We start from the raw sequence: 54242 nt of genomic DNA on the forward strand, positions 1-54242 counted from the left end.
CCTACCAGCTTCTGCTCGTTTACACGACCTATGTTATTGCTGCCGGAAGCCCGGGCCCCAGCAATATGCGCATTATGGGCGTAGCCATGAATCAGGGTCGAAAAGCGGGGCTGATATTCGCCACAGGGGTTGTGACTGGCTCCATATTCTGGGGCGTAATGGCCGCGACCGGAGTTTCGGCAATCCTCACCCGCTACGCCGAGGCACTGATTATTCTAAAAATTTTCGGCGGACTCTATCTGCTTTATCTTGCTTTCAAAGCAGCACGCGCGGCCATGGCATCAGACGAGAAGATTGCAGCACGTACGATAAATGGCGATGCTCTTCTTTCGGATGGAGAGCTTTATCGGCGCGGACTGCTGATGCATCTTTCCAATCCCAAGTCGATCCTGTCATGGATCGCGCTGGTAACGCTTGGCCTTGGACCAAATTCATCATGGCCACAGGTTGCAGCCTTCCTCAGCGGCTGCATTGTCCTAAGCATCACCATCTTCTGTGGCTATGCCATCATCTTTTCAACCGCGCCCATGGTGTGTTTATACCGGCGCGCTCGCCGATGGATCGAAGGCATTCTGTCAGCCGTCTTTGCCTTTGCTGGTATTCGCCTGCTTTTGTCACGCTAGACCAGCTTGAAGTATGAGTATCGCAATGAAGATTTTCAAAGGTCTCTCCGCTTTCCCTCTCACCCCAATCGATACAGCAGGCAATCTCATAGAGGATATGCTCAGCGCTTTTCTCACCCGCATCCATGACGCAGGCGCGGACTCAATCGGCCTGCTGGGAAGCACCGGTGGCTATGCGTTCCTCACACGAGAACAACGCCGACATACAGTCAGAACCGCCGTGAAATGCATCGGTGGTAAGACACCGCTCATGGTGGGCGTTGGCGCATTGCGGACCGATGAAGCGCAAGCGCTTGCCCGCGATGCGGCAGATGCCGGTGCTGATGCGCTGTTGCTCGCGCCCGTGTCTTATACACCGCTCACGCAGGAGGAAGGCTTTCAGCATTTCAAAACTGTTGCACAAGCGACCAATCTACCTTTGTGCATCTACAACAATCCCGGCACCACCCGTTTCATTTTTACGGATGAGCTGATTGCGCGCCTGGCAGAACTCAAAAATATCAGGGCAATCAAAATGCCCCTGCCTGCCGATGATAACACTGTGGCAGAAATCGCGAAACTGCGCGCTGTAACGCCCGATGATTTCGCCATCGGTTATAGCGGCGATTGGGGCGCAAAGAATGCGCTGCTTGCAGGCGCTGATGCTTTCTACAGTGTGGCAGCGGGCCTTCTGCCAAAGCAGTTTGCAGCCTTGGTGCGCGCTGCACAAAGCGGCAAACAGGAAGAAGCCGAGCGCATCAATAGGGCATTTGAACCGCTCTGGAGCCTGTTCAAAACCCATGGCAGTTTCCGTGTGATGTATGTTATTGCCGATCTGCTTGATCTTGCAAAGATCGAGCCGCCGCGGCCAATTCTGCCATTGAGCGAAGAAACGCGAGCACAGGTTGAGGCAGCCCTAAAAGCGTTGAATGATCTGCCTCAATGAATAAAACAAAGGCGCCCGTCTGGGCGCCTTGTGCAAATTTTGTTCGCCGCACATCTTTTTCCGAAAACCGGTTCCCACTTTTCGGGATGCGCTTTATGCCACGCTCAGGCGGACATCGATGTTGCCGCGCGTTGCATGTGAATAAGGGCAAACAATGTGCGCGGCATTGACCAGCTCTTCTGCCCTGGCCTTATCAACGCCCGGCAGAGCGACTTCCAGAGCCACATCCAGTCCAAAACCAGTACCATCTTCACGCGGACCAATACCAACCGTTGCGGTCACTGTGCTATCAGCGGAAACAGAAACCTTTTCTTTGGCTGCGACAAATTTCAATGCCCCGAGAAAGCATGCTGCATAACCAGATGCAAACAGTTGCTCAGGATTGGTTCCCTCGCCGCCCGAACCGCCAAGCTCCTTTGGTGTGTCAAGAACAACGCTGAGACGTCCATCAGCGGTCTTGGCGCTGCCTGTGCGTCCACCGGTTGCCGTCGATTGCGTCGTGTAAAGAATAGCCATTTGAAAATCTCCGTTGGTGAGGATTCATGTATCTCCGCAACCAAAATTGCAAATTATTAAATTGTGCACAATTTAATTTTGCAAAATACATTATCACAAATATGTGATGCGCAATTCAATTGCACCTCCTATAAAGTTCTGCCATGGAGCTTGCGCTATGAAAGAAGACCCAAAGGAATCTCATCTCAATTTGTCGGACATGGTCTGTTTTGCGATCTATTCGACGGCGAATGCGCTGACGCGCGCCTATCAGCCGATCCTTAGCAAGCTGGAACTCACCTACCCGCAGTTTCTGGTCATGATTGTTTTGTGGGAACAGGATAACCGCACGGTTTCTGAAATCGGCGCGAAACTCAATCTCGATTCCGGCACCCTCACCCCGCTTTTAAAAAGGCTGGAAGCAGCAGGGCATATTGCGCGCCGCCGTGACAGCCAAGATGAACGGCAGGTTCGCATCACGCTGACCGATGAAGGCCGTGCTTTGCGCAAACAAGCTGAAAGCATCCCGGAACAGGTGCTTTGCGCACTCGGTCAACCCATCGGGGATTTACAGCATCTTCGAGCACAGCTGCTTGATGTCCGCAACAATCTCAAAGACAGTCTCTCAAATTGAAAAAGCGCCGGAAAACCGGCGCCTTTATTTTGCGATCTGCAATCTTGATTAAGCAGCCAGTGCCTTTGGCGTAATGAGGCCACGAGCGACAAGCAGTTCGGCGATCTGGATCGTGTTGAGAGCTGCGCCCTTGCGCAGGTTGTCGGAAACAACCCACAGTGCCAGACCGTTTTCAACCGTGATGTCTTCACGGATACGGCTGATATAGGTTGCATCTTCGCCAGCCGATTCATACGGCGTGATGTAACCGCCGTCTTCATGCTTATCGACAACCTGACAGCCTGGCGCTTCGCGCAGAATATCGCGTGCTTCTTCAGCCGAAATCGGGTTTTCAAACTCGATGTTGACGGCTTCCGAGTGACCGATGAACACAGGCACACGAACGGCCGTTGCCGTGAGCTTGATCTTTGGATCAAGCATCTTCTTGGTTTCGGCCACCATCTTCCATTCTTCCTTGGTGTAACCGTCTTCCATAAAGACATCGATATGCGGGATCACGTTGAACGCGATCCGCTTGGTGAACTTCTGAGCAGTGACCGGATCAGCAACAAACACCGCGCGCGACTGCTGGAACAGCTCATCCATGCCTTCCTTGCCAGCACCCGAAACGGACTGATAGGTCGAAACAACGACGCGCTTGATCTTGGCTGCATCGTGCAAAGGCTTCAGCGCCACGACGAGCTGCGCAGTCGAGCAATTCGGGTTGGCAATAATATTCTTCTTGCGAAAACCTTCGATCGCGTCCGGGTTCACTTCAGGCACAATGAGCGGCACATTGGCGTCATAGCGCCATGCGGACGAATTATCGATAACGACACAGCCCTGCGCACCGATCTTAGGCGACCATTCCTTGGAAATATTTCCACCAGCGGACATGAGACAAATGTCGGTATCGGAAAAGTCATACTGGTCGAGTGCTTTTACCTTCAGCGTCTTGTCGCCATAGGATACTTCCGTTCCCTGGCTACGACGCGAAGCAAGCGCGACGACTTCATCAGCCGGAAAACCGCGTTCTTCAAGGATATTGAGCATTTCGCGACCGACATTTCCGGTGGCGCCGACGACTGCAACTTTAAAACCCATTTACCTTCTCCTGTCCTCTCCGCTTCCATAAAAACCCGCGACCAGCGGGCCTTTTCCCTGGGCCGGACCCGGGGAGAGAGGGCGAGCAGGCCAAGGGGTCAGACCGTTTTGGTGGTCGTTTTAATGCAAGTGGCCATGGTAGTTTTGGAAACGGATGCCATAGGGCTCAAAATGGCGATGAGGCCATTTCGTCCGCACAGGCTATGTGATGCGCGAGAAGCATTCACGGGATTGTCTCCTTTTCCGATTGCGCTTTTAAGCCCTTTGAAAAAAGAGTCAATGTGTTTGCAGCAATGAGCGCAACAAAACTGCTCTAAAATACAGGAAGGATCGCGCTTATTTCGTTATATTCCAAATGCAAAAGCGCAGCACGGCGCATAGGGCATCGCCCGTTTCCTAACCGGCAAAATTTGCACCGGCCAAAACGGCTGACCTTAACAGACCGGCTACACGATCACTGTCTTCGGCCTTTGAAGCTGTGCAATGGCGTTTTTGTCGGTGACGCCATATTGCCATACTTTACGATTATGCAACTCCGCAAATTATACCCGTTCGAGAGGCGGTCAACGCTAGCTTATGACATACATCGATGCCACATGGCTGTAAGAGCTGCTTGAATCCTCCCCCTCAATTGCAGGAGTTGGACTAATTTATCTTTTGCGCTCTAACTGATGTCAATTTTGAAAGTCCGTGCCTTTTCTCAATAAGGATTTAAGAATGAAGAAATTTCATACAACCCGCTGACTGCAGCACTATTGCGCAGCATTTAAAACAGCGATGAAAGGGGCAGCGAAAACCGGCGGATAATTACGACCGGCCGGAAAACTGACCAAACCCGCTTAAAGTACAGCTTAAACTCATATCCTATACTCCGCTCCGCACAAGGCGCACGCAATTTACAACAAATAAAATTACATTCAATACTAAATACAAGTTAAATAAAAATTGTTATAACCACCATTATTTATAAATTATACTTATAAACAAAACAACGAAATACGCATCCGAAAAATTTCCAGCGACAGGGCGCAATTACGCGCACCGTCAATGCAGATCTTATTTTATTTCAGCACCAAAGTTATTGAAATTTAAAACAATAGCGTGAAGGAGGAAGCATGGCTCATCGTGAACAGACCGAGCATAAAACTTGTAGCGCAGATTGGCGTGAAAGCTTCTGGCTTGCACAGCGCATTCGCATAGGCATCGTTCCGCTTCCTGTTTATCTGCTTATCGCGCTTCTCGTCGTTGGCTTCGTATCAATCGGTAAGGTGCCCTCTGATTTGACGATGTCGATCGGCATTCTGGCGATTGGCGGCTTCTTCTTTATGGAATTGGGCAAGCGTGTGCGAATCCTCGGGCTGATGGGCGGTGCCGCAATCATGGCATTTGTTGTCCCTTCGGCTGCAGTTTTCTATGGTTGGATACCGGCGTCGGTTGCAGAATCCGTGACGACATTCAGCAAACAGTCGAATTTTCTCTATCTATATATTTCAGCAATTATCGTCGGCAGCATCATCAGCATGGACCGTCAGGTCCTGTTGGCAGGTTTCATCAAGGTATTCATTCCCCTTGCCGCCGGGTCGATCGTTGCTATGATCGTCGGCACCTTGACGGGCATGACGATGGGATTCACCGCCACGCACAGTCTGTTTTTCATCGTCGTTCCAATTATGGCGGGAGGCTTGGGAGAAGGCGCAATCCCCTTGTCTCTCGGATACTCACTCATCCTTCATCAATCACAAGATGTGCTTTTTGCTCAGATCATACCCATTGTCATGCTTGGGAGCTTCACAGCCGTCCTGCTATGCGGACTTCTCAATCTGTTGGGCAAGCGTTTGCCCCGCCTGACCGGCGAAGGACAGCTTCAACCGGGCAAGGCAAATGTGGCTTCCCAAAACACTGAAAATTCAAAATCAGCCGACATAACCGAAATCGCAGCGGCGGGCGTCACGATTGTCAGCTTATACCTTCTCGGCGTCTTCATTCAAAAATTGACGGAATTTCCCGCACCCATCTGCATGCTGTTTCTGGTTGTTGCCGCCAAGATCGGCCGCGTATTTGAGCCGAGCATCGAAAGCGGAAGCCGCGATGTCTACAAGTTTTTCTCAACCATTGTCACCTGGCCACTGCTGTTTGCTATGGGCGTCGCCTTTACGCCGTGGGCAGAATTTGTTGCTGTGTTTACCCTCCCAACCGTCATAACAGTATTCGCTACGGTGTTTTCCCTTATCGCGACCGGCTTTTTCACCGCCCGATTGGTTAAAATGTATCCGATCGACACCGCGATCGTGGTCGGCTGTCATAGCGGTCAAGGCGGCACAGGGGACATCGCCATCCTTACTGCTGCAAACCGTATGACGCTCATGCCTTTCGCGCAGATTGCGACGCGTATCGGCGGTGCAATCACTGTCTCGCTGGCGATTATTATAATCAAATATATTGTTTAAACATTGAGGCTCAAATTCAGATAACAGAGGGCAAAGCACCTTGCTGCGTCGAAAGTTTTACCCCCAAAAGAAATCCGAAACTGCTTTGACGCACCGGGCCACCTCTGAGGGCTCCTATGGGCAACTAATTGTCCGCCTTTAAGTGACCTCAATTGTTTCCTTGCTATTTGGCCCATAAAAGCCGACCCTCAAGCTGCGGGCCCATTCATTTTTATCAAGGCTTGCTGACAGGGACCAGCTTGTCCTTACCCACAATCTGAAAGGAGGGCTGCATGCCTTCCAATATTCACCACGTTGATTTCCATATGAGCAATCGCATCCTCAGACAGATGATGTCCAAAGCCAGTTATGTGACCTTCAAAATGAAGCCGCTATCCGGCCCGCTCTTTCAACAGTCGCAACTTGTTCTGCAGAATTTTATGTCAGGTGTCATTCCAAATCATGGCATGAACGTCGCACCATTGCCGAACAATACCGCTGCATATGGCACGCCATAAATGAACAACTTATCTTTTGGGTGAGCTCTCCGATAAGGAGAGAGCTCGCCTGACTTAACTTCATAAATATTATCGACGATAGATTATAAAATAAAATTCAAAAATAGCGCCCAAACAGAATATTATTAAAATATAATTTGACAATTAATCAAAAAAATAATATTAAAAATACATCGATATTTTCTTGATGAGTTTTGCTTATTGCACGTTTAGCACCGTGCCCTGAACGAACCCCCTTTTAAAAATCGTTATCACTTTGCGCACGCAACAGCGTGCCATCCTCTATACTGCTATGAAAGGGTTCATTATGACCACTGGCACAGTTAAATGGTTCAATTCCACAAAAGGCTTCGGCTTCATTCAGCCTGACAACGGCGGCGCTGATGCCTTCGTTCATATCTCTGCCGTCGAGCGCGCCGGAATGCGCGAAATCGTCGAAGGCCAGAAGATTGGCTACGATATGGAGCGGGACATGAAGTCCGGCAAAATGTCGGCTTGCAACCTGCAGGCTGCTTAAATATTTTTTCTTCTTTCCTTTGACCACGGATGTACTGGCACTGTTGAAAGAAGTTAAAACTTGAGGGGTCGGGTGGACACTCGACCCTTTTTTATTTGATATTTTTCAGACTAGGAAATATTTCACCTGGGAGGCATCATGAAAACTCAAATTGATCATGCGTATAACTTCATTCCCACTATACGAAAACTTGATGTTACGCCTGTAAAACAGGCATCGACATCAAATGTCAGCGCAGAGCGCCCCGTTTTGTCGGGAGAGTGGGCAAAACTTTCAAATGTTTTGAGAAGAAGTGCGGGCGGTTGCTCTAAAAGCCGAACGCGGTCGCTATAGATATTCACGCAAATCGGAAGAAAAAACAATGATAACAGAACTTACAAAAGATACGCTGTTCAAGCCAATGCCTTCACGCCTTGAAGCACAGAAATCGCGAACGGATCTGGCAGCTCAAGCTATTCTCAACGAGGAGAGATCCGCTATCGCCGCCAAGACCGATCGTTTGAGGGCTGCAAGAATAGCCCGTGATCATTCTGTATAAAAAACAATAGAGAGGAGATACTTTGCAAGTTCTAGTCAGAGATAATAACGTCGATCAAGCCCTACGTGTTTTGAAAAAGAAATTGCAGCGCGAAGGTGTGTTTCGCGAAATGAAGGCCCGTCGCGCTTATGAGAAGCCGTCCGAAAGACGAATTCGCGAAAAAGAAGCTGCAATAGGTCGAGCGAAAAAAGAAGCAAAGAAAAAGGCTCAGCGTGAAGGTCTGTTGCCTAAACCAAAGAAGAAGCCATTTGCCCGGCCGATGACATCATCGATACGAAGCGCTGAAACGCAGAGCGCAACTTAAAGTTTCTATCAGGTTCAATCAGATCGAAACCCGCAATAGCAGGCTTCGAAATCACACTTGATGCACACATCATCAATGCGAATGATGAATACAGTCGCTATCTCTGCTCTTGTTGCGGTTAAATCTAAAAAAGCGGTTTGTCAGCTGCGATGGGTAACGTGTCCCCTATCTCATGGATAATTATGATATGGATCTGGCAAAACTTTTATTTGAGGATAAGGACGGCGCTTTCGCCATCCACTATCGGCAGGCCCATAGCAAGAAGCAATTGTCAGGCAGATAATGTCCGACTGCTGCCGGTAATGACGATACCGACGAAGCCATGTTTTTAGCCGTCAATCGTATCAATGGCATGAGCCTGTGCGCTGGCTATCCCGCTGAAAATGCCAAAACCAATACGAAATTGGTGGCAGAAAGCCCTCTAGTTATCCCCTTAGCCCCAAATACCGCTCCGGTGTCGGAGAGTATGATGCGCTCCAACATCAAGTCGCTGAAATTGCAGGGCATATCGATGGGACGACTGGACTGGACCCCGGTCCGTTACGCCAATCGTGCCTTCAGCCCAAACCTTCTGGCAGCTATCTACCGTAAAGGTAAAGTGGGATTGGTAACGCCTTTACATGACGGAGTGATCCTCGTCGCAAAGGAGTATGTTGCAGCACAAGACCCTGAAGATCCGGGCGTTCATGTTCGTTCACGCTTTGCTGACGCGATTGGACGCACAGTCTCCATCCGCCGGATAAGGAAAGAGCGATACGAAATGATGGCAACGATAACATAAAAAACAATGTATTTTCTCGGTGCAATAGCTATCTTACACCACTGCAACAAATACCTTTGAAATAGGTCTCGTCATGATAAGTTCCAAGCTTAGCTTGACTCGGAAAATCTTGACCATGTTTTGTCCGCAAAAGCGATTTGTTAATCGCCAAGATCATCATGAAACGCATGTCGATATTGGCCACCCACCAATACCACCCGGTGCATGTTCAAGTCGAAAGCAAGGTTGTACAAAGCGCTAAGTTTGTGGTTTGTTTTTTTTGCCGATGGAGACGATGTTTTGTGTGATGTTGGCCGCCATATTCAACGCAGCCGCAGTCGCTGCCGCCATTTGTGGCAAAATCATCCACTCCAGTGTCCAGGCTGCACCTGAGCGCTCTTGTTCATGCACCAGAGATTGATGCATAGCTGACACCTGAATAGCGTTAAACCGTGCCAAGGAAACCAAGACTTCAGCCTCAACCGGATTTTGCTTGTGCGGCATGGCCGAGGAACCACCGCCGCCGCGTATAGAAATCTCATCACCAATTTCTGCCATTAAAACGATATCTTGACCAAACTTACCAAGACTACCGGTGATGGATGATAACGCATTTGCGAATGCTACAACATAATCGCGCTGGGTTTGCCATTGGGGTACATCGTTCAGGCCAAGCATGGTTGCAAGTGCGGCTCTTAACGGCGCTGCATATTCACCAAATTTGTCCAGCGTGCCGACAGCACCGCCAAATTGCAATGGAAATTGCAAACTGCGCACATGTTGCAAGTGGCGTGCAAGCGGTGCGCGCCATGCGCCAATCCGATCGCTGACCCGAATAGGGATAGCCACCTGCATCCGCGTATAGCCGGTCAATTCAACACCCCCAAACACTTGATCCAGGTGATCAAACCGCTCAATCAAGTGGGTCAACCGTTGATCGAAAAGCTGAAACACCTGCTTCAGTCTCAGGATCAGGCTGGTGTCGATAACGTCCTGACTGGTTACGCCCAAATGCACATGAGCGGCATAGTGTTCTCCGACTGCATGGCGCAGTTGGCGCACCAGTTCCGGCACCACAACACCATCGCGCGCGGTCGCCCGCTTCAGAGCATCCATATCCGGTTGGAGGCCTGCTGCAACCTCTGCGATGATTTTCGCTGAAACGCTTGGCACGATTCCCAATTGAGCCTGAGCATTGGCAAGTGCTCCTTCAAAACGCAGCATCTCGCGCACATCGCATGAGGCTTCAAATGCCCGCGCGACTTCATCATCGCCGAACAGCCCCGATTGAAAGGCGTGATTAAAAACTGAAATGCTCATATATCGAAGAAAACAGTTTCGTTTTCGCCCTGCAAATGAATGTCGAATGTGTAGGTATCACCGTTGCGCTCGCCGATCAGGGTTGGCACACGAACCCGATGTTCAATCCGCGCCAAAACCGGGTCTGTTGCATTGGCTTCTTCCTCATCGGAAAAATACATGCGTGTATGTAACCCAAGATTGATGCCGCGCGCAACAATCCAAAGCGTGACATGTGGGGCCATCAAACGTCCGTTTTTAAATGCAACGCGCCCCGGTTTGATCGTCTCAAAATGAAACTCGCCAGTCTCCATATCGGCGGGGCAGCGGCCCCAGCCACGAAAATTTTCGTCAGCCTTACCACCCGTTTCCGTTGGGCTATTGTAAAGTCCGGCGGCATCGGCTTGCCAGATTTCCACCATAGCGTCTTTCATCGCTGTGCCGGAGCCATCATACACTCTTCCCCGAATGGCTATGCATTCGCCACGCGTCTTGTCGTTAACAAGCGGGCCCGCCCCAAGGTCTTCTTTGAAAATACCGTGGATGCCGGCAAAATTGGGCGTGCAGCCTATATGGACGTATGGTCCAGCAGTCTGGGATGCGGTTTCTTTTAAATAACCGAGTGGTTGGACCATGATTAATTTCCCTCCATGCGGTTTTCAAATAACGTTGAGCGACGACCCCGCAATACAATATCGAATTTATAGGCGAGCATGTCCATTGGCAGGGTTGCATTCATATCCAGCGGTGCAATCAGCCGTTCAATTGCTGATTTGTCAGGAATGGTATTAACAATTGGGCACCGCCAGATCAGCGGATCGCCTTCGAAATACATTTGTGTGATCAGTCGCTGGGACAAGCCCGCACCGAAAATCGAAAAATGGATGTGAGCTGGACGCCAGTCATTGACGCCATTTGGCCACGGATATGCACCTGGTTGAATCGTCCTGAACCAATAGCCACCGTTCTCATCGGTTATAGTGCGCCCCACGCCACCGAAATTTGGATCAATTGCTGCAAGATAAGTATCTTTTTTATGGCGATACCGCCCGCCCGCGTTAGCCTGCCAGAACTCCACAAGCGCTCCCGGTACTGGACGGTTGCTTTCATCCAGCACACGGCCATGGACGAGAATACGTGGACCAATCGCCATTTCGCCAGGTTTTGCGTAATTGAGGATAAGATCATTATCCAGCTCATTAAGCATGTTATGTCCGAAAACAGGCCCGGTAATTTCACTCTTTGTGCCTTCGAGAGACAAAAGCGCACGCGTTGGCGAACGCAATACCGAGGATTTATAACCGGGCGTAAAGGCCGGAGGGTGGACCGCCAGATCGCGGGCAAAAAACGGTGTCGTTTCAGGTTTTATGTTGCTCACGATGCGTCCCCCTCGGCTTGCTTGGCTGCTTCCATCTTTTCAAATGTTAGCTTGGCGATTTTAAATGCATGGTTTGAAGCGGGAACGCCTGCATAGATCGCGACATGCATCAGCGCCTCGCATATATCTTCTTTTGTGGCACCCGTATTTGCGGTCGCACGCACATGCATGGCCACCTCTTCATCCTGACCGAGCGCGGCCAGAAGTGCGATCGTAACAATGGAACGCTCGCGTTTAGTGAGTCCAGGTCGCGCCCAGACAGTTCCCCACGCAGCTTCAGTAATCAACTCCTGAAACGGCATGTCAAAATCAGTGGTTGTCAATTGGGCGCGATCCACATGAGCATTACCGAGAACTGAGCGACGTACGCCCATACCTGTCTGATAGCGCTCGGATGGCGCAGCTTTATTAGACATCGGCCTTATCTCCATTTTCAACTGATTGTATGAATTCGCCAAGCAGTTTGGCAAAAATATAAGGCTGTTCGACGCAAGGGATATGACCGCTGTCACGGATTTCTTCAAAGCGCGCGCCGGGGATTAGCTTTGCCAGCTCGCGAACCAGATCGGGCGGTGTCGCACCATCTTGATCGCCGCCAATACAGAGCGTCGGGGCTTTGATGTTGGCTGCAGCGAATGTGAGGTCTGCGTCACGCAGCGCCGCACAAGTTGCAATATACCCATCTAGCGGTTGACGCGTAAACATATTGCAATAACCAGCAAAGGCAGCGTTATCAGACGAGCGAAACTGCGCTGTAAACCAACGCGCCATCGTACTTTGAACAATCCCCGCAAGACCAATTTCTTCGATCGCACGAATACGGTCATTCCACATCTGTCCAGTACCAATTTTATGGGCGGTATTGGAAAGAACTAACCCAGCTACTAAATCGGGCCGCTGGGCGTAAACTTCCTGCGCGATCAGTCCACCAACGGAAAGGCCGCAAATGACCACTTTTCCAATTGCCAGATGTTCGATCAGCGCAATCAAGTCGGCTGCGAGCATTTCGACTGAATAAGGCGTTTTACCAACATCTGAGAGGCCATGTCCGCGCTTGTCGTAAGTGAGAATGGAATAGCCATCACCCAACTGCGCCTTTACATCATCCCATATACCCAGACCAGTTCCGAGCGAATTGATGAAGACAACCGCCAGCTTACCTTCGCCTGCGTGGTTCCAGTCATAATGCACGGCAATATTGTTGATATAAGCAAACTGCACGCTGATCTCCTCCGTTAAACCAGACTGGCATTTTCGTATGGTTAGGTATAATGATATTATTGTACCTACTCATAACTTATAGGTTATGAAAATAATGATAAACCATCGTATCAAGCTTCGCCATTTACACACACTCATTGAGGTTGCGCGCCAAAAAGGCGTAATGAAAGCCTCCGAGGTGCTACATGTCAGCCAGCCCGCCGTAACAAAAACAATCCGTGAGTTGGAAGAAATTCTTGGCGTTCCCGTGATTGAGCGTGATGGTCGCAGTATTCGCATCACGCGTTATGGTGAGGTATTTCTACGTCATGCAGGCACTGCTTTGTCAGCGCTACGGCAAGGGCTGGATTCCGTTTCTCAGGAGCTTCATGGATCTGGTCCACCACTGCGTATCGGCGCATTGCCGACCGTTTCAACACGCATCATGCCAAATGCCATCAACCTGTTTCTGACCGAAAAAATCGGGAGTCCGATCAAGATTGTCACAGGCGAAAATGCGGTTCTGCTGGAACAGTTGCGCGTCGGCGATCTTGATTTGGTGGTTGGACGCTTGGCTGCGCCCGATAAGATGACAGGCTTTTCCTTCGAGCACCTCTATTCAGAAAAAGTGCTGTTCCTCGTGCGTGCTGGCCATCCACTCACCTCTGGAAAACGCTCGCTATTTGATTGTCTCGCAGATTATCCCGTGCTTATGCCGACCCAGAATTCGATTATTCGGCCATTTGTTGATCGGCTTTTAATCGTGAATGGAATTGGACCACTGCCAATGCAGATCGATACCGTTTCGGACGCTTTCGGACGCGCATTTGTCCGTGAGAGTGATGCGATATGGATTATTTCTGAAGGTGTGGTGGCAACTGACATTGCGGAAGGCCGTTTGGTGCCATTGCCAATTGATACCAGTGAAACAACGGGACCGGTCGGATTGACCATCCGCACCGATGCAATACCGTCAACCGCACTGCAAATACTCATCCAGACTATTCGTGAAACCGCAAAAGCAATTTAAGGCAACGCACTCTACGGCAGGACCGCTCGAAGAGCGCTTTGCGTCCGTTGCATTGCGGGCAAAATACGCTCAATCAGCTCCTCTACCTCAACACGCATTGCTGGCGCGCCGATATTCAATGCAGCCACAATCGTTCCGCGGCTATTGAATATCGGTATCGCAATTGAGCGAAGACCCAGTTCCAGTTCCTGATCATTGATTGCATGGCCTTGTGCTCTGATACGTGTAAACTCTTCCATCAACCGATCAGGATCCGTGCGCGTATAACGGGTTCTCGATTGCAGATCGGAACGGGCAAGCAGCGCACGCGCTTCGGTTTCAGGGAGCCATGACAACAGTACGCGCCCCATCGAAGCACAATAAGCCGGCAAACGACTTCCCGGCATCAGGTTGATCGACATGACCCGTATCTGGGCTGCGCGCGCGATGTAAACGATTTCCGTTCCATCCAGCACTGAAGCCGAAGCGCTTTCGCCCACAGCCTCGGAGAGTTGATCCAGATGAGGCTGAATAATCGTTGGTAGTGGTGTCGCAGAGAGATATGCATGCCCAAGCCGCAATATCTTGGGCAACAGCATGAAGAATTTGCCGTCATATTCAGCATAACCCAATTCTGCCAACGTCAAGAGACAGCGACGCGCGGTTGCGCGGTCAAGCCCCGTAATATGCGATACATCGGTTATGGAAAGTCGTGGCTTATCCTCTCCAAACGCCTCTATCACCGCCAGTCCTTTGGCGAACCCACCTAAAAAATCGGTCTCTCGCATCACGCGCCCCAGTCAAAAGTGATGATCGATTTTGTGCGATATACGAACAAATGTCAAATAATGAACAAAATATTTGACCGCTTGCCTGCGTGGTGGCTTACTTGAGGCAGGTTTGCTGCAAGAAGCCCCACCAAAAGCATGTCTCACGAAAATCAAAGCCACTTTGAGAAGAAGACATACGTGAAAACAGAGCTCTCAAGCGTATTCAGGCTGCGCAGGGAGTGCGGGTGGCAAAAGGGAGATTTTGAATGGACAAAATTATTGGAAGCCTTGCTGATGCAGTCGCTGAAATCAGCGACGGAGCCACCGTTATGATCGGTGGCTTTGGTGGCGCGGGCGCGCCGATTGAGCTTATACATGCGCTTATCGACAAGCGGCCGAAGGGCCTGACTGTTATTAATAACAATGCCGGAAATGGGCGCATTGGTATCGCCGCGATGATTGATGCCGGCATGGTTAAAAAGATGATCTGCTCATTTCCACGCTCATCCGATCCCCGCGCATTTACTGATAAGTACCTTGCAGGGCAAATTGAACTTGAACTGGTTCCGCAAGGAACACTTGCCGAGCGCATTCGTGCCGGAGGGGCCGGAATACCGGCATTTTATACGCCAACGGCCTATGGAACCGAACTTGCTGAAGGCAAGGTAATCGCCGAATTTGACGGGCGACATTACGTTCAGGAGCGCTGGTTAAAGGCTGATTTTGCATTGATCAAAGCCCATTCAGGCGATCCCCATGGCAACCTGACGTACCGAATGGCTGCGCGTAATTTTAATCCTCTTATGTGCATGGCTGCCGCCAAGACCATCGTTCAGGTGTCTAAAACTGTAGCACTTGGGGAGATTGCCCCGGAGAACGTCATTACTCCCGGCATTTTCGTCGACAGCATCGTGGAAGTCGCGGATCCCCAACAGGAAGAAACGCTCATTCGGGCAGGAGTTGAATACGTATGACCGTCGATACTCGTGAGGACATCAAGTTATCGAATGCACAAATTGCCTGGCGTGCAGCACAGGATATTGCCGATGGCGCTTATGTAAACCTTGGCATTGGTTTTCCCGAAATGGTTGCGAGATACCAGCCAGCGGGACGGCAAGCGATATTCCATACTGAAAACGGTATTCTGGATTTTGGAGAAGCGCCCCCTCAAGGGGAAGAAGACTGGGATCTGATCAATGCTGGCAAAAAAGCTGTCACGCTCAAGCCTGGCGCTGCTTTCTTTCACCATGCCGATAGTTTTGCGATGGTTCGCGGCGGGCATCTTGATGTGGCAATTCTCGGCGCCTATCAGGTTGCCCAGAATGGCGATCTCGCCAACTGGCGGGTTGGTGCAAAGGGCGTGCCTGCGGTTGGTGGGGCTATGGATCTTGTGCATGGCGCCAAACAAGTGGTTGTGATTACCGAACACGTCACAAAAAAGGGTGAGCCTAAGCTTGTAGAACAATGCACGTTTCCGCTGACAGGCGTTGCCTGCATCACACGCATCTACACCAGTCATGCCGTTATCGACGTTGAAAAAGGGCGATTTGTTTTACGCGAGAAGCTGGCTGATATGAGCTTTGATGAGTTGCAGGCCATGACCGGTGCACAGCTTCACGTTAATGGATCCGTTGCTAATCTTGTTGTTCCGGAATTGTGAGACACCATCATGACCGAAGCTTATATTTGTGATTATATCCGTACCCCTATCGGCCGTTATGGTGGGGCGCTTTCATCGGTTCGTGCTGATGATCTGGGTGCTGTTCCACTCAAAGCTTTGATGGAGCGCAACGAAACGGTCGATTGGGAAGCGATCGATGATGTGATTTTCGGCTCCGCCAATCAGGCAGGGGAAGATAACCGCAACGTTGCCCGCATGTCGCTGTTGCTGGCAGGACTTCCAGTGAAGGTATCCGGAACGACCATCAATCGTCTGTGTGGTTCCGGCATGGATGCTGTAATAACTGCCGCACGCGCCATCAAAGCAGGTGAGGCGGAATTGGTAATTGCGGGCGGTGTTGAGAGCATGAGCCGCGCGCCTTTGGTGATGCCAAAAGCTGAAACCGCATTTTCCCGGAAAGCTGAAATCTTCGATACCACTATAGGTTGGCGCTTTGTCAATCCGCTGATGAAGCAGCAATATGGCGTCGATTCCATGCCGGAAACCGGTGAGAATGTCGCCGAAGAATACAATATTTCCCGCGAAAATCAGGACGCATTTGCTTTGCGTAGCCAGGATAAGGCAGCAGCGGCTCAGGCCAGTGGTCGCCTCGCGAAGGAGATCATACCCGTCACAATTCCCCAGCGCAAAGGAGACCCGTTGCGCGTGGATAAGGACGAGCATCCGCGTCCAACCACACTGGAAGCGCTTGCAAAGCTTGGAACCCCTTTTCGTGAAGGGGGAACGGTCACAGCCGGAAATGCTTCAGGTGTCAATGATGGAGCGGCTGCGCTGATCATCGCATCGGAAGCGGCCATTAAAAAATATGGCCTGACACCGATAGCGCGTATCATTGGCGGAGCGGCTGCCGGTGTTCCGCCGCGCATTATGGGGATTGGTCCAGCTCCGGCTTCGCAAAAACTTTTGGCTCGCCTCGGCCTTCAACCGGATCAGCTTGACGTGATCGAGCTCAATGAGGCCTTTGCCAGTCAAGGACTGGCAACACTGCGCGAACTGGGGATTGATGACAATGACGCAAGAGTCAATCCCAATGGCGGTGCCATCGCGCTTGGCCATCCACTCGGCATGTCAGGGGCACGCATAACAGGAACAGCCGCTCTGGAATTACGGCTGAACGGCGGCAAATATGCATTGGCCACCATGTGCATTGGTGTCGGTCAAGGCATCGCCATCGCACTGGAAACGGTATAATTGATCCATCTTGATAGCCGGCTCTTGGAGCGCCGATCGAATTTAATCAGATCGATGCTCCAAGAGCCGGGTGATGCACTTTATTCCTTGAAAAGCGAAAGTTGCTTGCGTAGCCGCAATGTACGGGTGTCAGACGGCTGCTTCGGCAACTGGTCAAACGCGTTGAGATAATTGCTCTTGGTGCGCAGGATATGATCTGAAAGCACTGTCGTCAGCGTGGTCAACTCATTATCTTTTACCAGATCTATCATCAAACCATGATCACCAAATGAACGGTCCGGTTCACCTTTCGCACCGATTGCGAGATGTGTGCGTAAGGCTGCAACACGCCCTAGAATATGATCATAGGCCCGCGCCAGATAGCGGTTGCCGCAATTCCTGAAAAAAGTCAGATGAAATTCAGTATCGTGACGCCCGTAGCTACGTAAATCCTGCTTGGCGATTGCAACGCGCATGGCTTCAAAATGCGTATTGAGATCAATAACGAGTTTCGCTTTGGCGCGCGCCAGTGAAAGCGTGATGGCCTGTGTTTCCAGCGCAACACGATAATCGCATAATTCAGCAATGTCGTTATGATCTGGCGTAAAAACATAGGTTCCCGATTTCGGTACGATATGGACCAGATCTTGCATTTGCAGAATATTGAGCGCCTCGCGGACAGGCGTCCGGCTGACTTCAAAAGCCGTAGCGAGCGTATCTTCAGAGAGACTTTCTCCGAAATCAAATTCGGCATTAACAATAGCCACGCGAATACGATCAGCAATAGAGCTTGCCAAACTCGCTTTGGTTTTGCCGCGAATCTTTTTCATATGAAAATCTTATAGGTACTTGTGTGGTTTGAATAGAAACGACTGGCCAGAAATACCTGGCCAGTCTGTGGACATCTTCAATCTCGTTTCGCCTTAAGGCTCATGCAGATGAAAAAACCTAAGATTGGGAATACAGCGAGTGTCAAAAGCGCCAGAGAAAAACTGTCGGTCGTCGATTTGACATAGCCAACCAAGTAGGGGCCGGTAAAACCGCCCAGCTGCGCGAACCCGTTAATGGCTGCAAGGCCACCAGCGGCTGCAGCACCAGAGAGAAATTGCGTCGGCAGCGTCCAGAATACGCCGAGATATGACCAGAGGAAGAAGGCACAGGCGCAAAGCAACAACAGTCCCACAAGTGGTGTTGGTGCAAGCGCGCTGGCGGCAAGGAACCCACCCCCGAACAAACCGGCAATTGCGGTATGAATTTTGCGTTCTCCTGTCTTGTCGGAGCTGCGAGAGATCACAACCAAGCCCAGTGCTGCAAAGACAAAGGGGATCGCTGAAATCAGACCCGTTTGCGCTGCCGAGTAATCACCAAGGCTCTTGACGATCTGCGGGAGCCACATGATCACGCCATAAATGGCAATTCCATTGAACATATAAACCAGCGTGAGCAACCAGACGCGATAGTCGCTGAACACTTCGCGCAACGAATGACGCGTATCTGCCTGCTTGCCTTTACGCTCTTCTGCGAGCTCTTTTAACAACCAGGCGCGCTCATCAGCATCAAGCCATTTGCTATCTTTTTCCGGGCTATCCACCAGATAGAAAAAAGTGATGATACCAAGAATAACGGCCGGAATACCTTCCAGGATGAACATAGCCTGCCAACCATGAAGTCCAAACAGACCTTCACCGGCATCCATAAGCCAGCCTGATAGCGGCGCGCCAAGGACGATGGAAAGCACTGTCGCGGTCATAAACAAGGCAGTCGCCCGACCGCGCTCTTTAGCGGGAAACCAAAAGGTCAGATAAAGCAGAACGCCGGGCGCAAAGCCTGCTTCAGCAACCCCCAGCAGAAAACGCAGAATGTAGAACGATATGGGACCCTGAACAAAGGCCATGGCGCAAGAAACAATTCCCCATGTCACCATGATGCGCCCGATCCAGATGCGCGACCCGAACCTGTGCAGCATCATATTGCTTGGCACTTCAAACAACATGTAGCCGATGAAGAAAATCCCAGCCCCAATACCAAACATATATGGGGTCAGGCCAATATCCTTGTTCATATGAAGAGCGGCGTAACCGATGTTCACACGATCAAGATAGTTAATGATAAATGCAATGAAACAAAACAAGACGATGCGCACGTTAAGCTTGCGGATCGTGCTGTCGCGCAGTGAAGTATTGGCGCTCATCGCACCAGTGACAGAGTGTACCACGGTTTCCTCCCTAGGTAAGTCGCGCTTTGAGCCAGTTCGTGGCACATGCCGCTTAAGGCTCAGAGTCCCAGATCTCAGCGTTAGCGTGTTCGCGCCGCATAGAAGGCGGTTGTTTCCCCACGGCGCAATACCCTGAACACCCCTTCCATCTGAAGCTCTCAATATCTGTGTATCGCCGCATTTCGTATATTACAAGTAGTATGCGAAAACTTGTACCCTAGATTGACAAATAGGTTTTAGATGTGCCCTTTAATGGGACGCTATGCGCATGTGTGATCCCCCGGTTCGCTTACGCAAGTTTTCAACCTTGGCAAGGACGGCATCTTTTCATGAATGAGCAAAATCCAAATTCTCCCGGCCCTATCGACTTTTTTCGAAACCGTGTTGTTCTGGTAACGGGTGGTGCATCAGGCATCGGTTATGCCGTCACCGCCAAACTCGCCGGATTGGGGGCGCGGGTGGCAGTGTGGGACATTCAGGAAAGTCGCCTGGCAGAGGTTGCTGCTACCTTTGGCAACCAAGTGATGACACAAAAGGTCGATGTTTCCGACAAAAGTGCCGTTGATGCAGCGGTCGCAGAATTGGTCAGTCATTGGGGGGCGATTGATCATCTGGTCAACAATGCTGGCATTATCGGCAATCGCATGACGGTAAAAGACTTTGATTCCGATGAACTCGACCGCGTTCTGGCTGTTAACCTGAAAAGCGTTTTCTACGTGTCGAGCGCCTATCTGCGCCACATGAGCAGCAATGATGGCCGCTCAGTCATCAGTCTTTCGTCGATTGCTGGCCGTACCGGCGGCATGATTGGCAATATCGCCTATGCAACGACCAAGGGAGCCATTGCGTCCTATACCTATGCCTTGGCCAAAGAGCTTGCTCCGGCGGTGCGTGTCAATGCGCTGGCTCCCGGTGTCATTGATACCGAAATTCAGAAAGACGTGTTCGCTGATCCCGCGAATATTGCAAAAATGGCCGAACTCATTCCGCTTAAGCGCCTCGGGAGCGCTGAGGAAGTCGCAGACGCTGCGGTCTGGCTGCTCTCACCCAGTTCTGCTTACATTACCGGGGTCGTGCTTGACGTCTCCGGCGGTCGTTAAGGAGATCAAGAGATGTCACAGGCAAAAACTCTCAAAGCGCTTATTAACAGTGGAAAGATCATACAGGCTCCTGGAGCGCAGGATGCATTGACGGCACGCCTCGTACAGCAGTCAGGCTTCCCCGCGATCTATATGACCGGATTTGGAGCAACAGCAACGCGGGTTGGCACGCCCGATCTGGGACTTTTAACTCAGACAGAGATGACCACACATGCGCGCGATATGGTGCGCGTTGTAGATATTCCAGTGATTGCCGATGCCGATACCGGTTACGGTGGTCCTGCCAATATTGTCCGCACTGTTGAAGAATATTTACAAGCTGGCGTTGCCGCGATCCATTTGGAAGATCAAATGGCGCCAAAGCGCTGTGGCCAACTTGCCGGCGTTCGCTTGATTTCGGCAGAAGAGAATGTTCGCCGTCTGCGTTGCGCTGTGGCAGCGCGTAAGGGTAGCGATATGCTGTTAATCGCGCGTACTGATGCGATGCCTGCGGCAGGTGCGGAAGAAGCTATTCGTCGTGCGAAAATGTATCAGGACACCGGTGTTGATCTGGTTTTCGTGGATGGAATCAAGACGGTCGCAGAAGTGGAAGCCGTGGCGAGGCATGTCGAGGGACCCAAGGTCGTCAGCATCGTTGATGGCAATGAAACCACATCCTTAACCGCCAAAGACCTCGAAGGCATGGGTTTCAATGTGGTGTTCTATGCACTGTCGACGCTATTTTCTGCAGTGAAGGCAATGTCCGACACGTTGGCAGTATTAAAGCGTGATGGGACGTCGAAAGCGCGCGCGTCTGAGATGATCACCTATCAGCAATATTGCGATGTCGTTGGTTTGAACGAATTTCAATTGCTGGACGAGACATACGGCTGGTCCTCATGATCCAGCTTCATGAGGACCAGATTGTGAAAACACACCTCAACTTCGCAGTTAGCTGAGTTTTATTTGCGTTGATCGAAAACTCAGATCGAAACGCATGCCCATGCGGTACAGCATCTCGGCTGGATATTACAAACGTGCTGGTAATAATTGTGCGCATATGCTCGGAGTTCAAAAGCTGCTTCGCCACGAGATTTAGCTTGGAATTAGGTTTCGCAGCAGCGGCAAAAAGGCATATTTGAAAGGCGACTGAATGTTGACGCTCCGCCAGATAGAAGTGATCCGCGCGATCATGGTGACAGGCACAATCGCTGGCGCTGCAAAACTGCTCAATGTATCAGCGCCCGGCCTTAGCAGGCTGATGAAATACTCCGAAGACTCGCTCGGCGTAAGGCTGTTTGATCGGCGCGGCGGGCGATATGTCCCTACGCCACAGGCGAGAAATATCTTCGATCTTCTCGATACGGTTCACCGGAAAATCGAAGATCTTCAATCAGCTGTTACGGATCTGAGCAAGGGAAAAGCGCAGGAACTCTGCGTGGCATCGGTGCCAAGCATTGCCAATGTCATGATACCACGCACTGTTGCGAAACTTCGCGAGCGTTATCCAGATATTCATCTTGACCTCGACATTCTTAAGATTGAGGAAGCTGTCGATTATCTTCTCCTGGGACGCGGCGAAATTGTTGCGATTTCATCGCGGTTTGATCACCCTCTTATCCATTTTGAGCCGCTTACAACGGGACGGCTTTTATGCATCGTGCCGGAACATAGCCCCCTTGCATCACGCAGCAAGATAACCCCTCTGGAAATGTCGCAATATCCACTTATCGGGATCAATCCAAAAGATCCTTATGGGGCGATCATGGCTGCAATGTTCACCAATGCGGGTCTTGATTATAAAATGAACATCAAAGCGCGATTTGGATCGACTGTGTGCAGCCTTGTTGCGGCCGGATTGGGCATCGCGATCATTGACGAGTTTACGGTGGCACATGCGGTCGTAAGGGGCCTCAAAAGCATTCCAATTGATGCTGAAAACAACTTTAATACCTATATCGCTTATCGCAACGATATCCCCCTCTCCGTTTATGCCGATCGTTTTGTGCAGCTGCTTCGTACAGAAATGAATGCTGTCAGTTCATTCGCAGATATTGATTGAACAGCCTCAAAAATTAACATCATGTTATGCAAGGCGGCACATTTGGTATGCGATATTATCATCGACATGCATTACGCTGACAACCTGAACACAGAATAGCAATCCAGCAGCTATTTTTGCGATTTAAGACCCGGTTCCGCGTTAAGCCGATTCAATCTGCAAAACACGTATCAGCACAGCCTCAATCAGGAGCGCATGTCATGAAAACGTCGATAGCGACCGTTTCCATTAGTGGAGATCTGCAACAGAAACTTGAGGCCATTGCGAAGGCTGGCTTTGATGGTGTCGAGATATTCGAGAATGATTTTCTCACTTTTGATGAGAACCCACAGCAAGTGGGGCGCATGGCGCGAGACCTTGGGCTGGACATTACGCTTTTTCAGCCTTTTCGTGATTTCGAGGGTATGCCGGAGCCCTTGCGCAGCCGAACTTTCGACCGGGCAGAACGCAAGTTCGATTTGATGCAGGAGCTGGGCACAGATCTTATTCTCGTGTGTTCAAATGTATCCCCTGCGGCTCTTGGTGGCATCGACAGGGCTGCTGACGATTTTCATGCGCTTGGCGAAAGAGCAGCAAAGCGGGGCCTGCGTGTGGGATACGAAGCGCTTGCATGGGGACGACATATTCATGACCACCGCGATGCATGGGAAATTGTGCGGCGTGCTGATCATCAAAATGTTGGACTTATTCTCGACAGTTTTCATACGCTGGCGCGCAAAATCGATGTAAATTCGATCCGCTCAATCCCCAAGGATAAGCTCTTCATTGTTCAAATGGCCGATGCGCCGCTGATTGACATGGATCTTCTTTATTGGAGCCGCCACTATCGCAACATGCCCGGAGAAGGCGACCTGCCGGTTCTGGACTTCATGCGAGCAGTCGCCGCGACAGGCTATGACGGCTATTTTTCCCTCGAAATTTTCAACGATCAGTTTCGAGGTGGCTTGCCTGCTTCGATTGCCGAAGATGGGCATAGATCACTTATCTATCTCGGTGATCAGGTGAAGCGCATTGAGGCCGCAAGCCAGTTAACGGTCGCGGAAATGCCGGAGCGAGCGAAAGTGGATCGTGTTGGGTTCATCGAGTTTGCTGCCAACGCAGAGAATGGGAAGAGACTTGGCCAGGTCTTTTCCACTTTGGGCTTTGCCCTTGTCGGAAAGCACCGGACCAAAGATGTACGCGTCTATCGTCAGGGTGCGATATATCTTGTTATCAACACGGATATTCGCGGCTTTGCAAGCACGGCTTACGCGATGCATGGACCAACAGCCTACGCGATTGGACTGAGCGTGGATGATGCTGCCGCGGCGCTGGAACGAGCCGTTGCATTGGGCGCGGAACCCTTTGAGCAACCGCTTGATCCGGGAGAAATCGGCAAGCCTGCGATCCGTGGCGTTGGCGGTGGATTGATTTATTTTCTTGATGAGAAAACTGATCTCGGCCGTATTTTCGATATTGAATTCGAGCATGTTGCGAATTCAGGCGATACCGGCGGGATCGGTCTCACGCATATCGACCATATTGCGCAGACAATGAAGTTCGATGAACTTTTGACGTGGCTTTTATTTTATACGTCGATCACGGATGCACATAAATCACCGATGGTCGATATTGTCGATCCAGCAGGGGTTGTGCGCAGTCAGGTTATTGAAAACACAAGCGGGACGCTGCGCATCACGCTCAATGGCGCTGAAAATCACCGCACGTTGGCAGGACGCTTTATTGCTGAAACGTTTGGTTCCGGCATACAGCATCTGGCATTCGCGACAGATGATATATTTGCGACAGCCGCCGCACTTCGCGAAAACGGCTTTCCAATGCTCGAAATCTCCCCCAACTATTATGACGATCTTGAAGCGCGTTTTGGCCTGGAGCCAGCACTTACCGATAGATTAAAGGCAGCCAATTTGCTGTATGATCGCGATGATGGGGGCGAATATTTTCAGCTCTACAGCCCAAATGACGAACAAGGCTTTTTCTTCGAGATCGTTCAACGCAGCGGTTATGCTGGATATGGCGCAGCGAACGCTATCTTCAGAATAGCTGCACTGCGCCGTTATCTTCGCCCCGCAGGCATGCCGAAATAAAAAAGATCATAGACGGTGCCGTGATGGGATCGGCAGTCAGCGCCGTGAAATCATATCTGAGATTTTTCCAAAAATTCTCGCTGCCACGGCTCGATGTAGAGCCTCAAGAGCGTGTCGCGCTGAATGATACCCAATACGCTCACTCTATCTTCTTGTTTTTACGCATGTCGTTCTCGGATCGTAGCAGGAATAGAAATCAGTCTGGTGGGCTGATTTCTCCGCAAAGGCGGCCGTCGCTTTTCGGGGCGTGCTTTAACTGCGCACGAAGCAGTTTCTTATCAATGTCTTGTCCGGCAAAGAGGTTAAACGCGTCCACACCTTGATGAAAAAACAGCTCATAGCCGGAAATGCAGGTCGCTCCTGAAAGCGTGGCTTCCGTTAGAAACTGGGTGTCAACGGGAGTGTAGACCGCATCAAAGACCCAGCGTCTTTTAGCCAGAAGATGCGTCGGAAATGCTGAACCGGGGTAGCCAACCATGCCAAGAGGCGTGGAGTTCACCAAGCCATCAGCATTTGCGCAAGCGCTCTCGATAGTCTTGACCGCAAGCGCCTGTATGTCAGGGAAAGTTCTTTTGATTGCAGAGACAAGCTGTTCCGCACGTTCAAGGGCAGGGTCAAAAATGCGAATGCTTTTAGCGCCGAGAGTGGCAAGGCCGAAAGCGATCGCCTTCCCAACCCCGCCTGCACCAGCCATTGCAACATGTCCCGGCGCATCATTGGGAAACGCGTTGCGATATGCTGTCTGAAAGCCAGAGAAGTCAGTATTGTAGCCTGTTGCCAGCCCATCTTCGAAAATGGCGGTGTTGCAAGCGCCCAAGGCTTGTACGGTCGGACAATTCACCGTGAGACGTTCAAAAACCATCTCCTTATAGGGGAACGTTATATTCACCCCACGATAGCCCCCTTCTCCTGCACACCAATCGAAAAGCGCGTGGAAATCCTGGTTACGCTCTCTGGGGATGAGCGCGTCATATGTCACCTCAAGCCCGACAATCTCGCCCGCCAAGCGATGCAGTCGCGGCGAACTGGACGCAAGAATATTGTCTCCGATCAAACCAAGCTTAATCATGCTCACTCCTCCCCGTCAAAATCACTTTAACGATACAATGGAGAAAGCTAAAATCAAATGGTGTTTTAAGTTTTATCAGATATTTCTTCTATTATCTGTTATTTTATCGTTCCCGTTGCGAGTGCATGCTCCAGCCCCCCTTTAACATGGCACTCCAGAATTGTGATTGCCGCCTCAGCATTGCGGCTCAGGGCTGCGTCAAGCAGCCCCTGGTGCTCCTGCGCGGCAATCTCGCCTCTAAACGACAAGGCAATCATTTGATATCGAAGGTATTTATCAAAAATACTTGCATGTGTTTCCATCAACACCTGAGAACCACATGCGGAAATAAGAGATTGGTGAAACTCCCAGTCGTAGCGTTTCCAGGTTTCAGTTTGCGATTTGTCGCCATCGGCCATTTGACGTTCCAAGGTTGCCAATTTGTGATGACAGGCGACAACAGTACCCTCCCAGTCTACGCCGCCGGCTGCAAATGACTGCTGAAGCGCGTGCGTTTCAAGAAGAAGCCGCAACTCTGAGATTTCCTTCAGATTTTCTATCGAAACGGGCGCAACATCAAAGCCGCGCTGGCCTTCCGCCAGCACAAGTCCTTCGGACGCGAGCCGATTAAGAATTTCTCTCAAAGTACTGATACTGGCGTCGTAGACGGCGCGCAAAGCATCGAGTTTGAGCTTCTGACCCGGTTTCAATCGACCGAATATGATGTCGGAACGAATGCGCTGATAGGCCTGCTCGCCGATGGTTTGCGGGAGAACTGTATGATCGATGGTTGTGCTCTGTTTTGCCATAGGATTTTTATTCATCTCGTATCAGACGGGGAGAAGGCCGTTATCGATAGTATGATCGACGCAGGAATGAATATGTGTCGAAAGAATGCTGATAGCCTTCAAATGATCGCGGTCCAGCGCACATTGCAAGAGTTGCCGGTGTTCATCTGCTGCAATGCGACCTCGAAAGATAACAGCCGCAATCTGATAGCGTAGATACTGATCGAAGATTCGCGCATGCGTTTGCAGCAGCGTTTGAGATCCGCAAGCGGACACCAGTGCGTGGTGAAATGCGCGATCGTAATTCTTCCAGGCCTGGGGGTTCGAACGATCACCCGCTATGATTTGCTCTTCAAGCCGGGAGAGACGATGATGCGCGGCAACGACCTCGGCTTCCCACTCCACATCACCCCGCTCAAACGCCTTGGTGAGCGCATAGCCCTCAATAAAAATCCGCATTGACGCAATATCGCGAAAATTTTTCTGGGTGACCGGGGCAACGGTAAACCCGCGCTGTCCTTCTGCAATCACCAGACTTTCCGCGTTCAAACGATAGAGAATCTCGCGGATCGTGCTGACGCTCACGTCATAAGTTGATTTTATCTCGTCGAGCTTAAGCCTTTGTCCGGGCTTGAGCCGCCCGAATATAATATCGGACTTGATCAGTTCGTAGGCACTATCGCCTGCTGTGATGCTTTTCGAAGGGGCGTGCAAGATTGGAGCTCCGGTTACCCTTGCATTTAATTCAAAGGTTTGGCCAACTGCAAGGTCGTCGAATAAATGACATAACAAATAATATCATATGATTTTCATTTTATCTATTGATCCGCATTATCCCATGTGCCAAAAATTATACGGGAACATGGTTGAGGAGCCATTGCACACTTCGGGAGGAGACTGAAATGTATTCTATATCCAGACGCGCGTTTCTTGCAGCGACCACCGCCGCACTGCTCATTGCAGGTCTATCCAATGCCGCACGCGCCGAGGAAACGACGCTGCGTTTTTCTGCTGTTTTCTCTCAACAAGATATTCGCGCAGAAATGATGAAGCGCTTTGCTGAAGAGTTGGGCAGTGATTTCAAATATGACGGTTACTATGGCGCGACGCTCTTCCGTCAGGGCACCGAACTGGTTGCATTGCAGCGCGGCAATCTTGAGATGGGCAACATCGCACCTCAGGATATTTCAGAGCAACTTCCAGAATGGTCCATTCTAACCTCTGCTTATCTGTTCCGGGACGCTCACCATCTTACGGCTTTCTTCCAGAGCGAGGAAGGCGAGAAGCTGAAGAAGCTCGCGGAAGATAAACTGAAAATCCGCGTTTTAGGACCGACCTATTTTGGTGCACGGCACGTCGGGATGCGGACGGATAAAAAGATCAATACGCCTGCTGATCTCGCAGGCGTTCGTCTTAGAATGCCGGGCGGTGATGCGTGGCAATTCCTCGGAAGCTCTCTTGGCGCCAACCCTACACCCGTCGCCTATGCCGAGACTTACACCGCACTTCAGACGGGCGCGATTGATGCGCAGGACAATCCTTTGCCAAACGTTGAAAACATGAAGTTCAATGAAGTCATGAAGCAGATTGTTCAGACCTCTCATCTGGTTGGCTTCGACGTTCTTACGATTTCGCTTTCAGCTTGGGAGAAATTGTCACCAGAACAGCAGGCGCGCGTCCAGAAGGCAGCCGATAACGCAATCGCCTGGAGCAATCAGCAACATCTGAACAATGAAGCGGCTTTGATCGAAAAATTTAAAGCACAAGGGCTGGAAATTTACGAGCCTGATCTGGCCGCTTTCCGTGAACATGCGCAGAAATACTATGTCGATCAGGGCAAGGCCGCGTCTTGGCCCGAAGGCTTGCTGGAGAAGATCAACGCCCTCTGATCCGCTCTTTTAAGGGTGCCACTCAAAAGAGTGGCACTGTGCGCCGCTTTTTTCAAACATGAGTAATCCGATGAGAATCTCCGCAATGGGAGAATGGCTCCGGAAACGGGCTGAAAACATTCAGGCACTTATGCTGGCCGTCATGTTCTTCTCCTTTATCCTTCAAATCGTTTTTCGGTACTTCTTAAACTGGCCTACGGGCTGGTCGTCCGAACTTACCGTCATCATGTGGCTCTGGATTGTGCTTTGGGGGGCTGCATTTGTTGTGCGTGAAGACGAAGAGATCCGTTTTGACCTGATTTACGCGTCGGTTACGCGCGGCGTGCGGCGCATAATGGTGATTATCAGTTCACTGATATTGATCGGGCTTTACTTGTACTCCCTGCGCGCAAGCTGGGATTACGTCACATTTATGAAAATCCAGTCGACAGCTTATCTAAAAATCCGCTTCGATATCGTCTTTTCGATTTACATCATTTTTCTTCTTGCTGTTGTCTGCCGATACATGTGGATACTTTGGCACGCAATCTTTGATCGCGCGGCCCTCAAGCCGGAAGACGTGTCGGGGCCTGTATCATGAGTTTCATTGATCCGTTTACGGCGTGTATTGTGCTGCTGGTTACACTGGCACTGTTGGGTTTGCCTGTCGGGCATTCAATGATCCTTGCTTCGATCCTGTATCTGCTTCTCGCAGGCTTGGATATTGGCACGGCTGCGGAACAACTGCTCAACAGCATGTACACAAGCTATACGATGCTTGCCGTTCCATTGTTCATTCTGGCAGCAGAGCTCATGAATTCCGGTTCGATGACCATCCGGATTATGAATTTCGCAAATGCATTGGTTGGCCGGTTCCGGGGCGGGCTGGCTCAGGTTAATGTGCTTCAGAGCCTTCTGTTTGCAGGTATGTCGGGTTCGGCAATCGCTGATGCTGCCGGCATGGGCAAAATGATGCTCAAAATGATGACCCATAACGGCAAATACACGGCCAGTTATTCTGCGGCACTGACGGCTGTAACTGCTGTGGTGGCTCCTATCTTGCCTCCATCAATCCCGATGGTCATCTACGCCCTTGTTTCAAACGCTTCGATTGGCTTTCTCTTTCTGGCTGGCATTCTGCCCGGACTGTTGATCACTGTCAGCCAAATGATCATTGTGTCCTGGACGGCGCGCGTAAAAAACTTTCCTGTAGAGGAAGCGGTGCCTTTACGTGAACTTCCCAAGATTACCTTTCGAGCCCTCCCTGCACTGATGCTCCCTGTTGTTTTAATTGTTGGCTTGCGTGGTGGCGTAATGACACCGACGGAAGCGGCTGCCGTTGCTGCGGGATATGCGCTTTTCGTCTCAATGTTCATTTATCGTGATGTTGGCTTACGCGAGTTTTATAGTTCGCTGGTGGCGGCTGCGCGCACGACAACATCCATCGGCATGCTGATCGCCGCGGCTTTAGTTTTCAATTACATTGTCACCATCGAAAACGTCCCAAATTCCATCAGTCAGTTTCTGCTCAGCTTCGACTTAACGCCTCTGACCTTCCTTCTGATCGTGAATGTGCTGCTTTTGCTGCTTGGCGCTGTTCTCGAAGGAGCCACGATCATTCTTATCGTCGTGCCGGTCCTTATCCCGACGGCCAGCACACTCGGTATCGACCTGATCCATTTTGGTGTCGTGGTGGTGTTCAATGTAATGATTGGTTTGGTAACCCCGCCTTATGGTCTGCTTCTCTTCGTTGTGAAACGCATTTCAGGCGCGTCGATGAGCGACCTTCTCCGAGATGGCACGCCGTTTATCCTCGGTTTGCTTGCAGCGCTTGCACTCATAACCATTTTTCCAAGTATCGTCCTCTGCGTGCCGCGCTATTTCGGCTACACAGGCTAACAGGTGAATGAAATGACTAAGAAAATCTATGTACTGAATGGCCCTAATCTTAATCGGCTTGGTACGCGTGAGCCGCATATTTACGGTCACACAACATTGGCGCAGGTTGAAACAATCTGCAAAGAAGCTGCTGGAAGTGATGAGATTATTTTCCACCAGTCCAACCGCGAATATGAACTGATTGACTGGATCCATGAAGCCATTGATGAAAAAGCCGATGGGATTATTATCAACCCCGCAGCTTTCACTTTCAGTTCGGTTGCCATCATGGATGCGTTAAAGATGTTCGACGGGCCAATCATCGAGCTGCACATTTCCAACGTACATCGTCGCGAAGCGGTTTATCATAATTCGCTGATGTCCAAAATAGCGACCGCCGTGATCGCGGGTTTAGGTGTGCAGGGCTATCGTGCCGCCGTCACATCTATCAGCCATCTGGGCTCTGCGCGGAACTAGCCCACTTAAGAAGCATCGATTAAGCAAGAATATCGAATGAATTCTCATTGCCCACAACCAAAAATCGATATTGCGGTGCGGTCTACCAAGCCGGGTATTTGCAGATTTCAGGCAGGCGATTTCGCGCCACAAGTGGGTGGTGGGCATGGCTCAGTTCTGGTGGGATGGCGCATGACAGTAAAATGCCGCCCGCACCCAGAATGTATGCTGCAATGATGTTGATCATAATGCGAACGGCATAACTCTTGCAGTGCCCCGCCGGATGCCTTTGCGGTGCCCGGTTTTTGCGACAGTACCAGCCGACACCGCTCCCGCCTCAAAGCGCGAGCGGTGCGAGATCCACGTTCACTGCTTCACCACTTTCAGCCGCCGATCGGATCGCATCAAGCACGATGAGGTTGGCGGTTGCATCACGCACATTGACCAGCGGTGCGCCACCCGAGCGGACCAGTTCTGCAAAGTGAAGCAGCTGGGCCTGATAAGGATCAGTCGTCTCAACGGGGAGCGCCGTGCCAGAGAGCGGTCGCGTCCAGTCCGGTTCGCCCTCCGCCCCCCACAGGGTCAGATCCGGCAGAGAAAGCCCGGCGCGGCTACCCGCATAATGATGGGCACTGACAGGGTGGACGGGGAACCGTGCTGGATTTTCACCGGATGTCAGGTCCCACGCCCATGGGCCCACAGCAGCGTCGGAAATACACAGCGTCGCCAGCCCGCCAGAGGCAAATCGAAGGGCTACGGCTGCTGTATCCTCCACTGCAAAACCACGCACTTTGTGGCTGGTGATTGCTTTCACGCTTGCCACCTCACCAAAGAAATAACGCAAAAGGTCGACCTCATGCACGAGATTGATCAAAAGCGGTCCGCCTGCACCAGGTGCACGCCGCCATGCTGCATCGAAGTAGGAGGCAGGCTTGGCCAGTGTGCAGGTGACGCTTGCCATGACCAGTTGGCCGATCCGCCCCGCATGAATAGCCGCATGCGCGGCCTGCACAATCGGATTATGACGACGGTGATGCCCAACCAGAAGCGGCACGCCCGTTTCTTCAACAACAGCAATCAGGCTCTGGGCAGAAGACAGGCTTTCAGCAACAGGTTTTTCCAGAAGGACCGGAATGCCAGCGCGCAGCAGCACTTCGGAAACCGGAAGATGAGTCTCATTGGGCGTGGCAACAATTGCGGCCTGCACAAGCCCGGATGCGATCAGCGCATCGACATCCGGGAGGCATGGCACGCCAAGCGATTCAGCTAGCGCCCTGCCAGAGGGCGCCGGGTCAACGAGCGCTGCCAGCCGCATCCCCTCCATTCTTCCAAGCGTATCGATATGTGTGCGCCCAATGGCACCGGCGCCGATAACGGCCACAGCAATTGCATCTTTCATACAGGCCTCCTCCCCGATTCTTTTAACGAGAACAAGCAAAGCAGAAGTTAAAATGGAATTGAAGTTTAATATTGAATAGCGTTCAATTTTTTGCAATGATCCAAATTATCAGAAGAACAAACGGCCATCTTGGGAGGGACGCCGCATGCCAGCGAGACCAGAGGGTTGCACTGTCAAAACCATCATTGATGAGAAGGGCAACGCAGCATGAAGCGCATACTCGTAACCGGGGGAACCGGTTTCGTGGGTGCGCGCACTGTTGCAGCCCTTCACGCGGCAGGTCATGCGGTGCGTGTGCTGGATCTTGCGCCCCGCCCCGCCCGTTTTCCCGCAGGACTGCCCGTCGAAGTGCTTGCAGGCGATATTACAAATACCGGAATGGTCGCAGATGCTGCGCGTGATTGCGATGGAATCGTCCATCTCGCTGGCCTTATGACAGCAGACTGCGCCCGTGATCCCATTATTGGCGCGCAGGTCAATCTGATCGGTAGTCTCAACGTTTTCGAAGCGGCAAGATCAAACTGCATTCCAGTTGCCTATCTTTCCACGGCCGGTGTCTTCGGGCCCGATGATGCTATGCATCCGCGGCCAATGACGATCTACGGCGCCACGAAACTGGCTGTTGAAGGCGCGGCCCGCGCCTTCTTTCTGGATCATGGCGTACCGAGCCTCGGGCTGCGTCCCTACATCGTTTACGGCCCCGGCATCAGCTCGGGCATTGCTGCCGGTCCGTCAATCGCGCTTGCCGCTGCGGTGCGGCGCGAGCCCGCACTTATTCGCTTTTCCGGTCGCGTCGGCTTCGTTCATGTCGATGATGTCGCCCGTCTTCTTACCGCGGCGATGACGACCGCGCCGGATGGAGCCATGACGTTGACCATGGCAGGCGACACTGCTGACATAGCCGATTTCGTCGCCGAGCTTCAGACGCAATCCGGCTGGAACGGCATTACCGTCGAAGGTCCGCCATTGCGCATCCCCGCAGCGCTGGTGAGTGATCCGGTGCCTACCTTTCTTGGCCCCCAACCGGTAACGGACATCCAGAGCGGAATCGCCAGTTCGCTGGCCGAACTGCAAATGCGGATGGCAGAGGAATCGTCCAATGTTTAGTCCCCATCGTCCATTTCCCAGCCCCTGTCTCCATGGTCTTGTCAAACGTCAAGCATGCGGGCAACTGCGGGTAGACCTGACCAGGAGAGGGGTGCAGGTCTGACAATCAAATCGCATTCTCGGGAGGAGTTCGAGACACTGCGTTCCGGGCAAAGGTCGATGGATCGGCGAACGGATTTTAGAGAAACGATCATGCATGGAGGAAGATCATGATCAAGAAACTGCTTTCCACCGCTGCCGTCTTGCTAGCGCTCGGCACTGTCCCGGCACTGTCAGATATCAAGGTCGGTTCCATCGTCGAGCTGTCAGGGCCAGGCGCTGCTGCCGGAACAAATTTCCGCGATGGCGTGAAAATGGGCTTCGAAGAGATCAATGCACAGGGCGGCATTCTCAACGAACCAGTCAAGATCATCGAGTATGACAGCCAGACTGATCCGCAGGTTTCACGCGCCATGGTTCAAAAAGCGATCGACGATGAAGTCTATGCGATCATGGGCACAGTTTTCTCGTCCTCCACCGTTGTGAACATGATCGTTGCCAAGCAATATGGCATTCCACAGTTCACCGGTTCTGAGGCCCCTTCCATCACCGCCAAGGGCAACCCCTATATCTTCCGCACCGCTTTCGGCTCGCAAAAAGGCGTGCCGAAGATGGTGAAATACATGGTTGAGAACATGGGCGTGAAGAAGGTCGGCATTGCTTGGGCCAATACCGAATTCGGCAAGGGTGGCCATCAGGCCTTCATCGACGAAGCGGCGAAGGCTGGTCTTGAAATTGTCGTGGATGTTCCTTCAGAACAGGCGCAGGCAGATTTCTCCGCCGATGTGTTAAAGCTGAAGAATTCCGGTGCCGATGCCTTCTTCATCTACTACACCGAAGAGGAAAGCGCCCGTTTCCTGCGCGAGGCGCGCAAGCAAGGCATCGAAAAGCCCCTGATCGGAGAAACCACGCTCATCGGCCATAAGGTAATTGAGCTTGCTGGCGATGCCGCAAACGGTGCGATGGGCCATGTCGGTCTGACGCCGGACGCTGATGTACCAGCCCTCAAAGACATGGTCGAGCGCTTCAAGATCAAGTTCAAGTATACGCCCGATCACAACGCTATCAAAGGCTACATCGCTGCCTGGACGCTGAAATACGTCACCGAAATGGTCGGCAAGCCGGACAGCAAGGCCGTCGCCGAAAAACTGCACGGCCTGACCCTCAAAGCCTCGGACTATCCGGGCGTTCTGATGGATGTGAGTTGGGACGACACCGGCGAAATGTCACGCGAGAGCTTCTTTGTGAAGGTCGAGAACGGCAAACAGGTCGTCGACGCCATCCTGCCGCCGAACTGATCGCAGCCGATCAACATATCCGCCGGCAGCACAACGTGTTGTCGGCTTCATCACCCCATTCGCAAAGCCGACCACCAGCCCGTGAGGACATATCATGGCCGAGCTTCTACAAATCCTTGTCTCCGGCCTTGCCGCCGGTTCTATCTATGCGCTGGCCGCTGTCGGCTTCACGTTGCTCTGGCAGGCGTCACAGACGATCAACTTTGCACAGGGCGAATTCGTCATGCTCCCGGCCTTCTTCGTGCTTGTCGGCATGAATATTCTCGGGCTGTCACTCTGGCCGTCCGTCGCGCTTGCGCTGGCACTTTCGCTTCTCATTCTCGGCATTGCCTTCAAGCGGCTAATTGTTGAACCCATGCTGCCACACGGCACGCTTCCCTTGGTCATCGCAACCATAGCGCTCGGCCTGCTGATGAAGGAAAGCGTCAAGGAATTCTACGGCGCGACCGCCCAACCCTTCCCGGCCGTGTTTCCGCAAACCGTCTACCATATCGCTGGCGCCAGCGTCTCCATTCAGGATATCGGCAACCTCATCGTCTCCATGCTCGCCATCGGCGGCCTTCAGCTTTTCCTCAGCAGCACCCGCACGGGGCGCTGCATGCAAGCGAGCGCCCAGAACCCGGCGGTTGCCGAAATTCTCGGCGTCAATGTCAAGCGCATGGTGCTTTACACCTTTCTGATCAACGCCGCACTGGCGACCATTGCCTCTGTCCTGATCTCACCGATCTATCTCGCCAAGTTCTCAAACGGTGAAACACTCGGCCTTGTCGCCTTCATTGCGGCCATTGTCGGCGGCTTCAACCAGATCCGCGGCGCACTCGTCGGCGGCCTGCTGATCGGCATCATCGACAATTTCTCGGCAGTCTACATCTCTGCCCAGTACCGTTCCGCAATGCCGCTCATTCTTCTCATTGCCATCATTCTGCTGCGCCCGCAGGGCCTGCTCGGCACCCCGGAAGGGAGAACCGTATGACCCGTTATAAACCCCTCCTTCTCGCCCTCGGCATCGCGGCGCTGATTGCCGCCCCCATCGGCCAGGGCAATTACATTATCTATACCCTCTGTTCCTGGCTGCTGTTTTCCATCGCCGCCATGGGGCTGAACCTGACCCTCGGCTATGCCGGACAAGTCAGTCTCGCGCAGGCAGGCTTCATGGGCATCGGCGCCTATATCACCGCACTTATGACGCTGGCCGGCATCCACTGGGGCTTCGCCGTCATCATCGCCATTTCCGCAAGTTTTGTCGTTGGCCTGCTGCTTGGCTATCCGGCCCTTCGCGTGCAGCACCACTTTCTCGCTTTCGTGACGCTCGCCTTCAACACGCTGCTCTTTCTTGTGCTGCGCAATGAAGAGGAAATCACCGGCGGCTCCTTCGGCCTTTCCGGCATGGAACGCCCGGCTTTCTTCGGCTTCGACACCAACAGCAACATGGCCTTCTATTACTTCTCGCTGGTCTGTTTCCTTGTGGCTGCCGGTGCCATGTGGTGGATCCTGCGCTCGCCCTGGGGGCGTGCTTTCAAAGCGCTGCGTGAAAACCCGATCCGTGCCGAAAGCCTTGGTCTGAAGGTGCGTCGCCAGACCCTGCTCGCTTTCGCCATTGGCTCGGCCTTCGGCGGCCTCGCCGGTGCGCTGCAAGCACCGCTTGTGCAGTTTATCGAACCCTCCAGCTTCGCACTTATCCACTCGCTCAAGCTTCTGCTGATGGTCGTCGTCGGCGGCTCCGGCTTCTTCTTTGGACCCATGCTCGGCGCTGCCGTCGTCATTCTCCTGCCGGAAGTGCTGCGGTTTACCGAAGGCTACTACCTCATCATCTATTCCGCCCTCGTCATTCTGCTCATGATCTATTCACCCACCGGCCTTATCGGCCTCGGACGCAAACTCATCGACAAGTTCAAGCCGAAGCACGAGGCGCGTCGCGACCTGAAGCAGGGGGTTCAACTGTGAACATCCATACCCAGAACACCGAAGCGCCGATTCTTTCGGTTCACAACATCTCGAAGCATTTCGGCGGTATCCGTGCAGTAAATGGCGTCAGTTTCGATGTCCAGCGCGGCGAAATCCTCGGCCTGATCGGGCCGAACGGCTCCGGCAAATCGACGCTCTTCAACTGCATTCTCGGCCAACTACGGCCAACGGAGGGTCATTGCAAGGTCAACGGCCACTCTACAGACGGCGTGCGCCCGGCTGACCTCTCGCTGATGGGCATCGGCCGCACCTTCCAGCAGCTTTCGGTTTTCCCGAATATGACGGTGCTCGACAATGTTATTCTGGCCGGGCAAGAGCATGAAGGTTCGATGCTTTCGCGCCTTTTCGGCAAACCCGATGCAGGCCTGACCGAAAAGGCCGACCAGCTCATCGAATTCTTCCGCCTCACACCTTACCGTGACACGGCCGCCGGCTCGCTTTCTTACGGGCAGCAGAAGCTGGTGGATGCAGCCATGGCCTTTATGGCCGGTCCCGGCATCGTTCTGCTCGATGAGCCGGCGGGCGGGGTTAACCTCACCATGCTCGGTCATCTCAAAGAACGGCTCATCACCTATAACCGCGATCATGGCACGACCTTCGTCGTCATTGAGCACAACATGGAATTCGTCATGTCTTTGTGCACGCGCATCATCGTGCTGGCACAGGGCGAGATCATTGCCGAGGGGACGCCGGATGAAATCCGGTCGAACCAGATGGTCATCGACGCTTATCTGGGGGGCTGACATGCTGGAACTTAAAAAGCTCAATGGCGGCTATGGCCGCATCACCATCCTCAACGGCACGTCGTTCACCATTCCCAAGGCCTCAATCACCACGGTGATCGGGCCGAACGGCGCCGGAAAATCGACGGTGTTCAAAGCCATCTTCGGCCTTCTCAACATCAATTCCGGACAGATCCTGCTTAATGGCGAAGACGTCACCCGCAAGAGCCCGGCGGAAATGATCGCCCGTGGCGTGACCTATGTGCCGCAGGGCCGCAATGTCGTGCCACAACTTTCCGTACTGCATAATCTGGAACTCGGCGGTATTACTTCGCGAGATCAGACACGGGTTCGCCAGCGCATGGAGGAGGTCATGGACCAGTTCCCCATGCTCCGCCAGCGCAAGGACCAGAAGGCGATCGAGCTTTCGGGGGGGCAGCAGAAACAGCTGGAAATCGCTCGCGCGCTGCTGCTCGACCCTAAGATGATCCTGATCGATGAGCCGTCCATCGGCCTGTCGCCCAATCTGGTGCAGGAAGTGTTCCAGACCCTCATCCGTTTGCGCGACCAGGGCGTCACGATCCTCATGGTCGAGCAGAATGCCAAGGCCGCTCTGGCCATGTCAGATTACGGCCTGGTGCTGGAACTTGGCCAGACCCGCATGTTCGACAGGGCTGACAAACTTCTCAAGGACCCGCGCGTCGGCCAGCTTTTCCTCGGCGGCCATATTGAGGACGCTGCCTGAACGCCTCCTCCCAAGGGCGCAGCAGAAAGGCCCGGTGCGAACCTCGCGCCGGGCCTTTCCAGTTTTGAATACGATCCTCAGCCCGCAACCGCGTCACCAAGATCGGCAATGGCCACCCAAAACCCGACAGCAACCAGCGCGTGACGGCGCTTACGCATAACCCGGCCTCGGCACCATGCCCATCAGAGACTGCGAAAGGCCACCATCGACCACGAGGTCCTGCCCTGTCACGTAAGAAGCGCGCGGCGAGGCCAGAAACAACGCCACATCGGCCATATCTTCCGGCATTGCGATACGTCGCATCGGCACCATGGCTTCGCGGGCTGCCTTGACCTTCTCATCCTTGTAGAAAGGTTCGGAAAGCGGCGTGCGCACCAGACCTGGGCTTAGCGAATTTGAACGGATACCCTTCGGGCCCCATTCAAACGCCAGCTGCCGCGAGAGCATCAGGATCGCCGCCTTGGAGGCGGAATAAGCACCGCTGGCGGGTTGCGGCTGCGTGCCTGCAATACTGGCCACATGCACCAGCGCACCGCCGCCGCGCGCAATCATGCCGCGTCCGAAGGCCTGTGCCGCTGCGAGATATCCGGTCAGATTCACCGCCAGCATGGCAGACCAGTCGGCTTCCGAAACGCTTTCCAGCGGGCCGGGCCGCAGAATGCCTGCATTATTGACCAAGATGTCGGCACCGCCTTCGGCCTCAACCTTTGCTGCGGCGGCGGCCACATCGTCCGGCCGCGAAAGATCACAGGCAAGCGCCAGCGCCCCCCCGCCGAGGCTTTCTGCCAGCGGCGCTGTGCGTTGCGTGTCGCGGTCAAGCAGCACGACGCGAGTGCCCTGCCCGGCAAAAGTGCGCGCCAGCGCCTGCCCAATACCACCGCCCGCGCCGGTCACGACCACCGTTTTACCGTTGAGTCCAAGCCAACTCATAGCGATACCTCCCAGCTTTCTTCCGCCGGCGCATGGCCGACACCCCGAAAATCACGAATCGTGTATGTAATGGTGTTGCCTGCGAGCGTCTTGCCGACGGCAATTTTCACGGGAAAGCCGTGTTTCATTCCATGCCTCCAGTCACGAATTATCAACAGGCAACCTATGCGCCTACCAAGAGCAGACCAATGGACGTGCCGGTGCATTTGTTGCACAATTCAACTGGGATATATTCGGGAGGAAGCAGATGGCGCTTGACGCGACAAGCCATATTCCACATTACTATCTTTATGGCGATCAGAGCACGGACGTCGAACTCGATTTCCTGCATATGGAACCTATTCGCGACCGCAGCGGCCCGAATGACTGGCGCATCCGTCCGCATTCGCATCCTGATCACATGCAAATTCTGTTGGTAAAGACCGGCGGCGGGACGATCCGCATGGAAGACCGGATTCTGCCAATTCCGGCACCGGGCATTCTCGTCATTCCGGCCGGCATCGTGCATCAAATCGATTTTTCCCCCGGCACAGATGGCTTCGCCGTCACCGCAGCACTTGGCTGCCTCAAGTCCGCGTCCGGTGCTGATCCGCGCTTGTCAGGGGCGGCAGAGCGCCCCGCCGTCTATCCGTTGGAAGGCACCGGCGTCAACATTCCGGCAGTCTTTGATACATTTGATTGGCTGCACCGGGAATTCATCTGGTCCGCCCCCGGTCGACGCACAGCCATCATGGCGCAATACATGCGCATTCTCGTCGTGGTCTTGCGCCTTTTCGTGACTCATAACGATCCGGGCATTGCGACGCCGGATCGGGATTATGCTCTGCTGGTGCGCTACCGCGCCCTTCTTGAAACCCACTTCAAAAGCCAGCGTTCGCTCGCCGTCTATGCCGGCGATCTGGCTGTCACTCCGGCACGCCTGAACGCGGCTTGCAAAGCCCGTACCGGCAAGACAGCATCCGATATGCTTTATGAGCGGATCGTTATTGAATCAAAACGCTACCTTGCCTATACGGAAAGTAGCATTTCTCAGGTAGCGCATCTGCTGGGGTTCGAAGACCCAGCCTATTTCAACCGCTTCTTCACCCAGCGGGTTGGCCTGTCACCGGGTGCATATCGCAGGCAGGCCATGCTGAAAGAAGCCTGACACGTCCTTCTTTGTACACGCAATATTGACCCCGACATAAGAAAATCAGATGTCAGAAATCTGCGTCAAACCCACTTCATAGACTGATCTATGACCGGAAGCGGCTTAAGGACAAACTGCCGTCAAAACGGCAGTCCGACATAATTCTCGGCCAATTCCTTGCGCGCGGTTTCCGATTCTGCCAGATGGGCGAGCGTTGCGTGCCGCATCTGCCCGGCGAAACTATCTTCCCCTTCAAAGCGGTGCAGCATGGTCGTCATCTGCCAGGAGAAGCGCATGGCTTTCCAGATCCGCCGCAATGCGCGCTCCGAATAAGCATCAATTCCACCTTCCCTGCCATGCTTCAGCGCATCAATGAGCGCCTGGTGCAAGTAGAACACATCTGAAACCGCAAGGTTGAGCCCCTTCGCGCCCGTCGGCGGCACGATATGCGCCGCGTCCCCCACCAGAAAAAGCCTGCCCCAGCGCAGCGGTTCCGAAACGAAACTGCGCAGCGGCGCAATGGACTTCTCAATTGAAGGCCCAGTTACCAGCCGCTCGGCAGCGCTTGAAGGAATACGCCGGCGAAACTCGTCCCAGAACCGATCATCTGACCAGTCCTCGACCTTGTCCGCCAATGGCACCTGCACATAATAGCGCACGAGGTTGGCATTCCGCATCGAAGCCAAAGCGAAGCCGTGTGGCGAATTCGCATAGATCAGTTCATCATTCACCGGAGGCGTCTGCGACAGGATTCCCAGCCAGCCGAAGGGGTAAACACGTTCGAATTCGCGTCGCTTCTCCTCCGGAATCGTTTTACGGCTGACACCGTGAAAACCGTCGCATCCTGCTACATAGGCACAAGTCAGTGCTTTGCGTTCGCCATTCACCGTATACTCGACCTTCGCCTGCGCCCCGTCGAGATCGAGAATGCGCACATCCTCCACGCCGTGAATGACAGTGGTGCCCATCGCATCCTGCGCCTGATACAAATCCTGCGTAACCTCCGTCTGGCCGTAGACCATGACGCGCTTGCCGGTGAGTGCCTTGAAATCGATGTGAACCATCAGGTCCGGATCGGTGATGTAGGTCCCGTCATGCGGAAAACCCTCCGCATCCATCCGTGTGCCAACGCCCGCCTCCCGCAGAAGTTCAACCGAGCCCCATTCGAGAATGCCGGCACGAATGCGCGATAACACATGATCGCGCGTGCTGCGCTCCAGAACAATCGTCGCGATGCCCGCACGGTTGAGCAATTGCGACAGCAGCAGACCGGAGGGTCCTCCACCAATAATGACAACTTGAGTATCCATAACAATTTCCCGAATTGTTCTCCCTGGCGTTTTTGTACCGGGCATGACGACATTCGCGAATGGACAGAGCGAGTATAAAATGGTACTATTCGTGCATGGCGTTGCAATCGCAAATACCTGTCTTCAATCTCTTTGGCGAAACGTCATCCTTTCCCGATGTTGCCCATTGCGAACGGATCTGGGACCGCGCGCGTCTGCATGACTGGCGGATCGCTCCACACCGCCACCAAAAGATGACGCAAATCTTTTTTGTCGAGCATGGCGCAGCACAAATTGGTGTCGACGGCGTCTCGGTGCATCTTGGCGATGGCGATTTCCAGTTCATTCCGGCGCAATCCGTTCATGAACTTGACATTGCGCGCGGGAGCGAAGGACTGGTGCTGTCCTTCCCGATCGCTCTTTTTGCGGGCCTGCACAATGCAGCGCTGGAACGCAGTCTGGCGCGACCGTTTGTAGCCCAAGCCGATGCACGTTTACGCGGCATTCTGAAAGAAATTGCCGTAACCTTTGCCGGCAAAGCTCCATTCCGGGATGCGATCCTTATGGCGCTGGCGCAGGCGGCTCTGGCGGTGACAGCGGATATCGCAACCCTCAGTGCTGAAGCAACGGAGCCGCTGCAACAGCGGCGAATGCTGGAATTCGACCGTCTGCTGGCAGACCATCTTTCATCCGGCTGGGGCGCGGCGGAGTTTGCCTCTGCCATGTCGATCACACCGGGGCATCTCAGCCGAATCTGTCGCATGGCGACGGGCGATAGCGCGACGCGCCACATCGAGACCGCACGCATGGCCGAAGCTGGCCGACTTCTGGCCTTCACCCGGCTTTCCGTTGCCGAAATCGGCTATCGTCTCGGCTTTGCTGACCCGCCCTATTTTTCGCGCCGTTTTCGCGCGGCAACGGGTGAAACCCCATCTCAATACCGCAAGCGCTATCTCGGCTAAAAATTTTCCAGCAAAAGGGCGCAGCGATTTGCGTGGGAGAGTGCTTAAAAACAAACACATAGAGCAAGCGTATCGGGTACGATTAAACGCGGCACGCTCTACCCGCCTTGCGGCATTTTTCGATGGTATTGGCTAGCATCGTCAATTATGCCAAGGCAAAGTGGCAGGGAACGTGCTACATCGGCAACCACCTGTCGACGGCAGACATGCATCCAAGCGGGTTGATTGCGCCTCAGGAGGGTTTATGGACGAAAACAGTTTCGATCTGCAGCGCTGCATTGGCGCACTGAGCACCAGCTTTTCCAGCCGCCTCGGCGCCGGCGCATCCCAGGAGTATCACCGCCGTTTCGGCATCGGCGTCGTGGAATGGCGGGTTCTTTGCCATCTTGCCGTCGAACCCTGGTCGAACGTCATTGCCATGGCAAATTCCATCGGGCTGGACAAGAGTTCCGTCAGCCGTGCCCTTTCCGCCATGCAGGAAAAGGGACTGGTCAGCGCCCGCGACGGCGCACGGCGCAAGCGTGAAATGGCCCTGACCAACGCGGGATGGGCGCTCCATCAAAAAGTGCTTCCCATTGCCCGCGCCCGTGAAGCTGCCGTGCTGCAGGGCTTCACGGCGGAGGAGTTCGAAACCCTCCTCGGCTATTTCCACCGGTTAATCGCCAACCTGCCGAATGTCGAGGAAGACGCGCAGAGCCGGGCCGCTCAGGACAGCGACGCGAGCGAAGCCGCCTTGAGCAGACAGTCTTCCTGAGCCACCACGAGGTGCGCAGACGCCTTCAGGTAGGCAGGAAAGTCGGGATGGCTGTCACGGGCAGCCCATCGGGCCTCCATATCGCTCATGTCACGATAGGCCCACAGATGAACCACCTGATTGAGCGACCCGACGGCACTGGTGTAGAAGCCGATCGGCGCGCCCAGTGTTTCGATTAAAACCGGCATAGCAAGCCGGTCGAAGACCTCGAGAAACTCGCCCATCTTGCGTGGCGCAATCGTATAGTAACGCAGATTGACGAGCGGACGGTCGGCGGGGGCAGTAAACATTCTGGCTTCCTTATTCTGCCGCGAGCGTGCGGCCGCGTTCATGGATCTTACCGGCAATTGACAGTGCAGCGACATAACCGAATGTCATTGCCGGGCCGATGGTGATGCCTGCCCCCGGATAAGCGCCGCCCATAATCGAGGCCGCGTCATTGCCGGCAGCCCACAAGCCCGCAATCGGCTGGCTGTGCTCGTCCAGCACCCGCGATTGCGTGTCGGTTACCAGTCCCGGGAATGTGCCAAGGTCACCCATCACGATGCGCAGCGCATAGAACGGGCCCTGCTCGACGGGGGCGACATTCGGGTTCGGCTTGTTGTTGGCATCACCGAGATAGCGGTTGAAACCGGAGGTGCCGCGACCAAACTGGCGGTCTTCCCCGTTGCGGGCGCCGTCGTTATAGTGCTTCACCTCATCGGCGAACGCACGCGCATCGACGCCAATCCGCCCGGCGAGTTCCTCAAGCGTCTTGCCGCTCTTCAGATAGCCGGAGCGAAGATGTGGGCCAAGCGGCATCGGATAGGGCTTCACATAGCCGATGCCATATTTGCGGATCGTCCGGTGATCGGCAATCAGCCAGGCTTCGGTCTTACCCTTGCCCCGACACGCCTCAATCATGGCCGCGCCAACATCGTGATAAGAAAGGCTCTCATTGACGAAGCGCCGCCCCGATGCCGTCACCATGATGAAACCCGGCTTGTAGCGATCGACAAGATGCGGAAACGCGATCTCGCCACCGGGGAACGGTACTTTGGAAACCGGCATCCAGGCCGCCGCATTCGGCAGCCCTTTTGAAATATGGCCGCCGGCCTTTTCACCAAGCGCGATGCCATCGCCGGTATTGCCTTCGGGAACCGGCGTGAAATGCTCGCCCCCTTCTTTCAGATGCGGGTAAAGCGCGGAAATACGCTTGCCGTCACGGGCAAATCCACCAGCGGCCAGAATGACGCCCTTCGTTGCCTGAACATCCCGGCGTGTGCCGTCAAGGGTGACGACAACACCGGTAACGCGGCCGTCCTTCTTCACCAGTTCGCTCACCGGCGCATCGGTCACGATCTCAATTCCAAGGTCGAGCGCCGATTTCGACAAGGCCGCAGCCAGCGCATTGCCGGAGGTCAGCTGCACGCCACGCCCATGGCGCAGCAGATGCCACATATGTACGGCCAGACGCTTGGCCACATACATGGCCGAAACAGGCGACTTGGTAAAATTGAAGAAGTGCTTCAGGTCATTGTTCGAGGAGTTAAACATCATGCCCATGAAGGTAATGGTCTTCAGCGGCTGGCGCAGGCGGCGAAACTCCTTGCCAAGACGGCGACCGTCATAGGCTGCTGCTGTAACCGACCGGCCGATCTGCACGCCGCCCGCCCGCTCCGGGTGATAATCCGGATAAAGCGTGCGAACGAAACGCGCCTCGGTTTCCTTTTCCATAAAGCGCAGCATTTCCGGACCGAAATCCAGATAGGCATCAATGAAGCCGGCGTCGTATTTGTTGCCAGCCTCGCCACGCATATAGGTGTGCACGGCGGCCCGGTCTTCCTTGATGCCTTCCGCCTCATAATGCGGATTGCCGGGTATCCAGATCACGCCGCCAGAGAAGGCCGTCGTGCCACCGAAGACCGGCGCTTTTTCCAGCACAACAACGGAAAGACCCGATTTCTTGGCGGTGATCGCGGCGGTCAGGCCGGCGGCACCGGAACCAACGACGACAACGTCATAGCTATTGGCAAGGGACATTTGAGTATCCTTTCATTCGGCTGCGGCGGGCTGCAGGACCGGTTCGTGCTGGTGCGGACGAACGATCAGAGCGGCGCTGCCTGCGATTACGAGGGGAATGGCAAAGACGGCGAGCAGGGCGGCAAGGCTCAGCCCCTGCCCGATCAGGATGCCGCCGAGCATCGGTCCGATCACGGCGCCAAGACGGCCAACACCCATGGCCCAGCCGATCCCGGTTGAGCGAATTTCGGTGGGGTAAAGCGCAGCACCCAGCGCATAGAAGGCATTGAAGCCGCCATTGGTGGTGAAGCCGGCGCAGAAGGCGAGCGCGAGCGTGACGGTGAGCGAAACCGTGACATAGCCGAAGGCCGCAACCACGACAGCACCAGCGACCAGCGCCACACAGGTGACACGTGGCAGGCCAAAACGGCTGCCGCAAGCACCGATGATCAGCGTTCCGATAAAGCCGCCCAGATTGAACAGGGCACCCGCATAGATGGCCTTATCGACGGGAAGGCCTGACTGCACAGTCAGCTGGGTAATCCACGAGACGAGGAAATAGAAGGTCATGAACCCCATGATGATCGCCAGCCATAGCGCAAACGTCGCCACAAGACGCCCTTCCGCAAAGATTGCGCGGACGGAAGCCTTCTGCGTTGCGACGCGCGGCGGCAGCGTGGCAAGCGGGGCATCGCCGAGACGACGCAGAATGACGTTCAGCCTTTCAAGCGCACCGGCAGGCTGCACCCGTTTCAGGTAATCGATTGATTCCGGCAAGATCATCACGACAAACGGCAGCACGATCAGCGAAACAATACCGGCGGCCATGAGCGCGCCGTGCCAGCCCCAGACGGGCAGGAAGTGCGCAATCGTCACGCCGGTGATGACAGCACCCAGCGGATAGCCTGCAATGGCAATGGCCACGACCATGCCCTGCTGCCCCTTCGGCGCGAAATCGGCCGCCATTGTCGTCACACTTGCGAGAAATGCGCCGACGGACATGCCGATGATCGCGCGAAGCGCGATGAGTTCATAGACGTTGCGGGCCTGACTGGACGCCAGCATGGCAACTGTGATCACCGCGAGAAGGCTCATGATCAGTGGACGGCGGCCAAACCGATCCGCCAGCGGCGCGATGAACAGACCGCCAATCGCCATGCCCGCCAGCGACGCGGAAAACACAGTGCCAAGCACTTCCGGGCTGAGTTGCCAGGCACTCTTGAGCACTGGCGCGACATAGGACATGATCACGATGTCCATTCCATCAATGGCATTGAGCAGGAAGCAAATGAAGACGACCGTGATCCGCAAAGGGGTCCAGCCACCGCTTTCGCCTGTTGTTGCGCCCGATGCAGGCAATCCCCCATGTACCATTGTTTCCTCCCAGAAAATGGACGACCACAAGCGGTCGCCGGACGCGATGGCCCCGCAACTATGCAATTTCTTGTGTCGATAGATCTTCCGTCTGCAGCCTCCTGCTGCAAACTTGCATTGATTTCTATTCACGGGATTACGGTCCGTCAAATGTTTTGTTGCGATCGCAACAAACTATTTACACGACACAATGCTGAACCGTCATGCCTCATGTGCCCCAGCCCGTTAAAACAAAACAATAAACGCCTTGACTATGAACAGTGTCACGTCGAAAATGGAATGATAATCAAAACTGGAAAGATCATGAGCAATCTTGAAAAATGCCTAAGCATCGTCGAGATGCTGGCGGAAAACCCCGGCGGTCTCTCCGTATCGGCCATTGCGCAGCGGGTCAACCAGCCGGCAAGCGGCGTTCATAGGACCCTTAACGAATTGATTAGGCTAGGTTATGTCCGTCAGATTCAGGATCAGGGCGATTATGCGCTGACGATGAAACTGGCGGCACTCGGTGTCGGTTTTCTCGGACGCACCGGGGTCGGCGATATTGCGCAGCCCATTCTGGACCGTCTTGCACAGGAAAGCGGCGAGCTGATTCGTCTTTCCGTCATCGATGGTGAAAACCTGATCTGGGTCGCGGTGGCTCAGGGCGCTACCAGCGGCCTGCGTTATGACCCCGGTCAGGAACAGGGCGTCGTCGTGCATCTAGCCTCCAGTGCCGGTGGGCAGGCTTGGCTCTCTTCCATGAGTGACGAAGAAGCACTGGAACGGGTGTCCCGACAAGGGTTGATCAATAACGGCAAGCCCTCTGGTCCCGGCGCACCCCGCACCATCACCGACCTTCTGGCCATTCTGGCAAACACGCGTGCACGGGGATACTCCGTCTCCGTCGACAGCTATATCGTCGGCATGGCGGCCATGGCGATGCCGATCATGAGTGATGGCAAGGCCATCAGTTGTCTCTCGATTGCTGGCCCAGCCGTGCGTCTGACCAGCGAGCGCATGGCTGAACTTGCCCCGGCGCTGGCGCAGGCCGCACAAGAAATTGGCATGGCCGCCAATGGCTCCCGCTATTTTCCCGGTCTTCATAAATTCGGCTGAACGCAGGCCCATATCAAGAAATACAAAGGCCCCGCTTCATAACGAAGCGGGGCCTTTGCTTTGTATAGGCAGGTGCATTACTTCAACGGCGAATTCGCCATCGGAAAGGCAATCGTCGAGCGCATGTCAGTCGTCAGCCAATCCGGCCCACCCTTCGGCGGCCATACGCCCTGCGCAACAGAATCCGCGCGGATTTGACCGCGTTCGTTAACCGAAGCAAATGGCCAGATATGCGTCATGCGCGGCTTACCGTCGATGCCGTACATGCAAACCGTAAGCTTCGAAAGCGCGGTACGTGCGGGAACTGCCGCCTCCCATGCCCGGACTGTCGGCTCAAGCCCGCCGGTTTTCAAGACATAGGTGCGGAACTCATAGGCTGGGCCGAAGCTTCCGATCTGCACCGGCGGCAGAAACGGAAACGGTGCGTAGCCCTCAAGCTCAAGCCCGGTCAACCACTCCGCAGCACCAAAAGGGTTTGCTGCCCGCAACGTGCGCTCCCGCTCGGCATCGAAATCGGCAACAGTGTCGAAGCCGCGAAAAACGAACACGCGGTTCAGCGCGCCGATATCTGCGTTGAAAATGCCGAGCAGGCGTCCCTTGCCTTCGCTGGCAAAGGCCTCAATAGCCGGCGACACCTTGGCGGCCGCGCCCATGCTGGTGGAAAGCGTTGCGATTTCATATCGTTGCATGATCATTCCTTTCGTGCGTCATCGTGTCGGCGACATCGGTCGCCGTGTCGGTAAGCTTGCCAGCGGCGTGCTTGGCCACACGCCAGCCAAAGACGATGGCCGGGCCAAGCGTTGTGCCGGGGCCGGGATAGGTGCCGCGAAAAATCGAGGCGAGATCGTTGCCACAGGCGTAAAGTCCGGGAATGGCCGTCCCAGCCTCATCAAGAACACGGCCATAGACATCACCTGACAGCCCGGCGCTGGAGGCGAGGTCGGCGGGACGCACGGCCATGGCATAGAACGGACCCTGCCCGATGAGACCAAGACACGGATTTGGTCCGGCCTGCGCATCGCCATTGAATCGGTTGACGACGCTCGACCCGCGTCCGAACGCCTCATCGACGCCGGTTGCCGCCGCACGGTTGTAGGACGCGACCGTTTCCGCGAGGCCAGCCGGATCGCACCCGATGCGTGCTGCAAGATCCGCAAGCGTTCGAGCCTGGATGACGTAGCCTGCCGCGATCATGGATTTCAAGTTGGATGCACCGGGCAGGACCATGCCCATGCCATAGCGGCGCATGAAGGCGGCGTCGCAGACAAGATGCGCCGGAATGGCGCCGTTGGCGATCTGCCCCATCGCAAAATCATGATAGGAGTTGGCCTCGTTGACGAACCGCTTGCCATGCGCATCGACAGCGAGAAGACCGGGCTTGGCGCGGTCAAGAATGATATGCGGCCAGACGGCCAGCGTGCCGTCGGCCCGCCGGTAGGACGAGCAGGGCATCCACAGTGCCGGACTGTCTCCGCCATCCTCGAACCGCGCGCCGATTGCCATCGCAGCATCGGCGCCGTCGCCAGTATTGGTCGCAGGACCGAGCGCATAATCGCGGGTGCCTGCGGGAAACAGGCGCTCGCGCAGTTTGCGGTTCCAGCAAAGGCCACCGGTAGCCAGCACCACACCCTTGCGGGCGCGGATATGGCGCAGACCGCCGGGTCCGTTAAGCACCGCGCCGACCACCCGCCCCTCTTCCACGATCAGGTCGCGCAGTCCCGTATCAAAAAGCACGGGAACGCCAGCCTTGCGCAGACTGAACAACAAACGCGCCACCAAAGCATTGCCCATCAACAGCCGAGTGCCGCGCCGATAGCGCAAACGGTCCAGCAGATAGCGACCGACAATACCGGTCGCACTGCGGAAATTTGCCACCGATCCAAAAGGGGCCAGCAAAGCGCCTAGCTCATTGCGCCCGACCATCATACCGCCAAGCCCCAGAAACTCGCGGCGCGGCGGGCGCACCCGGTCAAAGTCAGCTTTGTCGAGCCGGCGCCCGTCAAACGCGACGGGCGCAAGCGCGCGGCCACCATAAGCAGCACCCGGCCCATCGAGATAATCCGGATGTGCTATCGCTGCGACGAACTTCACATCCGTTCGGCTGTCCAATTCGGCAATGGCATCAGGGCCCGATGTGAGGAAGGCTTCGCGCAAGGCATTTCCGCCCCGGTTGGCAACGATTGCCTCAAGAAAGGCGCGAGCCTCCTCCACCCGGTCTGGCACACCAGCCTGAACGGACAGATGTGTTCCCGGCACCCAGGTCGTGCCGCCGGATGTGGCGGTCGTACCGCCCACCGCGTCTGTCTTTTCGGCGAGAACCACATGAAGCCCTTCCAGCGCCGCAACGAGCGCTGCGGTCATACCGCCCGCGCCCGCGCCACAGACCAGAAGGTCCACTTCCTCAAAAGCCTGCGACCGGTCTTCCGACCCGCGTTCAGACGGCATTTTGCTCTCCTCCAACACTGTGTCTGTGCAAAACGGCCTCTCCTTCCGCCAAAGTCTCGGCGGCCAGAAAGCCGAAGGTCATGGCTGGCCCAAGCGTGATGCCACCGCTCGGATAATGCCCCCCCATGATGCTGTTCATGTCGTTGCCAGCAGCAAAAAGACCGGGCACGGGAACACCGGCGCCATCCAGCACGCGGCCCCGGCTGTCGGTTTCTATGCCGGTAAAGGTGCCAAGACTGCCGGGCACCACTTTCACCGCATAAAACGGCCCGTTTTCTATCGGGGCGAGACAGGGGTTGGGCCGATGGTCCGGATCGCCCTGCACCCGCTGGTAGGGCGTCGTGCCACGGTGAAAGTCAGGATCTTCGCCGCGCGCGGCGTGCAGGTTGAAAGCTGAAACGGTTTCTACCAGCCCCGTGGCATCGATGCCGCATCGTGCCGCAAGCGCGGCAATCGACGGGGCTTCGATCAGGTAGCCGTTGCGGATAAAGGCACCGAAGGGAACCGGCGCGGGCTTGACCGCACCCAGCCCGTAACGGCGCAGAAAGCGTCTGTCGCAGATCAGCCACGAAACCGCAGGCATGCCCGGCGGCGTGGCGGCGATCATCTCGCGAACATAGTCATGATAGGGACCGCCCTCATCAACAAAGCGCTTTCCGGCGGCGTTCACGGCAATGATTCCGGGCTTACCGCGCTCTACCAAATGCGGAAAATGCCCCGGTGCCTTCCCGCCTGCGCGCGGCACCAGCGAAACCGGCGCATAAGCCGCCGCATGGCTCATGCCCGTGTTGATATGACCGCCCACACTTTCAGCAAGACGCAGACCGTCGCCACTGTTGCTCTCCGGCGCAGCAGAATGATGCGGCGTTCCAGCCCGCACATGCGGGAGCAGATCATGCAACCGGCCCGGATCGTGCGGAAAACCGCCAGTCGCCAGCACCACGCCACGGCGAGCCGAAACGATGACGTCTCCATGCGGCCCAGCGAGAATCGCACCGCTCACGCGGTCGCCGGTGCGGCAGAGTTCGCGGGCCGAAAGCTCCGCCCAGAGCCGGACCCCACGGTCGGCAGCCGAATGCAGAAGCCGCGCGACCAGCGCATTGCCGTTGACCAATTGCATGGCGCGGCGGTGGACAGCGAGATCGCGCAGATGGCGCAGCACCCGATGCGTCACATAGGCAAAGGCACGGGGTGAGCGAAGCGCCGTCAGAAACATCCGCATGTCGACGCCAGAGGCGATGCCCATGCCCATGCCCATGAATGTCGTCTCGGGAATAGGCGAACGCAATCTCGAAATCAGCGCGCCCAGCCTGCGTCCGTCGTAGGGTGCCGCAACGACCGAGCGCCAACCTGTTGCCGCTGCGGGTACATTTCCGTGGAAATCGGGCACGTTGACACCGGGGTTGAAATGGACCGCTGTATTGTTCTCAAAAAATGTCAGCATCCGCGGTGCGGCCTCAAGATAGGCCCCGATCATGTCCTCATTGTAGCGATTGCCGAGGATAGCGCGGAGATAGGTTTTCGGCCGCTCCGGATCTTCCCCCTTACCAGCGGAAACTGCATGCGGGGCATTCGGCACCCAAAGCCAGCCGCCGGAAAAGGCGCTGGTGCCGCCGAACACATCGGCCTTTTCCGCCACAATCACATCAAGGCCAAAATGAGCGGCGGCCACAGCGGTGGCCAGACCACCTGCGCCTGAACCGATAACCAGCACATCGCAGTCCACCCGCCCCATCGCCGCGCTGGGTGTGTCAGCCATCGCCACTATCATTCTTGCCTCCTCCAGGGCGCAGAAAGTCGGCCGCGCCCAACGGGCGTCGGTACTACCGCTTTGATTTTGTGGAAAAGGCGCCCGCTCTTGTCACGAGCGCAGTTCCGTCTTTGTCGATTTATTTATACATAAAATGGAATATCATTCAATTTAATAATTACATTCCATCAAATTCGGATAACAATGCACGTGCCGATGCGAGAGCTTGTTCAGCTCTTTGCTTCGGCGCAAAGCGCTTCATAAGCTCGGTCGAGGCAATCTCAATGCTGACAGGAACATCATCAGGCAAAGCCGCAATAAAGGCCTTAAGATCGATCCCTCCCTGACCTGGAAACAACCGCCCGCCCCGAGCGATCGCAATCAGCCCCGCATCACTGGCATCATAGTCGCGTGGTGCATCACAAAGCTGGAAGTAATGAATGCGATTGCGCGGAATACGGGTGAGCTCCTCACTCTTGCCGCCAGTCCGATCCCAATGCAGCGCGTCGGCCAGCACCCCACCGTTCGGCTGTCCTGCCGCCTCCACAATAGCGATGGCTTCAGCAGCATTGCGCACGCCCGTCCAGGGCATGAATTCCAGATCGGCGGTGAGACCATAGCTGGCTGCGTGTTCGGCAAATGCTGCGAAAGTCTCTGTCAGACGTGCATGATCGGTATCGTCGCCGGCAACCAGAATATTGGCTGCGCCAAGTGCCGCCGCGCATTCCAGAAAACGCGTGAAATCCGCGGCTCTGGTTTCGGGCTTCAGCCGCACGATCTCGACATCGCCAACCCGAAGCCCCGTTTCAGCGAGGGCGGCGCGGGCCTCGTTCAGAACAGCCTTTTCCGTCAGGATCGGGTAAGGTGCCTCGCCGGTAGCCGCAGCTGGCAGCAACCGCAAACCGACACTGGAATAACCCGTTTCGGCTGCCACACGAATCGCCCGTGCTGGTGTAAGATCGGCGACGGTAAGGAAAGCGAGTGCAAAATGTCTTGTCATAACCCGCCTCACTTCGCGCACATATAATCAACCATCAAGTCGCGCACTTCCACGAACATGTCGTAGCCCGTGATGGCACGGCAGCCAAGGGCACGCGCGCGCGCAACGAACGGCGAAACCAGAGGTTGGGTAATGACGTCACCGATGAACATATTCGCACGTAGACGGTCGCCGTCAAACGGGAGCGGATCGCTATCCTTCATACCGGCGGGCGTTGCATTTACGATGACATCAAAGCCGGTGGGGTCCCCACTTCCTGCAAAAACCTTTGCCTTGCCAAGCGAAGCCAGACGCGCGATCAGGCTGTTGCGCCGCGAGTCGTCCATGTCATGAATGGCCAGCTCGCTGACGCCCGCCAACACAAGCGCATGAGCAATGGCGCTGCCAGCGCCCCCCGCGCCTGCAAGAATGGCCCTCTTGCCTTCCAGAACACAGCCTGCCTTGCGCAGGGCGACAACATGGGCCACCCCGTCGAACATGTCGCCCTCCCAACCGCTTGGCGTGCGGCGGATCGTGTTGACCGCACCGAGAAATGCCGCGCGCTCCGACAGCCGATCAACCATCGCCGTCGCAGCAATCTTGTGCGGCACGGTGATGATCACGCCATCAAGATTCTGCAACAGCCGCAGCCCCTTCCAGAACAGCACAAGATCCTGTGGCGCAACATGGCCGGGAATGCAAAGGGCGTTTAGTCCGCGCGCTTGCAACATCTCGCTGACCCCGGCTGGGGATTTAACCTGCGCGATCGGATCGCCGATCACGAAATGCAGGCGTGATGCCCCGTCGAGTTCCAAATTCATCTTCCCTCCCAGAAAATTGAATGAAATTTCATAATTGAATAAACGACCGGTTTTGATTGGTCTAGCAAAAAATGAAATCTCATTCTACTTTTTGCAAAGTTCGCACAACACATGAGACAGCCACTGTCCTTCAATGGGCTTGTTCCGCTCGTCGTTACGCCTAACCTTGGGCCAGCGCCATCAACGCGGACAGGAAATCGCAGGCAGCGTCCGCTTCGCGCAAACGGGCACGACTGTGCATGAAGCTACCTGATGTCAGACAGCGGAATCCATCGAAAGCCCAGCGAAACAGCAGATTGTTGTTTATCTGCTCCATCAGCATCCGTTCCGAGCAGATCGAGAAAAAGGCCTGAAACAGCGTTACGCGAAGCTACATCTCGGGTCGGATTGAAGGCTGCCCGCAGCGCAGCTACCTGCTACACCTAAATAAATGCCAAGAGTGAATCACAATCTCAGCATGATCGCGAGGGATTTTGCAGTAGTCTATTAGAGCACATTTGGATCAGATCGACGGCATAAAACAAATCGCTCCCGGCTTTGCACCGGGAGCGATAATTTGGTTGCGACTATGGGTTTTCTACCACTTCACCTTGAAGCCGACATTGCCTTTGAGAGCGTAGCTGT

Annotated in this window: 56 protein-coding genes and 1 pseudogene (1 of these 57 only partly in view); 31 read left to right on the forward strand and 26 right to left on the reverse strand. The window is 54.3% G+C overall.

The features are described from left to right. Window positions 1-623, forward strand: partial view of a LysE family translocator gene (locus ABE527_RS15665; RefSeq protein WP_499697477.1) — the 3' portion only. Its footprint begins 19 nt before the window's first position; the window shows 623 of its 642 coding nt (coding positions 20-642); its start codon lies beyond the left edge, outside the window; the stop codon is at window positions 621-623. Window positions 624-648: 25 nt separating this feature from the next. After that, window positions 649-1548 (forward strand): dihydrodipicolinate synthase family protein, encoded by a 900-nt coding sequence (locus tag ABE527_RS15670; protein ID WP_499697478.1) that lies wholly within the window; start codon window positions 649-651, stop codon window positions 1546-1548. 93 nt (window positions 1549-1641) lie between these two features. On the opposite strand, the gene ABE527_RS15675 is transcribed toward ABE527_RS15670, so the two are convergent. Then, a complete protein-coding gene (locus tag ABE527_RS15675; protein ID WP_499694836.1) occupies window positions 1642-2064 on the reverse strand; it encodes an organic hydroperoxide resistance protein in 423 nt (140 codons plus the stop codon). 157 nt (window positions 2065-2221) lie between these two features. On the opposite strand from ABE527_RS15675, the gene ohrR reads away from it, so the two are divergent. Continuing rightward, a complete protein-coding gene (ohrR, locus tag ABE527_RS15680) occupies window positions 2222-2677 on the forward strand; it encodes a transcriptional regulator OhrR (RefSeq protein WP_265985117.1) in 456 nt (151 codons plus the stop codon). Window positions 2678-2725: 48 nt separating this feature from the next. Here ohrR and ABE527_RS15685 read toward each other — a convergent pair whose 3' ends face one another. After that, window positions 2726-3760 carry an aspartate-semialdehyde dehydrogenase gene (locus ABE527_RS15685; protein ID WP_265985116.1) on the reverse strand — a complete coding sequence of 345 codons (1035 nt, stop codon included), beginning with the start codon at window positions 3758-3760 and terminating at the stop codon, window positions 2726-2728. Window positions 3761-4875: 1115 nt separating this feature from the next. On the opposite strand from ABE527_RS15685, the gene ABE527_RS15690 reads away from it, so the two are divergent. The 6 genes and pseudogenes from ABE527_RS15690 to ABE527_RS15715 all read left to right on the forward strand — a co-directional run. Further along, the gene (locus ABE527_RS15690; RefSeq protein WP_499697479.1) at window positions 4876-6207 is read left to right on the forward strand and encodes a 2-hydroxycarboxylate transporter family protein; all 1332 of its coding nucleotides are present in this window, start codon (window positions 4876-4878) and stop codon (window positions 6205-6207) included. A 272-nt stretch (window positions 6208-6479) separates the two neighbouring features. Continuing rightward, complete coding sequence (locus ABE527_RS15695) at window positions 6480-6704, forward strand: hypothetical protein (protein WP_265985115.1); 225 nt, start codon at window positions 6480-6482, stop codon at window positions 6702-6704. A gap of 307 nt (window positions 6705-7011) precedes the next feature. Next, window positions 7012-7221, forward strand: coding sequence for a cold-shock protein (locus ABE527_RS15700; RefSeq protein ID WP_094507679.1), 210 nt, complete (start codon window positions 7012-7014; stop codon window positions 7219-7221). A 361-nt stretch (window positions 7222-7582) separates the two neighbouring features. Then, window positions 7583-7759: a hypothetical protein gene (locus tag ABE527_RS15705; RefSeq protein WP_265985110.1), complete on the forward strand. Its 177-nt coding sequence runs from the start codon at window positions 7583-7585 to the stop codon at window positions 7757-7759. Window positions 7760-7781: 22 nt separating this feature from the next. Further along, a complete protein-coding gene (gene rpsU / locus ABE527_RS15710) occupies window positions 7782-8063 on the forward strand; it encodes a 30S ribosomal protein S21 (protein WP_265985109.1) in 282 nt (93 codons plus the stop codon). A 432-nt stretch (window positions 8064-8495) separates the two neighbouring features. Further along, window positions 8496-8775: pseudogene (locus ABE527_RS15715) on the forward strand (trehalose-6-phosphate synthase); the annotation flags it as partial. A 306-nt stretch (window positions 8776-9081) separates the two neighbouring features. Here ABE527_RS15715 and ABE527_RS15720 read toward each other — a convergent pair. Genes ABE527_RS15720 through pcaD form a run of 5 tightly spaced genes read right to left on the reverse strand, consistent with a single transcriptional unit; the run spans window position 9082 to window position 12721 of the window. Continuing rightward, window positions 9082-10143: a 3-carboxy-cis,cis-muconate cycloisomerase gene (locus tag ABE527_RS15720; protein WP_499697480.1), complete on the reverse strand. Its 1062-nt coding sequence runs from the start codon at window positions 10141-10143 to the stop codon at window positions 9082-9084. Further along, the gene (gene pcaG / locus ABE527_RS15725) at window positions 10140-10757 is read right to left on the reverse strand and encodes a protocatechuate 3,4-dioxygenase subunit alpha (RefSeq protein WP_499697481.1); all 618 of its coding nucleotides are present in this window, start codon (window positions 10755-10757) and stop codon (window positions 10140-10142) included. Before pcaG ends, ABE527_RS15720 begins: the two co-directional genes overlap by 4 nt. 2 nt (window positions 10758-10759) lie before the next feature. Next, on the reverse strand, window positions 10760-11500 hold the full coding sequence (gene pcaH / locus ABE527_RS15730) for a protocatechuate 3,4-dioxygenase subunit beta (RefSeq protein ID WP_499697482.1): 741 nt from the start codon (window positions 11498-11500) through the stop codon (window positions 10760-10762). Further along, on the reverse strand, window positions 11497-11916 hold the full coding sequence (gene pcaC / locus ABE527_RS15735) for a 4-carboxymuconolactone decarboxylase (protein WP_499697483.1): 420 nt from the start codon (window positions 11914-11916) through the stop codon (window positions 11497-11499). Before pcaC ends, pcaH begins: the two co-directional genes overlap by 4 nt. Beyond that, complete coding sequence (pcaD, locus tag ABE527_RS15740; RefSeq protein WP_499697484.1) at window positions 11909-12721, reverse strand: 3-oxoadipate enol-lactonase; 813 nt, start codon at window positions 12719-12721, stop codon at window positions 11909-11911. The genes pcaC and pcaD overlap by 8 nt, the downstream gene beginning before the upstream one ends. 94 nt (window positions 12722-12815) lie before the next feature. Here pcaD and pcaQ point away from each other — a divergent pair, with 94 nt between their 5' ends. Continuing rightward, window positions 12816-13730 carry a pca operon transcription factor PcaQ gene (gene pcaQ, locus ABE527_RS15745; protein WP_499697485.1) on the forward strand — a complete coding sequence of 305 codons (915 nt, stop codon included), beginning with the start codon at window positions 12816-12818 and terminating at the stop codon, window positions 13728-13730. An 11-nt stretch (window positions 13731-13741) separates the two neighbouring features. On the opposite strand, the gene ABE527_RS15750 is transcribed toward pcaQ, so the two are convergent. Next, window positions 13742-14497 (reverse strand): IclR family transcriptional regulator, encoded by a 756-nt coding sequence (locus ABE527_RS15750; RefSeq protein ID WP_499694844.1) that lies wholly within the window; start codon window positions 14495-14497, stop codon window positions 13742-13744. A gap of 248 nt (window positions 14498-14745) precedes the next feature. On the opposite strand from ABE527_RS15750, the gene ABE527_RS15755 reads away from it, so the two are divergent. From ABE527_RS15755 to pcaF, 3 genes are read left to right on the forward strand one after another with little or no spacing between them, the layout of a single operon-like run. After that, on the forward strand, window positions 14746-15453 hold the full coding sequence (locus tag ABE527_RS15755; protein ID WP_499697486.1) for a 3-oxoacid CoA-transferase subunit A: 708 nt from the start codon (window positions 14746-14748) through the stop codon (window positions 15451-15453). Then, window positions 15450-16139 (forward strand): CoA transferase subunit B, encoded by a 690-nt coding sequence (locus ABE527_RS15760; RefSeq protein WP_499694846.1) that lies wholly within the window; start codon window positions 15450-15452, stop codon window positions 16137-16139. Before ABE527_RS15755 ends, ABE527_RS15760 begins: the two co-directional genes overlap by 4 nt. A gap of 9 nt (window positions 16140-16148) precedes the next feature. Beyond that, window positions 16149-17351: a 3-oxoadipyl-CoA thiolase gene (gene pcaF / locus ABE527_RS15765; protein ID WP_499694847.1), complete on the forward strand. Its 1203-nt coding sequence runs from the start codon at window positions 16149-16151 to the stop codon at window positions 17349-17351. An 80-nt stretch (window positions 17352-17431) separates the two neighbouring features. On the opposite strand, the gene ABE527_RS15770 is transcribed toward pcaF, so the two are convergent. Together ABE527_RS15770 and ABE527_RS15775 are read right to left on the reverse strand one after the other, a co-directional pair. Next, complete coding sequence (locus ABE527_RS15770) at window positions 17432-18160, reverse strand: GntR family transcriptional regulator (RefSeq protein ID WP_499694848.1); 729 nt, start codon at window positions 18158-18160, stop codon at window positions 17432-17434. 77 nt (window positions 18161-18237) lie between these two features. After that, window positions 18238-19545, reverse strand: a complete 1308-nt coding sequence (locus ABE527_RS15775; RefSeq protein WP_499694849.1) for an MFS transporter — start codon at window positions 19543-19545, stop codon at window positions 18238-18240. A 329-nt stretch (window positions 19546-19874) separates the two neighbouring features. Here ABE527_RS15775 and ABE527_RS15780 point away from each other — a divergent pair, with 329 nt between their 5' ends. The 4 genes from ABE527_RS15780 (at window position 19875) to ABE527_RS15795 (ending at window position 24773) form a co-directional block, all read left to right on the forward strand. Next, the gene (locus ABE527_RS15780) at window positions 19875-20645 is read left to right on the forward strand and encodes an SDR family NAD(P)-dependent oxidoreductase (RefSeq protein ID WP_499697487.1); all 771 of its coding nucleotides are present in this window, start codon (window positions 19875-19877) and stop codon (window positions 20643-20645) included. 12 nt (window positions 20646-20657) lie between these two features. Further along, on the forward strand, window positions 20658-21527 hold the full coding sequence (locus ABE527_RS15785) for an isocitrate lyase/PEP mutase family protein (protein WP_499694851.1): 870 nt from the start codon (window positions 20658-20660) through the stop codon (window positions 21525-21527). Window positions 21528-21777: 250 nt separating this feature from the next. Continuing rightward, window positions 21778-22686: a LysR family transcriptional regulator gene (locus tag ABE527_RS15790; protein ID WP_499697488.1), complete on the forward strand. Its 909-nt coding sequence runs from the start codon at window positions 21778-21780 to the stop codon at window positions 22684-22686. 200 nt (window positions 22687-22886) lie between these two features. Next, complete coding sequence (locus tag ABE527_RS15795) at window positions 22887-24773, forward strand: bifunctional sugar phosphate isomerase/epimerase/4-hydroxyphenylpyruvate dioxygenase family protein (RefSeq protein WP_499697489.1); 1887 nt, start codon at window positions 22887-22889, stop codon at window positions 24771-24773. A gap of 196 nt (window positions 24774-24969) precedes the next feature. On the opposite strand, the gene ABE527_RS15800 is transcribed toward ABE527_RS15795, so the two are convergent. The 3 genes from ABE527_RS15800 to ABE527_RS15810 form a co-directional block, all read right to left on the reverse strand. Then, complete coding sequence (locus tag ABE527_RS15800) at window positions 24970-25842, reverse strand: shikimate dehydrogenase family protein (RefSeq protein ID WP_499697490.1); 873 nt, start codon at window positions 25840-25842, stop codon at window positions 24970-24972. A 98-nt stretch (window positions 25843-25940) separates the two neighbouring features. Continuing rightward, window positions 25941-26630, reverse strand: a complete 690-nt coding sequence (locus ABE527_RS15805) for a GntR family transcriptional regulator (protein ID WP_407673268.1) — start codon at window positions 26628-26630, stop codon at window positions 25941-25943. A gap of 21 nt (window positions 26631-26651) precedes the next feature. Beyond that, window positions 26652-27323 (reverse strand): GntR family transcriptional regulator, encoded by a 672-nt coding sequence (locus tag ABE527_RS15810; RefSeq protein ID WP_499697491.1) that lies wholly within the window; start codon window positions 27321-27323, stop codon window positions 26652-26654. Window positions 27324-27511: 188 nt separating this feature from the next. On the opposite strand from ABE527_RS15810, the gene dctP reads away from it, so the two are divergent. The 4 genes from dctP to ABE527_RS15830 all read left to right on the forward strand — a co-directional run bounded on the left by dctP (window position 27512) and on the right by ABE527_RS15830 (window position 30832). Next, window positions 27512-28498, forward strand: a complete 987-nt coding sequence (gene dctP / locus ABE527_RS15815; RefSeq protein ID WP_499694855.1) for a TRAP transporter substrate-binding protein DctP — start codon at window positions 27512-27514, stop codon at window positions 28496-28498. A gap of 70 nt (window positions 28499-28568) precedes the next feature. After that, the gene (locus ABE527_RS15820) at window positions 28569-29078 is read left to right on the forward strand and encodes a TRAP transporter small permease (RefSeq protein WP_265985951.1); all 510 of its coding nucleotides are present in this window, start codon (window positions 28569-28571) and stop codon (window positions 29076-29078) included. Continuing rightward, window positions 29075-30376, forward strand: a complete 1302-nt coding sequence (locus tag ABE527_RS15825; RefSeq protein WP_265985952.1) for a TRAP transporter large permease — start codon at window positions 29075-29077, stop codon at window positions 30374-30376. The genes ABE527_RS15820 and ABE527_RS15825 overlap by 4 nt, the downstream gene beginning before the upstream one ends. 12 nt (window positions 30377-30388) lie before the next feature. Then, entirely contained in the window at window positions 30389-30832 is a 444-nt protein-coding gene (locus tag ABE527_RS15830) for a type II 3-dehydroquinate dehydratase (RefSeq protein WP_265985954.1), read from the forward strand. 316 nt (window positions 30833-31148) lie between these two features. Here ABE527_RS15830 and ABE527_RS15835 read toward each other — a convergent pair whose 3' ends face one another. After that, window positions 31149-32210 (reverse strand): Gfo/Idh/MocA family protein, encoded by a 1062-nt coding sequence (locus ABE527_RS15835; protein ID WP_499697494.1) that lies wholly within the window; start codon window positions 32208-32210, stop codon window positions 31149-31151. A gap of 207 nt (window positions 32211-32417) precedes the next feature. Here ABE527_RS15835 and ABE527_RS15840 point away from each other — a divergent pair, with 207 nt between their 5' ends. From ABE527_RS15840 to ABE527_RS15865, 6 genes are all read left to right on the forward strand, one after another. Beyond that, window positions 32418-33317, forward strand: a complete 900-nt coding sequence (locus ABE527_RS15840) for an NAD-dependent epimerase/dehydratase family protein (RefSeq protein WP_499697496.1) — start codon at window positions 32418-32420, stop codon at window positions 33315-33317. Between the two features lie 209 nt (window positions 33318-33526). Then, window positions 33527-34654, forward strand: a complete 1128-nt coding sequence (locus ABE527_RS15845) for an ABC transporter substrate-binding protein (RefSeq protein ID WP_265985831.1) — start codon at window positions 33527-33529, stop codon at window positions 34652-34654. A gap of 94 nt (window positions 34655-34748) precedes the next feature. Next, complete coding sequence (locus ABE527_RS15850; RefSeq protein ID WP_499697498.1) at window positions 34749-35627, forward strand: branched-chain amino acid ABC transporter permease; 879 nt, start codon at window positions 34749-34751, stop codon at window positions 35625-35627. Then, window positions 35624-36598, forward strand: a complete 975-nt coding sequence (locus ABE527_RS15855; protein ID WP_499697499.1) for a branched-chain amino acid ABC transporter permease — start codon at window positions 35624-35626, stop codon at window positions 36596-36598. Before ABE527_RS15850 ends, ABE527_RS15855 begins: the two co-directional genes overlap by 4 nt. Continuing rightward, the gene (locus ABE527_RS15860; RefSeq protein ID WP_265985834.1) at window positions 36595-37362 is read left to right on the forward strand and encodes an ABC transporter ATP-binding protein; all 768 of its coding nucleotides are present in this window, start codon (window positions 36595-36597) and stop codon (window positions 37360-37362) included. The genes ABE527_RS15855 and ABE527_RS15860 overlap by 4 nt, the downstream gene beginning before the upstream one ends. A 1-nt stretch (window position 37363) precedes the next feature. After that, window positions 37364-38086: an ABC transporter ATP-binding protein gene (locus ABE527_RS15865; protein ID WP_265985856.1), complete on the forward strand. Its 723-nt coding sequence runs from the start codon at window positions 37364-37366 to the stop codon at window positions 38084-38086. Window positions 38087-38236: 150 nt separating this feature from the next. Here ABE527_RS15865 and ABE527_RS15870 read toward each other — a convergent pair whose 3' ends face one another. Continuing rightward, on the reverse strand, window positions 38237-39016 hold the full coding sequence (locus tag ABE527_RS15870; protein WP_499697500.1) for an SDR family NAD(P)-dependent oxidoreductase: 780 nt from the start codon (window positions 39014-39016) through the stop codon (window positions 38237-38239). Then, on the reverse strand, window positions 39013-39144 hold the full coding sequence (locus ABE527_RS15875; RefSeq protein ID WP_499697501.1) for a hypothetical protein: 132 nt from the start codon (window positions 39142-39144) through the stop codon (window positions 39013-39015). Before ABE527_RS15875 ends, ABE527_RS15870 begins: the two co-directional genes overlap by 4 nt. A 119-nt stretch (window positions 39145-39263) precedes the next feature. Here ABE527_RS15875 and ABE527_RS15880 point away from each other — a divergent pair, with 119 nt between their 5' ends. After that, a complete protein-coding gene (locus ABE527_RS15880; protein WP_499697502.1) occupies window positions 39264-40163 on the forward strand; it encodes a helix-turn-helix domain-containing protein in 900 nt (299 codons plus the stop codon). Window positions 40164-40285: 122 nt separating this feature from the next. On the opposite strand, the gene pobA is transcribed toward ABE527_RS15880, so the two are convergent. Next, window positions 40286-41455, reverse strand: a complete 1170-nt coding sequence (gene pobA, locus ABE527_RS15885; protein WP_499697504.1) for a 4-hydroxybenzoate 3-monooxygenase — start codon at window positions 41453-41455, stop codon at window positions 40286-40288. Window positions 41456-41550: 95 nt separating this feature from the next. Here pobA and ABE527_RS15890 point away from each other — a divergent pair, with 95 nt between their 5' ends. Together ABE527_RS15890 and ABE527_RS15895 are read left to right on the forward strand one after the other, a co-directional pair. After that, window positions 41551-42396, forward strand: coding sequence for a helix-turn-helix domain-containing protein (locus ABE527_RS15890; RefSeq protein WP_265985839.1), 846 nt, complete (start codon window positions 41551-41553; stop codon window positions 42394-42396). A gap of 244 nt (window positions 42397-42640) precedes the next feature. Next, a complete protein-coding gene (locus ABE527_RS15895; protein ID WP_499694866.1) occupies window positions 42641-43150 on the forward strand; it encodes a MarR family winged helix-turn-helix transcriptional regulator in 510 nt (169 codons plus the stop codon). Here the strand turns inward: ABE527_RS15895 and ABE527_RS15900 are convergent. Genes ABE527_RS15900 through ABE527_RS15910 form a run of 3 tightly spaced genes read right to left on the reverse strand, consistent with a single transcriptional unit; the run spans window position 43102 to window position 46525 of the window. Continuing rightward, window positions 43102-43440, reverse strand: a complete 339-nt coding sequence (locus ABE527_RS15900; RefSeq protein ID WP_499694867.1) for an NIPSNAP family protein — start codon at window positions 43438-43440, stop codon at window positions 43102-43104. The two genes, ABE527_RS15895 and ABE527_RS15900, sit on opposite strands and share 49 nt — an antisense overlap. A gap of 10 nt (window positions 43441-43450) precedes the next feature. Further along, window positions 43451-45172: an FAD-dependent oxidoreductase gene (locus ABE527_RS15905; RefSeq protein ID WP_499697506.1), complete on the reverse strand. Its 1722-nt coding sequence runs from the start codon at window positions 45170-45172 to the stop codon at window positions 43451-43453. 12 nt (window positions 45173-45184) lie between these two features. After that, complete coding sequence (locus ABE527_RS15910; protein ID WP_499697507.1) at window positions 45185-46525, reverse strand: MFS transporter; 1341 nt, start codon at window positions 46523-46525, stop codon at window positions 45185-45187. 303 nt (window positions 46526-46828) lie between these two features. Here ABE527_RS15910 and ABE527_RS15915 point away from each other — a divergent pair, with 303 nt between their 5' ends. Further along, a complete protein-coding gene (locus ABE527_RS15915) occupies window positions 46829-47623 on the forward strand; it encodes an IclR family transcriptional regulator (RefSeq protein ID WP_265985844.1) in 795 nt (264 codons plus the stop codon). 77 nt (window positions 47624-47700) lie between these two features. Here the strand turns inward: ABE527_RS15915 and ABE527_RS15920 are convergent, their stop codons facing one another. From ABE527_RS15920 to ABE527_RS15945, 6 genes are all read right to left on the reverse strand, one after another. Next, entirely contained in the window at window positions 47701-48312 is a 612-nt protein-coding gene (locus tag ABE527_RS15920) for an NIPSNAP family protein (protein WP_499697508.1), read from the reverse strand. Further along, window positions 48299-50068, reverse strand: a complete 1770-nt coding sequence (locus tag ABE527_RS15925; protein WP_499697509.1) for an FAD-binding protein — start codon at window positions 50066-50068, stop codon at window positions 48299-48301. The genes ABE527_RS15920 and ABE527_RS15925 overlap by 14 nt, the downstream gene beginning before the upstream one ends. Further along, the gene (locus tag ABE527_RS15930) at window positions 50058-51839 is read right to left on the reverse strand and encodes an FAD-dependent oxidoreductase (RefSeq protein ID WP_499697510.1); all 1782 of its coding nucleotides are present in this window, start codon (window positions 51837-51839) and stop codon (window positions 50058-50060) included. The genes ABE527_RS15925 and ABE527_RS15930 overlap by 11 nt, the downstream gene beginning before the upstream one ends. Before the next feature lie 157 nt (window positions 51840-51996). After that, complete coding sequence (locus tag ABE527_RS15935) at window positions 51997-52818, reverse strand: sugar phosphate isomerase/epimerase family protein (RefSeq protein WP_499697511.1); 822 nt, start codon at window positions 52816-52818, stop codon at window positions 51997-51999. An 8-nt stretch (window positions 52819-52826) separates the two neighbouring features. Beyond that, entirely contained in the window at window positions 52827-53618 is a 792-nt protein-coding gene (locus ABE527_RS15940; protein WP_499697512.1) for a shikimate dehydrogenase family protein, read from the reverse strand. A 160-nt stretch (window positions 53619-53778) separates the two neighbouring features. Then, a complete protein-coding gene (locus ABE527_RS15945) occupies window positions 53779-53934 on the reverse strand; it encodes a hypothetical protein (RefSeq protein ID WP_499697513.1) in 156 nt (51 codons plus the stop codon). Window positions 53935-54242 lie beyond the last annotated feature (308 nt).

The organism is Brucella sp. TWI432, assembly GCF_039674445.1.
Lineage (GTDB): Bacteria > Pseudomonadota > Alphaproteobacteria > Rhizobiales > Rhizobiaceae > Brucella > Brucella chromiisoli.

What these genes read in the sequence shown, in the direction of transcription:
- ABE527_RS15685 (WP_265985116.1), bottom strand. Translation starts at nt 3,760, where the DNA reads ATGGGTTTTAAAGTTGCAGTCGTCGGCGCCACCGGAAATGTCGGTCGC.
- ABE527_RS15840 (WP_499697496.1), top strand. Translation starts at nt 32,418, where the DNA reads ATGAAGCGCATACTCGTAACCGGGGGAACCGGTTTCGTGGGTGCGCGC.
- ohrR (WP_265985117.1), top strand. Translation starts at nt 2,222, where the DNA reads ATGAAAGAAGACCCAAAGGAATCTCATCTCAATTTGTCGGACATGGTC.
- ABE527_RS15675 (WP_499694836.1), bottom strand. Translation starts at nt 2,064, where the DNA reads ATGGCTATTCTTTACACGACGCAATCGACGGCAACCGGTGGACGCACA.
- ABE527_RS15930 (WP_499697510.1), bottom strand. Translation starts at nt 51,839, where the DNA reads ATGATAGTGGCGATGGCTGACACACCCAGCGCGGCGATGGGGCGGGTG.
- ABE527_RS15690 (WP_499697479.1), top strand. Translation starts at nt 4,876, where the DNA reads ATGGCTCATCGTGAACAGACCGAGCATAAAACTTGTAGCGCAGATTGG.
- ABE527_RS15705 (WP_265985110.1), top strand. Translation starts at nt 7,583, where the DNA reads ATGATAACAGAACTTACAAAAGATACGCTGTTCAAGCCAATGCCTTCA.
- ABE527_RS15835 (WP_499697494.1), bottom strand. Translation starts at nt 32,210, where the DNA reads ATGAAAGATGCAATTGCTGTGGCCGTTATCGGCGCCGGTGCCATTGGG.
- ABE527_RS15780 (WP_499697487.1), top strand. Translation starts at nt 19,875, where the DNA reads ATGAATGAGCAAAATCCAAATTCTCCCGGCCCTATCGACTTTTTTCGA.
- ABE527_RS15875 (WP_499697501.1), bottom strand. Translation starts at nt 39,144, where the DNA reads ATGAAACACGGCTTTCCCGTGAAAATTGCCGTCGGCAAGACGCTCGCA.
- ABE527_RS15805 (WP_407673268.1), bottom strand. Translation starts at nt 26,630, where the DNA reads ATGGCAAAACAGAGCACAACCATCGATCATACAGTTCTCCCGCAAACC.
- ABE527_RS15925 (WP_499697509.1), bottom strand. Translation starts at nt 50,068, where the DNA reads ATGCCGTCTGAACGCGGGTCGGAAGACCGGTCGCAGGCTTTTGAGGAA.
- ABE527_RS15820 (WP_265985951.1), top strand. Translation starts at nt 28,569, where the DNA reads ATGAGAATCTCCGCAATGGGAGAATGGCTCCGGAAACGGGCTGAAAAC.
- ABE527_RS15785 (WP_499694851.1), top strand. Translation starts at nt 20,658, where the DNA reads ATGTCACAGGCAAAAACTCTCAAAGCGCTTATTAACAGTGGAAAGATC.
- ABE527_RS15750 (WP_499694844.1), bottom strand. Translation starts at nt 14,497, where the DNA reads ATGCGAGAGACCGATTTTTTAGGTGGGTTCGCCAAAGGACTGGCGGTG.
- ABE527_RS15800 (WP_499697490.1), bottom strand. Translation starts at nt 25,842, where the DNA reads ATGATTAAGCTTGGTTTGATCGGAGACAATATTCTTGCGTCCAGTTCG.
- ABE527_RS15770 (WP_499694848.1), bottom strand. Translation starts at nt 18,160, where the DNA reads ATGAAAAAGATTCGCGGCAAAACCAAAGCGAGTTTGGCAAGCTCTATT.
- ABE527_RS15880 (WP_499697502.1), top strand. Translation starts at nt 39,264, where the DNA reads ATGGCGCTTGACGCGACAAGCCATATTCCACATTACTATCTTTATGGC.
- ABE527_RS15895 (WP_499694866.1), top strand. Translation starts at nt 42,641, where the DNA reads ATGGACGAAAACAGTTTCGATCTGCAGCGCTGCATTGGCGCACTGAGC.
- pcaG (WP_499697481.1), bottom strand. Translation starts at nt 10,757, where the DNA reads ATGGTCCAACCACTCGGTTATTTAAAAGAAACCGCATCCCAGACTGCT.
- ABE527_RS15845 (WP_265985831.1), top strand. Translation starts at nt 33,527, where the DNA reads ATGATCAAGAAACTGCTTTCCACCGCTGCCGTCTTGCTAGCGCTCGGC.
- ABE527_RS15790 (WP_499697488.1), top strand. Translation starts at nt 21,778, where the DNA reads ATGTTGACGCTCCGCCAGATAGAAGTGATCCGCGCGATCATGGTGACA.
- ABE527_RS15915 (WP_265985844.1), top strand. Translation starts at nt 46,829, where the DNA reads ATGAGCAATCTTGAAAAATGCCTAAGCATCGTCGAGATGCTGGCGGAA.
- ABE527_RS15850 (WP_499697498.1), top strand. Translation starts at nt 34,749, where the DNA reads ATGGCCGAGCTTCTACAAATCCTTGTCTCCGGCCTTGCCGCCGGTTCT.
- dctP (WP_499694855.1), top strand. Translation starts at nt 27,512, where the DNA reads ATGTATTCTATATCCAGACGCGCGTTTCTTGCAGCGACCACCGCCGCA.
- ABE527_RS15900 (WP_499694867.1), bottom strand. Translation starts at nt 43,440, where the DNA reads ATGTTTACTGCCCCCGCCGACCGTCCGCTCGTCAATCTGCGTTACTAT.
- ABE527_RS15890 (WP_265985839.1), top strand. Translation starts at nt 41,551, where the DNA reads ATGGCGTTGCAATCGCAAATACCTGTCTTCAATCTCTTTGGCGAAACG.
- ABE527_RS15720 (WP_499697480.1), bottom strand. Translation starts at nt 10,143, where the DNA reads ATGAGCATTTCAGTTTTTAATCACGCCTTTCAATCGGGGCTGTTCGGC.
- pcaQ (WP_499697485.1), top strand. Translation starts at nt 12,816, where the DNA reads ATGATAAACCATCGTATCAAGCTTCGCCATTTACACACACTCATTGAG.
- ABE527_RS15905 (WP_499697506.1), bottom strand. Translation starts at nt 45,172, where the DNA reads ATGTCCCTTGCCAATAGCTATGACGTTGTCGTCGTTGGTTCCGGTGCC.
- ABE527_RS15825 (WP_265985952.1), top strand. Translation starts at nt 29,075, where the DNA reads ATGAGTTTCATTGATCCGTTTACGGCGTGTATTGTGCTGCTGGTTACA.
- pobA (WP_499697504.1), bottom strand. Translation starts at nt 41,455, where the DNA reads ATGGATACTCAAGTTGTCATTATTGGTGGAGGACCCTCCGGTCTGCTG.
- ABE527_RS15695 (WP_265985115.1), top strand. Translation starts at nt 6,480, where the DNA reads ATGCCTTCCAATATTCACCACGTTGATTTCCATATGAGCAATCGCATC.
- pcaC (WP_499697483.1), bottom strand. Translation starts at nt 11,916, where the DNA reads ATGTCTAATAAAGCTGCGCCATCCGAGCGCTATCAGACAGGTATGGGC.
- ABE527_RS15920 (WP_499697508.1), bottom strand. Translation starts at nt 48,312, where the DNA reads ATGCAACGATATGAAATCGCAACGCTTTCCACCAGCATGGGCGCGGCC.
- ABE527_RS15755 (WP_499697486.1), top strand. Translation starts at nt 14,746, where the DNA reads ATGGACAAAATTATTGGAAGCCTTGCTGATGCAGTCGCTGAAATCAGC.
- ABE527_RS15760 (WP_499694846.1), top strand. Translation starts at nt 15,450, where the DNA reads ATGACCGTCGATACTCGTGAGGACATCAAGTTATCGAATGCACAAATT.
- ABE527_RS15700 (WP_094507679.1), top strand. Translation starts at nt 7,012, where the DNA reads ATGACCACTGGCACAGTTAAATGGTTCAATTCCACAAAAGGCTTCGGC.
- ABE527_RS15670 (WP_499697478.1), top strand. Translation starts at nt 649, where the DNA reads ATGAAGATTTTCAAAGGTCTCTCCGCTTTCCCTCTCACCCCAATCGAT.
- ABE527_RS15865 (WP_265985856.1), top strand. Translation starts at nt 37,364, where the DNA reads ATGCTGGAACTTAAAAAGCTCAATGGCGGCTATGGCCGCATCACCATC.
- ABE527_RS15855 (WP_499697499.1), top strand. Translation starts at nt 35,624, where the DNA reads ATGACCCGTTATAAACCCCTCCTTCTCGCCCTCGGCATCGCGGCGCTG.
- ABE527_RS15910 (WP_499697507.1), bottom strand. Translation starts at nt 46,525, where the DNA reads ATGGTACATGGGGGATTGCCTGCATCGGGCGCAACAACAGGCGAAAGC.
- pcaF (WP_499694847.1), top strand. Translation starts at nt 16,149, where the DNA reads ATGACCGAAGCTTATATTTGTGATTATATCCGTACCCCTATCGGCCGT.
- ABE527_RS15940 (WP_499697512.1), bottom strand. Translation starts at nt 53,618, where the DNA reads ATGAATTTGGAACTCGACGGGGCATCACGCCTGCATTTCGTGATCGGC.
- ABE527_RS15870 (WP_499697500.1), bottom strand. Translation starts at nt 39,016, where the DNA reads ATGAGTTGGCTTGGACTCAACGGTAAAACGGTGGTCGTGACCGGCGCG.
- ABE527_RS15830 (WP_265985954.1), top strand. Translation starts at nt 30,389, where the DNA reads ATGACTAAGAAAATCTATGTACTGAATGGCCCTAATCTTAATCGGCTT.
- ABE527_RS15945 (WP_499697513.1), bottom strand. Translation starts at nt 53,934, where the DNA reads ATGGAGCAGATAAACAACAATCTGCTGTTTCGCTGGGCTTTCGATGGA.
- ABE527_RS15935 (WP_499697511.1), bottom strand. Translation starts at nt 52,818, where the DNA reads ATGACAAGACATTTTGCACTCGCTTTCCTTACCGTCGCCGATCTTACA.
- ABE527_RS15795 (WP_499697489.1), top strand. Translation starts at nt 22,887, where the DNA reads ATGAAAACGTCGATAGCGACCGTTTCCATTAGTGGAGATCTGCAACAG.